Here is a 51,149-nt window from a genome sequence, read left to right as displayed (position 1 = left end):
TCGTCGACGCGGTCAAGGACGCGCGCGCGGTGATGTCCTGATGCGTGCCTACGACTTCACCAGACCGGGTTCGGTGGACCGGGCCCTGCGCGACGCCCGCGACGGCAGCGCGTACGTCGCAGGGGGCACGACGCTGGTGGACCTCATGAAGCTGGAAGTCCTGACGCCGTCGCGGGTCGTCGACATCAACCGGCTTCCCCTGCACGGCGTCACCGTCGACCGGAACGGGCTGCACATCGGGGCGCTGGAACGGATGAGCGACGTCGCCCGGCACAAGGAGATCCGGTCGCGCTACCCGGTGATCAGCCAGGCGCTGGAGCTCAGCGCGTCGGCCCAGCTGCGCAACATGGCCAGCATGGGCGGCAATCTCCTGCAGCGGACGCGGTGCTCCTACTTCCGGGACGTGTCGACACCCTGCAACAAACGCACGCCGGGCAGCGGCTGCGCCGCGATCGCCGGGCACAACCGGATGCACGCCATCCTCGGCACCAGCGACGCGTGCGTCGCCACCCACGCCAGCGATGTGGCCGTCGCGCTCGTGGCGCTGGAGGCCCGAGTGCATCTCGCGGGACGCACCGGTCCGCGAACTCTTCCGCTGGCCGAGTTCTACCGGCTGCCCGGCCAGACGCCGCATGTGGAGAACCAGTTGCGCGCGGGTGAGCTGGTCACCGGGTTGACCGTGCCGCACCTGCCGTGGGCGGCCCGCTCGGCGTACCTCAAGGTCCGCGACCGGCAGTCCTACGAATTCGCCCTCACCTCGGCCGCGATCGCCCTCCACATCGGACACGGCGTGATCCTCGACGCGCGCGTCGCCGCGGGTGGTGTCGGCAGCACGCCGTGGCGGCTCACCGCCGTGGAGCAGGCGCTGATCGGGCGGCCCGCGACGGCCGAGACCTACGAGGCCGCCGCGGCACGGGCGGCCGACGGCGCACGCCCACTGCGGCACAACGCGTTCAAACCCGCCCTGCTGCGCCGCACGCTGGTGCGCGCCCTCACCGGGCTCGGTGAGGCCCGATGACCACTCCTCTCGGTGCCGACGTCGCCCGCGTCGACGGCAGGCTCAAGGTGACCGGCGGTGCCCGCTACGCCGCGGACCACTGGGCGGCCGACTGGGCCGACCGGCTCACTCACGCCCACGTCGTGCTGAGCACGGTGGCGCGAGGCAGCATCCGTTCGATGAACGTCGAGGCGGCGAGCCGTGCTCCCGGTGTGCTCGCCGTCTACACGCCCTTCAACTCGTTGCGGCTCTACGCGGCGTCTCGCGGGGAGACCTACGCACCGCTGCAGGACCGCGACGTCCGCTTTCGGGGGCAGGTCATCGGGCTGGTCGTGGCCGGGACCGTGGAGCAGGCGCGGGACGCGGCCGCGCTCGTCACCACCGAGTACGACGTCGTCCCGGCCCGGACTTCCCTCGCCGCCGGGATGCCGGGCGTGCCGGCCGCCGGGACCGCGCTCCCGGCCCCCGTGCTCGCTCCCGGCGTGGCCTCGATCGACGACGCGCTCCGCGCGAGTGCGGTCACCGTCGACGTCACCGTCACCCAGCAGCCACAGAGCCACGTCGCGATCGAGCCCCACAGCACGACCGCGGTCTGGCAGAACGACCACGTGACCGTCTACAGTGGATGCCAGGGGCCGGCGAACTACGCGGCCACCCTCGCCGAGCGCCTCGGGGTGAACGTGGCGAACATCCGGGTCATCAGCCCCTTCGTCGGCGGCGGCTTCGGCAGCCGGGTCCCGACCTGGAGCGACGGGATGCTCGCCGCCGCGGCCGCCCGCGCGCTCGGCCGCCCGGTCAAGCTCACGCTGACCCGGGAGCAGGTCTTCGTCCTGGCCGGGCACCGGCCGACCCTCGAGCAACGGGTCCGGCTCGGCGCCGCACGGGACGGGGTGCTCAACGCGGTCAGTCACCAGTGCCACGCGGAAATGCCGGCCGCCGGCGGCTGGAACGAACGACCCGCCTCGGACACCACGGCCGTGCTGTACCGGACGCCGAACCTCGCGATCGACGAGCGGCTGGTTCCCCTGGACACCCCGGCGACCTGGGCGATGCGGGCCCCCAACGAGGCACCGGGCATGTTCGCGCTGGAAACGGCCATGGATGAACTGGCCGTCGCGCTCGGGATGGACCCCGTCGAGCTCCGGCTGCGCAACTACGCGACCACCGTCCCCGGCACCGATCGGAAGTGGACGAGCAAACGGCTCGACGAGTGCTACCGCGTCGGCGCCGAACGTTTCGGCTGGGCCCGTCGCAACCCCGTTCCCCGCTCCCGGGTCGACGGCGAGTGGCTCGTCGGGACCGGGATGGCGACCGCCATCTACCCCGCCGGCCGGTCCGACGTACCCGTACGGGTGACGTTGCGGGACAATGGCACCGCCGTCGTCGCCACCGCGACCCCGGACATCGGCACCGGCGCGTACACGATGGCCTCGATCGTCGCCTCCGACGCACTCGGCATCCCGCCGGACCGCGTGGTCGTCCAGCTCGGTGACTCCGCGCTGCCCGCGGGCCAGGCCGCCGTCGGATCGCGGGCCACCGGTGCGGTCGCCCCCATGGTCCAAGCCGCCGCCCGATCCCTGATCGGGGAGCTGGTTGCGCTGGCCGTCCGGACCGAGCGATCCCCGTTCCACGGCGCCGACCCCGCGTCGCTGACCTACCGGCGGGGCAGCGTCGAGGGCAACGGCCGGTCGGTCTCCTTCGGCGAGATCATCGGCTTGGCCGGCCTGCCGGGTATCGAGATCACGACGCGGGGCGCGTCGGCCCCACCCGGCGCCCTCGTGGCGCACGGGTTCGGAGCGCACTTCTGCGAAGTGCGCGTCAACCGGTTCACCGGCGAACCCCGGGTCAGCCGCTTCACGACCGTCGTCGACGTCGGCCAGGTGATCAGCGCCCGGACGGCTCGCAGCCAGCTGGTCGGCGGCATCGTCTTCGGCATCGGCGCCGCCCTGCTCGAGACCAACCCGGTGGAGGAGAACACCGGGCGCCTCGCCGCCGCCAACCTCGCCGACTACCTCGTCGCCATCAACGCCGACATCCCGCGGATCGACGTCGGCTGGATCGACTACGCGGACACCGCCTTCAGCTCCACGGGCGCCCGCGGCCTGGGCGAGCTCGCCGCGGTGGGCAGCGCGGCCGCGGTCGGCAACGCCGTGTTCAACGCCACCGGCGTCCGGATCCGGGACCTGCCGATCACCCTGGACAAACTCATCACCTGAACGACGGCGGCTCGTACCGTCGGGCGATGAACAGTGCTCGCGGACACGTCGACGCTCACGTTGTCGCGGGTGATGATGCCCTGGGACTGGATCGGCATCGTGATGATCCGCAACGGCACCCCGGCGCAGGACGTCGACGACCGGGATGATCAGCCGCAACCCCGGCTCGCGCACGCCGAGCCGGCACCCGCACGGGGGAGTGGCAGCGGGTGCCGGCTGGGGGGTGACGCCTTAGCCTGAGAGCGTCACTTGGTTGTCGACCGCGGTCACCCCGGCGGCGAACCACGCGGTTTGTTCGGCTGCCCGGCGCTCGGCCGAGGAGGAGACCGTGCCCGAGAGCGTGACGTGGCTTCCGGTCACGTGGACGTCGATGTGCGGGGCTTCCGTTCTCGCGTGACGGCGTGCGCGTCGTTCGCCGGTGGCGTGGTAGTGGCGGTTCAGGAGGGCGGAGCGCGATCGTGGCGACGTGGCCGATCGGCACATTCTTTTCGTTCACTGTGATCGCGTGCTTGGCCAGGTCCAGCGCGTGCCATGTCGAGCACCACGCCGCCGCGGGCCGATCGGGCGCGGCTGTTCCGTTCCCGGTGCACCGTCCCGTTCCGGTGCTGTTTCCTCAGGCGAGGGCGGTGGCGGGTTCGGTGCCGGTGACCGTCCGGGTGGCGTCGGGCTTGATCACCAGCAGGGTGATCAGGGCGCCGGCCAGCGACGCGACCGCGCACACGATCAGCCCGGTGGTCAAGCCGCTCGCGAGGGCCTCGCGTGCGGCGCCGAAAATGCGCTCCGTGGCCGGGCCGAAGTCGGCCGAGACCAGGGCGAGTGGGCCGCCTTGCGTGCCGAACCGTTGCGAGCCCAAGGACTCCGAGAGCGCGCCGATCGAGGCGAACCCGTGGTTCTGGACGACCACGACGATCACCTTGAGCCCCTCGGACACCATTGTGACCAGCTCCTGGGCCATCATGAGGTAGGAGGCGTCGCCGACGAGGACGACGACCTCGCGGTCCGGGGCGGCCAGCTTCACCCCGAGCATCTGGAGGTCGCCGGGGAGTGAACCGGCCGCGTTGATCACGACGTCGCGGTCGTCTAGGACGTCGTGGAGCGCGCCAAGGATCTCCGTCAGCGCGGGCAGGGGCTGGCGGCCGAGAGAGAAGCAAGCGTCGGATACCAGCAAGGCCCAATGGACTCCAGCGGAACAGGAGAACCAACCCGCTCGAAAATCCGAACCCCAGCCGCGAGAAGCACCGGAACGGGCAACGCGAGGATCTCGTCCAACACCCCGGCCTCGAGACACTGCCGCGCCACATCGGCACCGAGAACGTTGACGTACTTCTCCCCGGCAGCCTCCGCAGCCGCAGCGACAGCCGACTGCAGATCACCCACGAAAGTCACGCCGGGAACCGGCGGTGGGGCGTGGTGGGTGAGCACGAACTGCGGCCCCTCCCACCCGCCGCCGAATGCTTTGACGCTCGCCTGCGCCGCCCCGGTGCGGGTCGTGGCCGTTCGGCGCCCTCAACCACCACCTATGGTGTCGGGCCTGGCGCTGGCTGCGCTACAAGCACCCGAACCGGAACGCGCGTGGATCATCCGCCACTGCTACGGCTCCGGCCAGTGGTGGCCCACCAGCAACGGAGTCCGGCTCTTCCAACCCGCAACGGTCAGCATCCAGCGTTACCGATTCCGGGGCCCGAAGGTCCCAAACCCATGGACGGTCCAGAAAGCATAACGGCACTCGTCGAGAGCCCGGTGCACGGAAACGGGCACGCCGGGTTCGGCGGGGCGGCCCGCATAAACGGACCGGTGGCAACACCAGCACCGCGCTGCGGGCCGACCCACACCTTCCGGTTGGTCGCGCGTCAGGATTGGGACGCGGTGAAGCGGGACACCAAACCTATCTGCACCGCACCCGTCCGGACGCCGCGGCTATCGCGCTGGATGAGCTCGAGGGGGAAGTGGAGGAAGAAGCACGCGGCGATGATCCGGCTCTGACGCAACGCCTGGGAAGAGTTCATTCCGTTCCTCGATTACGCGCCACGACTTCGGCAGGCACGGGGTAGTTCCGAGCGCCCGCCCCAGAGGCGGTCGGCGCGCACCACCACATCCGACATCGCGTTCAACCACCTTCGGCTCGCGCGGTACAGATTTCGGCATCGCGAAAATTTCAACCTCTTGTGGCAGTGCGCGGAATTTCGCCGGAAGGAAGGTCGCGGATAGACCAGCTTTGGGCAACGAGGAATTGTGGCTGTGACGGAGCGTATTTAATGTCACCCAATCGAGGGTTATGGGAATGGCCTGATCGGCTCTGTTGTCATCCTATGGTCGTGGTTAGCTTTAGCCTCTGCCTGTCTACGACTGTCGGCGAGGGCATGTGAGGAGGTGGTGTGCGGCTCATCATGTTCTGCGGCGAAAGTCGGAGTCCTGGTACCGATGGAGGCGCTCCGCCTGGCGTGCCTATATTCGGAACGCCCGCGGGACTTGCCGGCTCGTCTAAAAGATGTGCAACCGCTGGTCCTGTCGTACTCCTCGGCGGACGATCGGTTGTCAACCTTCATTCCGCTTTCTGCTTGTCGGGCAGCGGTGGGGTGTCGACTCGTCCGTACCATCGAAGGAGGGGCAAGTGCATATGTCCGTCTTTTGTTGATCTAAGTCAGCGCGGCATATGCAAGGAAAGGCCGGGTATGTCAGCGGGTTCGCACGAGTCAGTCAACGACCTTTGTTTGGGTGCACTGTTGAACATCCTTGATGCGCTGGAAGCGCAGATAAACATTCTCCGATCGACGATCTTGCTGCAGCGGCGCTGTGCATCCACCTCCGACGACATCAAGCCACGAACGTCGGAGGTTCCCCACCTCTCCCGCCAGGGAATGACGGTGACACCGCGTCAGCAGGAGGTCATCGCGCAACTCAGCCAAGGGTTTTCGAACCGTCAGATCGCACGTCGGCTTGGCATGTCCGAGGCAACGGTCAAAAGTCACCTCTACGCTGCATACCGCAAGCTTGGCGTCTCCAGTCGCTCGGAGGCGATTATCGAGGTCCTCAAACAGGAAGAGTAGTGAATCTGATCGTCAGCAGCGGGTGTCAACCAAAAGGCTTACATCAGCCAAGTCTTTCGGGCGTCAGACATTCTGTGCAGCCGGAATCCGGGGAGCACCTGATATTGTCGAAGAGTCACATGGCACCGGGCAAATTCAACTGCTTCACTGGGCTTTCAAACGGGAGTGATCATGGACGTGGACCTGGGACGCCCGCCATACGGAACGCAGGATCGAAAAGTCATGATCGACGGTGCTCAGTTGGCCTATTTGGAAGCCGGTTCGGGTTCCGCCATTGTCTTGCTACACGGGAACGGCGGGAGCAGCCGGGACTGGAACGGGGTGATTCCCGCGCTGGCGACCCGGAATCGGGTGCTGGCTCCGGACATGCCTGGTTACGGCGAAAGCGACCGAGCGGGTGAGCCCACGCCGCAGGAATTCGCGCGGCGCGTCTGGTCCTTCCTCAAGGCCGTCGACGCAGGTACCGCGGTCGTCGTCGGACACTCCATGGGCGGCCTGGTCGCGATGAACATCGCGCTCGCTCACCCGGACCAGGTATCGAAGCTCGTTCTGGTCGACAGCGCGGGACTGGGGCGGAGCATCGGCTTGCGCCAGATCGCGCTCGCGGCCACGCCACTGGGAGACGTGGTCCTGGCGGCGAGTATGTTACCGGGAGGAGCACTTTTCCAGACGCTTGACACCGGTTTGAGCAGCACGTCCCAACCTTGGCGTGTTCCGCCTTCGTGGTGGAAGTCCCAGCTGCGAGCGGGTCGGGGCCGGCGCGCCCTCAAGACAACGCACGCGACGGCCAAACTGTGTTTGGGTCCGCTGGGTCAGAAGTGCTTGGTTGACGAGCGCCTGGGCGAGCTGGGCATGCCCACCTTGGTCATGTGGGGCCTGCTGGACAGGGTCATCCCGTTCTGGCACGGCTTGCGTGCGTCCCGGCGGGTGCCGCAGGGACGTTTGCACTTGTTCCCGTGGTGCGGCCACGCGCCGCACGTCGAAGCCAGTGAGGAGTTCCTGCAGGCGATCGAAGGCTTCCTTTCTGACTCTGACGATGCGGTGAAAACGGGCCGCTGAGATTGCTCCTGGAGGTGTGATGCGGTCATCGACCAGCGACGACATCCCCGGCGGTGCCGACGGCCACGCGATCCCATCGCCCATGACGACGTTGCAGCCGATCGTCGCCGCAGGAGCCTGGGTCGCCTCGTCACTGTGCCCTGTGCTCACGGGAGCGGCCAAGAACTGGCCGCAGGCCATGTGGGCAGTCAAGCACTACTGGCAAGATCTGGCTTCCGGTGCTCGTGAAGCGGTTCGGAGCACCGATGACGCTGCCGAGCCGGAGACCATCGGCGTCGAGTGTGACGATGACCGGTTGAAGCATGCGGCGTGGGACAGCAACGCCTACTTTCGCTTGCTTCGGCACGCGTACCTGGCCTCCGGAAAGTTCGCCGGTCATCTGCTCGACGCGGCCGGACTCGGTGCACGCGAGCGGGAACGGGCTGATTTCGTCCTGCGACTCCTGCTGGACGCGTTGTCGCCGCCGAACTTCCTGCTCGGAAACCCGGAAGCGTTGCATCAGGCAGCCAGTACCGGTGGGGCGTCGCTCCTCAACGGTGTGGGCAACCTGATCGAAGACATGGTCCACAACGGGGCGCGTCCACGTCAGACGGACACGTCGGCCTTCGTTCTCGGCGAGAACCTCGCCGCGACTCCGGGCAGGGTGGTCTACCGGAACCAGGTCATGGAGTTGATCCAGTACGACGCCCAGACGGAAGACGTGTACAGCATTCCGCTGTTGTTCATCCCGCAATGGATAAACAAGTACTACATCATGGATCTCGCGCCGGGCCGCAGTCTGATCGAGTGGGCGGTCCGGCAGGGTCATACGGTGTTCGCCATCAGCTTCCGCAATCCGGGTCCGGAACTTCGGGACTTCGGACTCGTCGACTATCTTCGGCAGGGGCCACTCGAAGCTTTGGCCGCCATCGAGGAAATCACCCAATCGCCCCGCACGAACATCGTCGGTCCCTGCAATGGCGGCACACTCGCTCTCCTCGTGGTGGCCTGGCTGGCGGCCGGCAGGAGGGAACGCGTCGGCTGCGTGACGCTGCTGAACACGACAGCGGACTTCGCCGACCTCGGCGTGCTGGAGAACTTCCGTGATCCCGCACTGATCGACCGGCTCACCCGGATGGTCCGCGACCGGGGTTACCTCTCCGGGAGACACCTCGGCGACCTGTTCGACATCCTGAGGCCGAACGACCGGGTGTGGGACCACATAGCCCGGAGGTGGCTGCTCGGCGAACCGCCGCCGGTCTCGGACATCCTGGCTTGGACCGAGGACTGCACGAACATGGCCGCCGCGTTGTGCAACGAGTTCATGGACCAGGTCTGCCTGCGAAATCAGCTGGCTCTCGGGGAGCTGGTGCTGGCCGGCCGGCAAGTTGATCTCACGGACGTCAGACAGGACGTGTTCGTGGCCGCCGCGATCCGAGATCATCTGATTCCCTGGGAGTCGGCCTACCGCACGGCTGGGCTTTTGGGCGGTGAGGTCCGGTTCGCGCTCACCTCCGGTGGTCACGTCACCGGAGTCATCCGTCCGCCCGGGTCCAAGGCGTTCCATCACTGCGGATCCGCGGACGCGGCGACTCCTGAACTCTGGCTGGCAGCGGCCGAACGGCGCGAGAAGTCGTGGTGGGAGTCATGGTCGGACTGGTTGGCCGAACGTGCCGAGTCCAGGCGCACGCCGCCTCCGGTCGGCAGCGACCTCTACCCGGCCGCGGAGCCGGCGCCCGGCCGCTACGTCAGGCAACGCTGACCGGGCCGGGCCGGGACATCCATCCGCGACTCGACGGCCTTCTCTGTACTCGACTCGCCGAGCCTTCGGGCATGCCGGCGAAGTAAGGAGATCCGGATGACCACGACGCCATGCGCCCCGGACCGGACCGTGGTGGTCAGCGGCATAGGTGCGATCCTGCCCGGCGTCCAGGACGTGACGGATCTTTGGGACGTCCTGCACCACGGCAGGTCCCAGTGCGGATGGCTCACCCGCTGTGATTCACGGGAGACGGGTGTGCCCTTTGCCGCTGAGGTCGACCACGCGATCTGCCGGCGTCAGCTCCGGGGTCTGAGCGAGGCGAAAACCGCCAAGCTCAGCCGGGAGATGCTCGCCGTTCTCGCCGCGATCCAGCAGGCGCAGTCCGACGCCGGACGTTCGGACGTGGACACCGATCCTCGGCGGATCGCCGTCCTGGGCGCGTCTTCACGGGGACCGTTGGAGTCCTGGCACACCGTCCTCTCCCCGGACGTACCGTCTTCGCCGCCGAGTGCGAGCCGGATCTTGCGGGGTCTCCCGGGTGCGCCCGCCGCCATGGCGGCCATAAACCTCGGCTTTCGCGGCATGGTCACCACCTTCAGCAGCGCCTGTGTCAGCGGCCACCACGCCTTGGAACTCGGCTTGAGGCTGCTGTGGTCGTCGGCGGCCGACGTCGTGTTCGTCGTGGGACACGAGTTCCCGTTGGTGCCCTGGATGATCAGGGAGTGGGCGTCGGCCGGCGACGGCGTCGTCGCGAAGTCGGGGACCGATCCCGCCAAGGTGGTCAAACCCTACGACGAGCGCCGCAACGGATTCATCCTCGGTGAGGGAGCGGTCGCGCTGTGCCTGGAACGGGCCACCGAGGTGCGCCGGCGGGGCGCTGACGGATACGCCACCGTTCTGGACGTCCGGAATCAAAGCGAAGCAGCGCATCCCACCTCCATGGACAGCTCGGGGAAGGCGGCCGCCGACCTGCTGGGCAGCCTCCTGGGAAGTGTCGGAAGGCGGCCGGAAGAGGTCGGCTACGTCTGCGGGCACGGCACGGCCACGCGCCTCAACGATCTCGCCGAAAGTCGTGCGGTGATGCGGTTGTGCCAGGAGCTACCACGGTCTCAGTGGCCGCCACTGGGATCGGTGAAGCCGATCTTCGGCCATCTGATGGGCGCTTCCAGCCTGGTGAACCTGGCCGCCACGGCGCTGATGCTGCGCCACCAGCGCTTGGCGCCGACGATCAACTGCGACCTTCCCGATCCGGCGTGCGATCTGGACCACGTGGTCGAAGGATCGCGATCGGCGTCGATCGATCTCGCGATGTCCATGTGCTTCGCGCTGGGCAGTCAGATGTCCGCCGTGGCCCTGGGCGCTGTCGATGCCGCAGCACCCGCGTGAAGGGCAAGGAGGACGCATGGGCCCGGTAGTGATGCACACTCCTGACGATCTCGTCCGCCGCTTCGTCCGGGACGGCATGCGCGTGCACCTCACCACGACCACCGGGCGCCCCAACGCGCTCCTCTACGCCATGTGCCGGGTGTTCGCCGACCGGCGCAGCCTCACGGTGAGCGTGGCCTCCGTGCACTCCAGCGCGCACGCCTTGGCGCTTTCCGGAGCCGTCAAGCACGTCACCACGTGCTTCCTGGGGGACACCTATCCGTTGCCCCGGCCCTGCCGGCTCTATTCCCGGCTGAAGGAGGGCATCCCCTTCCACGCTGAGGTCTGGTCGTTGCTCAGCCACACCCAGCGGTTGGCGGCTGCGGCCAGCAGGCTGCCGTATGCCGTGACGACCTCACTCGTGGGCAGCCAGCTCCCCTTCGCGACGGGAGAGTCGCCGCCGGAACTCACCCGGCTGCCCGGCACCCCGCCCGCGCTGCTCGTCCCCGCGCTCAAGCCCGACGTCACCTTTCTGCACGGCGTCCTGGCCGACCGGCACGGCAACATCGTCCTCTGCCCTCCGTACGGCGAAGGTCCCCATGCCGCGTACGCGGCTTCCCAAGGAGTCATAGCCACCGTCGAACGCATAGTCCCCGACAGTGTCATCGCGGCGATGCCGGAGCACGTGAAGGTTCCGGGCGTCAAGGTCATCGGCCTGTGCGAAGCACCCTGGGGAGGGCATCCCCAATCCCTGCGGTGCCTTCGGCTCGCCGGGCTACCCGACTTCTACCTCGACGACTACTCGTTTCTCGCCGAAATCAGCACGGCTTGCGCTTCGCCGGAGACCGCTCAGGCCTGGTACCACCGCTGGGTCCGGAATCCGGACGGGCACCTCGGCTACCTCCGTCTCCTGGGCCAGGACCGGTTGCATGCCTTGGCAGGCGGCTCAGCGCGCCCGCCGGCAGCCGGGCCGCCGGCCACGCCCGAAGAGAACCCGTGCACGGAACAGGAAAACCTGATCATCCTCGCCGCGCGCGGCATCGTGAAGCTCGTGCGCGAACGCGGGTACGACACGATCCTGGCCGGGGTCGGTTCGGCCCACATGGCGGCATGGACGGCCGGCGAACTCCTGGCACGCCAGGGCATCCGCACCGCCCTGTTGGCCGAGCTCGGTTTCTACGGGACAACTCCCGACTCCGGTGACCCTTTCCTGTTCAGTCAACGCCACGCCGACCGAAGCACGATGACCGCGGGTATCGAACAGATCCTCGGCGGCGTCGTCGGGTGCTCCGAGAGGTCGCTCGGTGTCGTCGGGGCGGTCGAAATCGATTCCACCGGCTCGGTCAACACGGCATTCCTCCCGGACGGGCGCTGGCTCACCGGCCCGGGTGGTGCCAACGACGTGGGGACGAAATCCGACATCGTCGTGGTGGCCAAGGCCTCGCGGAAGCGCTACGTGCCGGCAGTGGCCCACATCACCACTCCAGGAGGACGTGTGCAAGCGGTCTTCAGCCAGTTCGGGTCCTTCACCCGCGTCACCCGGAAGGACCCCTTCACGCTCGCCACCTGGCTTCCTTCCTGCGATGACGCGGACAGCGGTGTGGAGCCCCGCGAGTTGACCCTCGCCCACACCCGGTGGTCCCCGCCCACTCGGCCGGTGCAAGCCGAAGCAGCCCCCACTGGCGAGGAACGGGCGATCCTGGCCTCCCTGGACCCGGAAGGACTTTACCGTTGACCACCCCCGCGGGACGTATCGGCGCGCCGGACCGGCTGGCCGGAAAGACTGCCCTCGTCACCGGCGCTGCCGGTGCGATCGGCACGGCCGTGGTCCACCGGCTGAGTGCGGCAGGCGTGAACCTCCTCGTGTGCGGCCGCGACCGAGATCGCCTCGAACACCTCGCGAACCAGACAGGGGCCCTGCCGTTCGTCGCCGATCTGACCGACGCCGGGGCCTGCCGGTCGGCCGTGGCGGCGGCGGAGCACCGATTCGGCCGCCTCGACCTCGTTCACCTGGGCGTGGGAACGCGCGGCGACTGCCGGGACATCGCCGAGTTCGAGCTATCCGCCTACCGCCGCGTCGTGGCGGCCAACGTGGACAGCGTGGTCTTCTCGCTGGAGGCTTCCGTGCCGGCTCTGCGCCGCGCCGGCGGCGGCGCGATCACCGTCTCGTCCTCGCTGGCCGGCGTGACCGGATACGGACAGTTCCCCCTCTACAGCATGACGAAAGCCGCGGTGAACGGACTCGTCCGGGCGACCAGCCAGCGTCTGGCTCGGAGCAACATATACCTCGCCGCGCTGTGTCCTTCGTTCGTCGACAAGCCTCTGCTCGGTGACTTCCGCAGTCACCTCGAGCAGAAGGGAATTCCACTGTTGGCGCCCGCCGAAGTGGCCGACGCTCTCGTCCAGCGGTTGTGCGCCCCGCCCGGCGACGAGCCGATATGGACCCTCCAGCCCGGACACCCGCCTGTTCCTCACCCCTGTCCCGCGATATCACCGCCAGCGCCGATCCATGGCCGACCGCTGGGTGGCAGGTCGGGCGCGGATCGTCGTTGAGGCTCGGTCACCCCACCGATTCACCCCACTTCAGGCGAGCAGTCCGGCGGCCACACGCGGACAGCCGAGCCGGATCGCATCGTGAAGGGAGAGCAATGGACACGTTGGCAGAAGCCGTACTCGCAGGCGCTTCTCGGGCGGAACTCCTCGAAGAGAAGGTGCCGGATCAGTACCGAGCCGTGCACCTGCGTGCCGAAGACGCCGGGATGTTCGGCGATCGCCAGGACAAGGACGTGCGCGACTCGCTGCGCGTCGGTCTCGTCCCCATGCCCCCGCTGGCGCCGGACGAAGCACTGATCGCCGTCCTCGCGAGCTCGATCAACTACAACACGATCTGGTCGGCCATGTTCGAACCTGTGTCGACGTTTTCCCTTCTCCGGCGGCTGGGCCGGCAGGGCGGCTACGCGGCCCGGCACGACCTGCCCACCCACGTGATCGGTTCCGACGCCGCGGGAGTCGTCGTGCGCGTGGGCCCGGGCGTACGGCGTTGGCAGGTCGGCGACCACGTGGTCGTCAATCCCGCCTACGTGGACGACCAGGAACCCAGCACCCACGCCGACGGCATGCTCGGCGTCGGCCAGCGGGCCTGGGGGTACGAGACGAACTTCGGTGGTTTGGCACACTACGCCGTGGTCCGGGCCAGTCAGCTGCTGCCCAAGCCCGGCCACTTGAGCTGGGAGGAGGCCGCCTCCACCACGCTGTGCGCGGGGACCGCGTACCGGATGCTGGTGAGTGGCCACGGCGCACGGATCAAACAGGGGGACATCGCCCTGATCTGGGGAGCGACAGGCGGCCTCGGAGCGTTTGCCGTGCAACTCGTGCGCAACGGCGGCGGAATCGCGGTGGGCGTCGTCGGTTCTTCCGAAAAAGCCCGTCTCCTCAAGGATTTCGGCTGCGACTTGGTGATCAACCGAAATGACCTGGGGATCGGCGAAGACCAGCCGGGCGCGGGGCAGATCGAGCTCGGCAAGCGCCTGGGTGCCGTGATCCGAGGCGAGCTCGGCGAAGATCCCCATGTCGCGTTCGACTACGTGGGGCGGGCGACGTTCGGCACCTCCGTCTTCGTGGTCCGGCGTGGCGGAATGGTGGTCACCTGCGGGTCCAGCACCGGCTACCAGCACGAGTACGACAACCGGTACCTGTGGATGAACCTCAAGCGGATCGTCGGCAGCCACATCGCCAACCTGCAGGAACAATGGGAATGCAACAGGCTCGTGCAGCTGGGCCGGCTCGTTCCCGTGCTGTCCGAGGCGTACCCGCTCGACCGCGTCGGTGAAGCTGCCCGCCTGGTGCAGACCAACGGACACGTGGGGAAGATCGGCATGCTCTGTATGGCTCCCGCGCCAGGCCTGGGGGTGACCGATCCCGGTCTCCGCGCCACCATCGGCGAAAGCCGGCTCACCCATTGGCGACGGGCCGTGTCCGAACATCTCGGCGTCGGCGAAGCACGGCAGGCCGCACACGTCCCCAGCTGATCGGCACGAGTGGATCTGAAGAAAGGTTTCCCCATGGCCGGAATCAGCACCGGAATCCTCGCGACCGGTTCCTACCTCCCGGACGACGAGGTCACCAACGCCGACCTGGCGAAGAAGGTGAGCGTCACACCGGAATGGATCGAGCAAAGGACACTGATCAAAACGCGCCGGTATGCGGCACCCGATCAGGCCACCTCGGACCTGGCCGCCCTGGCGGCGAAGTCGGCACTCGAGCGCAGCGGGATCGCGGCCGACGACATCGCCTACCTCATCGTGTCCACGTCGACCGGCGACTTCCCCTTACCCCCGACCGCGTACGTGGTGCAAGACGCGATCGGGACGCGCCGCGCGGCCTGCATGGACATCAACGTGGTCTGCAGCGGCTTCGTCTACGGTGTCGCCCTGGCCCGAGGCCTGCTCGCGACGTGCCCGGACGGCTACGCGTTGGTGGTGGCCGCCGATCTCTACTCGAGAAGCCTGGACTACGACGACTTCCGTTCTTCGATCCTGTTCGGCGACGGCGCCGGAGCGGTGGTCCTCGGCCCGGTACCGCCCGGGTACGGCATCCTCGAGATGGACCTGGCCAGCCGGGGGGATGAGCACAACCTGATCAGGATCGAGGCCGGCGGCAGCAGGCTGCCGTCATCAGCCGAGACCGTGGCGGCGGGCGGGCACTACGTCCGGATGGAAGGTCACCGTGTCCGCGATTTCGTGCTGGAGCAGGTGCCACCCGCCCTGCGTCGCTTGGTGGCCCGGGCCGGGTTCGACATGGACCAGGTGGACCACTTCGTGCCGCACCAGCCGAACGGCATCCTGCTCGGCAAGCTCGCCGAACGGCTCGACGTACCGCAGTCACGAGTCCACCTCACCCTCGGCAAGTACGCCAACGTGGGCAGCGCTTCGGTTCCGGTCACGCTCGACGACGCCAACGAGTCGGGGGCCCTGAACGACGGTGACCTGGTTTTGCTCACCGCTTTCGGGGCGGGAATGGCGATCGGATCGTGCCTGCTCCGGTGGGCGGCCGGTACGGAAAAGGAGGCCTGATGAGTGAGATCGTCCGGGTTGGTGTGGTCGGCTGCGGACTCGTCGGATCCGGCATCGCCGAGGTGTGTGCCCGGGCCGGGCTGGACGTGACGGTAGCCGTCAGGTCCGAGTCTTCGGCGGCGGCGGGGAGACAGCGCCTGCTCGATTCGCTCGACCGCAGCGTACGACGAGGCAAATTGACGAGCGAGGAACAGCACGCCGTCATGTCCCGGGTGCACATGGCTACGGATTTCGCGGCGCTGGCGGACAGGCAGCTCGTCTTCGAAGCCGTCGCGGAACAGGAGCCCGTCAAGCTCGACGTCTTCGCGAAGCTGGAGAAGATCGTCATCGATCCCATGGCCGTGCTCGCTTCGACAACCTCGTCCATTCCGATCGCTCGGCTGGCCCAGGCGACCGATCGACCCGACCGGGTCCTCGGCCTGCACTTCTTCACTCCGGTCCCGGCACTCCCGCTCGTCGAGCTGGTGGCCTCGGATCTGACCGATGAGCGAGTCTGCTCCCGAGCCGAATCGTTCATTGTGGAAACGCTGGGGAAACGAGTAATCCGGTCGCCTGACCGGGTGGGGTTCATAGTGAACATGCTTCTCATTCCGTACTTGCTCGCCGCGATACGGATGGTGGAGGCGGACATCGCCACTCCCGAGGTCATCGACCAGGGCATGGTCCACGGATGCTCCCATCCGATCGGACCGCTCAAGCTGGCTGATCTGATCGGCCTCGACATCGTCGCGACTGTGGCACGAGCGTTGTACGAAGAGTTCGAGGAACCGCTGTACGCACCGCCACCATTGCTGTCCCGGATGCTGAATCAAGGCCTGTTGGGTCGCAAGAACGGGAACGGATTTTACCAGTATACGTGACCTCGAGCCCAACAGATGTGTCGAGGTTCGGGCGTCCAGCCGGCGTGACGCATGTCGCGCGATGCGCTTTCTCGCACGCTCGCCGATCGAGCCAACGGTGTCGGCGAGCGTGCTCGTGGCGAGCCGATAGTCGCGCAGGATCATCAGCTGGCGAATGAACGGTGTGACTCGGGTTGAAGAGGGACTACTCGCGGGTGCAGGAAAGGCGGTCTCGAAGGCGATCTTGACCGCGCGGCAGATGCTGACGTGGACGCTCTCGATCCCGTTGGTCGGACAGATCGCCGGCCGGATGTTCGGATCGAAGGCCAGTTCACCGACGACGCACGCGCCAAACTCCGCCACCTGTACCCCAAGAGTTAGCCGCGACAATCTACTAGCTTGAGTTTTAACGTTCGGGTGGGGCTTGCCTGCCCCTGTCGATCATGAGTGCAGCCCTTGGTCGATCATTCCTTCTTGCGACAGTTGGAAGATCGATCAAGGGCTGCGGTGATCAGTGTGCCTGACGCCGGTGACAGGCGTGCCAATGGGGAGCTGTCGAGGTTCCGGCAGCAGGTCTATGAGTGTCTGAACCGGCGGGCGGATGCGTTGTTCGAGCTGGCCGAGGCGGTGTTGTGTGCTGATGGGCCGGTGCGCTCGGTCGCGGAGTTGTCGCTGGCCGGTGAGCACCGTCGCGGCCACGGCAGCGGCTACGCCGCGCTGGCACGCGGGCGTGTCGACGTCGATCGGCTACGCACCGCGCTGAGCGGGGTCTCGCTGCCGCGGGCCGCGGACGGGCGGCTGGTGCTGGCGGTCGACGTGACCTGCTGGCTACGGCCGGAGGCACACACCAGCCGGCAGCGGATCCTGTGTCACACCTACGGCCGCGGCAAAGACCAGCACATGATGGTGCCGGGCTGGCCCTACTCCGTCGTCGTCGCGCTCGAGTCCGGACGGAGTTCGTGGACCGCGCCGCTGGACGCGGTCCGGCTCACCCCCGGCGACAACGCCGCGAACGTGACTGCCCGGCAGATCCGTGATGTCGTGGGTCGGCTGGTCGCGGCGGGGCATTGGCGGCTGGGAGACCCGGACATGCTGCTGGTCGCTGACGCCGGCTACGACGGTCCCCGGCTGGCCCACGTGCTGGCCGACCTCCCGGTCACCGGAGCGGGTACCGTGATCATGGTGTCCCTCGGTGCTGCCGCAGAACGTCTGTGACGCGTGGCCCTCAAACCTACGCTGATTAACGTCCCCATCGCGGCAGATGAGTGCGATGCGGAGACAGCGCGGTCGTTTCGGGTCGTTCGTTGTGGTCTGTATCTACCTGCGCGGTACGCCTGAACCGCCCGACAATTGTGTGGTGTACCCGAGGGCGCCCGTTGTGCCGGTCGTCGGCACTGCGCCGGTGCCGCGCCACCCCAGGTGACCGTCTGGACGGATCAGGATGCGCTCGCCGGGAACGGGCTCGTACGTCCGACGTAAGTAGCCGTCGACGTCGAGAGCGTCAGCGTCGAGAACCTGGGCACCGTCGACTGGTTCCATGGGCCCGTCGAAGGCCAGGACCGTCCAGCTGGCTTGTCGACGCAGCAGAAACAGTGTGGTGTCGCCGAGTGGGGCGTCCGGAGCGCGATCGCCCGGTTGCAGGCCGGACGCGTCGGGATCGGTGCGGTAGCTGATGTCGAGCTGTAGCCCTTGGCGGGCCAGGGCCGCCGGGCGATCGGCGTAGCCGCCGGCACCGGTGCTGAGCACGTGGCGGGAGAGTTCGCTGGAGAGCCCGAGAACCGCCGCGGCCACCGGTTTGCGCTCAGCCTCGTAGGTGTCCAGCAGGGCGTCCTCGGCGCCGTCGAGCACCGCGGCGAGCTTCCAGCCCAGGTTGACGGCGTCCTGGATGCCGGTGTTGAGGCCTTGGCCGCCGGCCGGTGAGTGCACGTGTGCGGCGTCGCCGGCCAGGAACACCCGATCGACGCGGAAGCGGTCCACCATCCGCACGTTGAGCCGCCAGATCGAGGACCAGCCGATCCGGCGCAGGCGCACCCGCGGGCGGATGCCGTCGACCACGGTGTGCAGCGTCGCCTCGTCGGCCCGGACGTCCGGGTCGGGCGAGCGCAGCCCCAGCGCCCAGGTCGGGCTCGCCGGCATCGGGCACAGGGAGAGAAACCCGGCGCCGACGAGGTCGAAAGTGTGCCAATGGTCGCGGTCGAGCCCGTCCAGCTCGACCTCGGCCAGCAGCATCCGGACCGCGTCGTGGGTCTCGCCGAGGAAGCCGACGCCGAGCGCCTTCCGGACTGTGCTCGATCCACCGTCGGCGCCGACGAGGTAGCGCGAGCGCAGGCGCCGCCGGTCGTCGAGGATGGCGGTGGTCCCGTCCTGGTCCTGTTCCACGGCAACCACGCGAGCGTTCTGCTCGACCGTGACACCGAACTCGGCGAGCTGTTCACGCAGCACCTGCGTTGTCCGCCATTGCGGGATGATCAGCGGCCGGGCGAACGGCTGGCCGGGCGTCGGCTCGAGCCCGGGATGCCGGTCTCGCTCCCGCGTCGTGCCGTCGAGCGCGTACTGGCGGAACGGCAGCCTGAACGTCCCCAATGCCACGAGACGGTCGGTGACCCCGAGGGGGTCGAGCACCTCCAAGGTCCGCGGCTGGATGCCGTTGCCACGCGGACCCGGGAACGGCGCCGCCGCGCTGTCCAGCACCGTTACCCGATGGCCTCGCCGGGCCAGCTCGCCCGCCACGACCAAGCCCGTCGGGCCGGCCCCCACGACCGTGACATCTGTGTCCATCTCCATGACCGCCACGCTACCAGGAAAATGGGACTTAGTCGCAAAGAAGACCCCGTCCGATATCGGGAGGGTGTGTCACACTCCGTCGGTGGAATCCTTGCGCGAACGCAAGAAGGCGCGCACCCGCGCCGAGTTGCAGCGCCACGCCTTGCGCCTGTTCGCCGAGCGCGGCTACGAGGCAACGACCGTCGAAGACATCGCCGGCGCCGCAGAGGTCGCCCGCAGCACGTTCTTCCGCTACTTCGCCACCAAGGAGGACGTCGTCCTGTTCGACGACGTCGACCCGCTGTTCGAGGAGGCCCTCGCTTCGGTCCCGGTGGGCACCCCGCTGCTGGTCGCGTTGATCGAGGCGATCCGCGCCACCTTCGCCGAGCTCGGCGAGCAGAAGCGGGCCCACGAGGAGCTGCGGATGCGGCTCGCGCGCACCGTGCCCGAGATCGCCGCGGCACTGCGGGCCCGCGGCGCGTGGGACGTCGAGCAGACCGCGCGCCTCGTGGCCGCCGCGCTCGGCCGCACCCCCGAGGACATCGAGGTCGTGACCCTCGCCGGAGCGCTGACCGGTGCCCGCTTCGCCGCGCAGACCCTCGTCGCGCGCGAGCCCCACCGAAGCTACGTCGACACCACCCTGGAAATCCTCGAGCGCCTCCGCGGCGGCATCCCGCTGGTCGACGAGCCCATCGTCGGCTCCTCGTGATCGCGTCGGCTCCGGTCCGAGCCACGTCCTCGAACCCCCGCACCTGACGGCCCTGCCCTCGATGCCCTGTCCCTCTACGCCAGCGCCTACGCCCTGGAGCAGTCGCTGGTCCTGCAGTGGCGGAAACACCCGGACCACGAATGGGTCCTCGGCCGCGAGGAGCTGCTACGCCGGTTCACCACCCCTGCCAGCCGAACGTTTCCGCAGACCTGGCGCTACGCCGCCGAGCTGACCTCCTGCACCGGATACGACCGGTTCGCCTCCCAGACCGGGAGCACGGTGGGACCTGCTCGAACGCGACCCACTCCGCCGGGGCGCCGAGGTCGACGAGCGCGAGGAGCCACCGGAGCGGCTCGAGGACAAGGGTGGTCCCCTCGTCGGTGAAGGCGGACGTGTCGACGACCTGGCAGCCTTCGAGGCTCTTGATGCCGATGAGGTCGAAGTCGAGGGCCTTCCGCCCGGCGCCCTTCCCGGCGGGGGAGAAGGTCTGGCACGGGTACGAGGCGATGAAGTCGGGGACGCGGGTGTGCTGCCCGTGCTCGTCACTTGGTGGGCGGTCAGTCTTTCGGCTCGTCCGGCTTTTGCTGCGACCCGGAGATGTCCGCGTGCGACAAGGTCGGGGCGGTAGCCCGCTGCGGCTTCGCCGGGCTCTGCGGCTGCTGCGCCGACGGGTTCGCACCAGGAGTCGGCTTGGCCGCCGCGGTGCCCGTCGAGCCGGTCGGCCTGAAAGCTCGACCCTGCCGTCCAAGGGCCGCTGGCCGCGGAGCCGTTTGCTGTGTCCCGGCCGCCGGAGCCGAGGGGGCACGACCCGAGGGTGGCTCTGGGCCGGACGCGGTGCGGGTGCTGCCTGCGGCGTGTCCCACGGCAGGCCCAGCGGTCGCTTGTTTGCCAGGCCCGCGGGACGTGACGCCGCCGACGCCCGGGTGGAGGCCGGCTCCGACATCTGTACAGGACGGTGAGCGCACTTCCCCAGCGAACGCGCCACGCGGCATGTGCGGATGAACCGCGACGGTCCCGTGACCGCTTCCCTGGGTTCTCCCCTCGCTGAACGCGGCGGGTCCGTCGCTGTCACGTCGAGCGTGGTGGTCTCACGACGGCGTCGCCTGGATGGCTGAACCGCCTACGATCCTGGAATGTCCCAGAACAGATCCCCCGAACGGCTGGTGTTCTTCACCGACGCCGTCGTCGCGATCGCAATCACCCTGTTGGTCCTGCCGCTGGTCGAGGCCGTGCCGGACGCCGTTGCGCAGCACCTCGATTCAGCCGAGCTGATCAGCGAGAACCAGTGGAAGATCTACAGCTTCCTGCTCAGCTTCGCGGTGATCGCTCGGCTGTGGGTCGTGCATCACCGCGTGTTCGAGCAGGTGAGGGCGTACAGCAGGCCGTTGATGGTGGCGAACTTCGGCTGGGTGCTGACGATCGTGGTGCTGCCGTTCCCGACCGAGGTGGCGGGCTTGTACGGCAATGACCGGTTCACCTCCTCGCTCTACATCGGCACGATCCTGGCCGCCTCCCTGTTCCAGCTGGCGATGGTGCTGGTCATCCGGCGCGACCCGACCCTGCGCGACGAAGACAGCGAACTGGCGCGAGCGCCGCTGTTCGACACGTCCGTCAACACGGCCTTGCTGGCGGCCGCGTTTGTGGTGGCCGCGCTGGTGCCGCACGCGGGGTACTACATGCTTCTGCTTCTGCTCCTGCCGGCGATCATCGGGCGGTTCCGCAAGACCAAGAGCGCTCCAGCCGAGGTGAACGCCTAGCACTTGGAGTGCCCGATCATCGGCAGAAGAGGGCATTCGCGGCAGGAGGAGACCGACGCGCAGGCACCGTCATCGAGAACGTGTTCTTACAACAACGCCGAGCCGCAAGGTGGTCCTATCGCCGGCAACACGGTGGTCCCACGACCTGGCAACCGACGGATCCCCGTGCCACCGCGCCGCGCCGGCCGACGAACCTGCTGCGATCGCTGACCGTGCAACTGGCCGCCAGCGGGGAATTCCGACTGGCCGCTGACACGCTCCGCCTTGTTCAAGGCGGAGCGTTCATTATGTGCATTCTTCTCTGCCGGACCCATGTCCGATTGGCAGCGACGTCAGCACGAATCCTGCCGTCGTCGCGATCTTCCGGCCCGCTGTCGAACGTCGGAATTCACGCTGGAGCACTGTGCCGTTCGGCGGCCTGTTGACCGTGTCCGCCGCTGACGTTCGAAGCGCTCGAATACCGTGCTCGGTGCCACCCACGCCCGCGGGTGGCACACGGCTTCTGGTGCCAGGTCATCGGTGAGGTTCACTCGTCGGCGTACGGCTGCCTGGCGCTGTTTTGTCGCAGTCAAGTGCGCTGCACACACTCAAACTTGACGGTGGTCCCCAAGGAGGCCTGGTCATGATCAACTACAAGATCGAGAGCGGAGCACAAAAGAGCCGCTTGACCTGGGCCTTCGCCCAAATCAAGCGGCTTCATGTGTCCGTCGGGCTGACAGGATTCGAACCTGCGACCCCTTGACCCCCAGTCAAGTGCGCTACCAAACTGCGCCACAGCCCGGACCCGCACTCGCTGAGTGCGTGAGAAGTACTCTAGCGCGCTCTCCGAAGGGCCCTGCAACCAGGGTCCGCGGTCCTTCTGACCTGCGGAAACACGCGGACAGGACCGTAACCCGCGATCAAGCCGCGTCGGCTGTGTGGGTCCGGGTCTGTCATTGCGATGCCTATCGGGTGTTGAGCCCAAGGAAGGTGTTCAGCCCGCCGAACAGGGGCGTTCAGCGGGCTGAACGAACACCTCAGCCGAGCCCGGCGGTCACCGCGTTCATCAGCGCGCCGGTGTCGCCCGACATCTCCCATGCCATCACGCCGAGCAAGCCGCGCGACTTGAGCCACGTGGTCTTCAGCCCGATCGACCAGGCGTCGTCGAACGTCCACCACTGGCCGCCGTTGCCCGTGTAGCACGAGGTTGCCACCGCTGCCGTGTCGTGGTGGACCGTGCAGGCCGGTACGGCCGCCACCAGGTTCGCGTAGCCGCGGGTGCCCGCTTCCTCGGCGAACTGGCCCGGCGCCGCGCCGGTTGCCGACTGCCACTCGCCGCTCTTTCCACCGTCGGCGACGCCCTGCCAGCCGCGGCCGTAGAACGCCAGGCCGAGGGTCAGCCGCCGTGGGTCGACGCCCGCGCTCGTGTACGCGTTGATCGCGCTTTCCGCACTGAAGTGGAAGTTGTACGGGTCGTCCGCGTCGGCGTACAGGTTGCCCTGGTGGCCGGTGCGGTCCGGCTCCCACGAATTGTCGCTGCCCGACCCGTGGAAGTCGTAGCCCTGCACGTTCGCGACGTCCAGGTAGGTGAAGATCTTGAAGACGTCCCAGCCCGAAGCGACCTTCGCCGGATCGGCCGGGGTGAACGCGTGCAGCTGGTACCGCTTGCCGGTGGTTGCGCCGTAGGCGTCCAGCTGCGTGCGGAACTCCGCCATCAGCGCGGTCAGATTGGCCTTGTCGTTCGGGCTCCAGTGGTTGCCCGGGTGGCCGTCGGCGCTGCCGGGCCACTCCCAGTCGAGGTCGATCCCGTCGAAGATGCCGGCCGCGGTGCCCGGCCCGCCCGCGCCGCCGTACGGCGCGATGTTGCCCTTGAGCCAGGTGTCCACACAGGACGAGACGAACTTCTTGCGCGACGCGTCGGTGGCCGCGACGTCGGAGAAGTACTTCGAATACGTCCAGCCGCCGAGGGAAACCAGCACCTTCAGGTTCGGGTGCTTCGCCTTGAGCTTCTTGAGCTGGTTGAAGTTGCCGCGCAGCGGCTCCCAGCCGGTGTCGGCCACGCCGTCGACCGACTGCGCCGCCGCGAACGGCCGCGAGTAATCGGCCTCGGCGTCACCCGCGCCGTCCCCCTGGCTAGGATCCTGGGGGTTGGCCGTGGTGCCCTTGGTGACCCCGGACAGGCAGGTCAGGTTCACCGGATCGATGTTCTCGAACGCGTACAGCAGATGCGTCAGCTTCGCCGCCGCACCCGAAGTCTCGAGGTTCTTCACGAAGTACTGGCGCCCGTAGATGCCCCACTGCACGAAGTACCCGACCTTCGCGTAACCCGAGACGATGTCGCCGGTCCTGGCGGTCACCGCGGCGCTCGGCGCCGACACGTTGTCGTAGCCGTCACGGGCGCGCACCGTGAAGGTGTACGAAGTGGACGGTGCCAAACCGGTCACCACCGCCGAGGTCGTGGTCACCGTCGTGGCCAAACTGGACCCACGGTAGACGTCATAGCCGACCACGCCGGTGTTGTCGGTCGACGCCGTCCAGGCCAGGGAGACGCTGCCCGCATCGGCGGCCGTCGAGCGCAGCCCGCTCGGTGCGGACGGCGGCTGCGTGTCATCGGACGGGTTGTTCGTCGTCACGGCCAAAGAAGTGCTCGCCGGGGAGGTGTTCCCCTTGGCGTCCTTCGCCTTCACGGTGAACGAATAGGCCGTGCCCGGAGCGAGCCCGGACACCGTGGCGCTCGTCCCGGTCACCGACGCGGCCAGGGAAACTCCCTGGTAGACGTCGTACCCGGTCACCGGAAGCGACCCGGGGGCCGACGCGTTCCACGCCAGCGCGGCCGTCTTGGTCGTCTTCGCGACCAGGCGCAGGTTCGCCGGCGCGCCCGGCGGGGTGTCCGGTGAACCGTCGCAGTTGGCGTTGTCGACGCGGCACTGCGTCGGCGTCGCGGCGGCGCTGAGCCGGAAAGTCGGGCTGTACGGGTAGGTGTTCCGGCCCGGCGCCAGCGTCGCGATGTAGTAGGCGGGGGTCAGCGTGACCTGGGTGCCGTTCTGCGTCACCGTGCCGTTTTCGCCGGTCGAGGCGGTGACGCCGGCGGGCAGCGTGAAGGTGATCGCCCAGTTGCTCACCGACGCGGTTCCGGTGTTGGCGACGGTGTAGGTGCCGGTGGTGCCGTTCATCGCCAGGGTGGCGGTCAGCGAACCGGCTGCGGCGGCGGGTGGCGCGAGCGCCGCGGTGCCGCCGAGTGCGATGAGCAAGGCGGCGAGTGCGGAGCGTAGTCGTGCGGGAGTGCGTCTCATGGCGGTTCTCCAAGCGGCACGAGGCGGGGACGATGTGGTCTAGACCACATCGAACGTAACCCGGTGCGGGGAGAACCGCGCAGGTCTGAACGGCGGCAACCGGTGTCCGAACGGACGGTTAACGCCCCGAGAAGGTCGCTTTCCCCGGTCCGTCGGCGAGGAACGACTTCACCGCGTTGCGGAGGTCCTCGGTCTCGAAGAGCTCGGCCGCGATCGTCGTGATGTGCGCGTTCGCCTCGGGGGCGCCGCCGGCCGAGAAGTGGTCGAGGACGCGTTTGGTCGCCGCGTGGGCGCGGGTCGGTCCCTCGGCCAGCCGGCGGGCGAACGACCGCGCCGCGTCGTCGAAACCCTCGCTCGGCAGGACGCGGTTGACGACGTTCCAGCGTTCCAGGGTCGCGGCGTCGTAGGTGTCGCCGGTCATCACGAACTCCTTGGCGCGCCCCACGCCGGCCCGCGCGGCGAGCCGCTGGGTGCCGCCCATCGTCGGCGTCAGGCCCACGACCTTCTCGACCAGGCCGAACTTCGCGCGTTCGGCGGCGAGGATGACATCGCAGGCCACGGCCACCTCGAACGCCCAGGTCAAGCACAGGCCGTGGGCGGCGAACACCGTCGGGAACGGCAGCGCCGCGATCCGGTCCGGCACCGCGAGCATCTCGTCGAAGAGCACCTTCGCCTCGGCGGGCGAGCCCTGGGCGTCGAACAGCGAGACGTCGACACCGCCGCTGACGATCTTGCCTTCGGCGCGGATCAGCAGCGCCCGCGCGGGTTCGGCCTCCAGCTCGCCGATCGCCGAGGCGAGCGAGGACTGCAGCGAAGCCGTGTAGAGGTTCAACGGCGGAGCATCGACGGTCAGGACGGCGAGCCCGCCGTCACGATCGAGGCGGACCTGCTCAGTCATTGCTCACCCTGCTTCTTCGGCTTCGACGATGTCGTCCCAATACTGCTGGGCCTCGGGACGCCAGTCGACGTGTTTGTGATGGAACAGTTCCGCCGCCTTCGTCCCGCTCCACTTCGCCGGGAGCAGCTCGGCGGGCAGCTGCGGGTCGAGGAACGGGAACCGCCGCCACTCGTGGACCAGCTCGGTCTGCGCGCGCAGCACCGCGCGGCCGCCGGTCGGGTGCAGGCCGGTGAAGCGGTCGATGAAGTCCTCGTAGCGGTCCTTCAGCTCACTCAGGTCCCACGACCGGGCGACCATGGACTCCTGTTCACCGACCTCTCCGTACGCGGCCGTGAACGACATCGCCTGCGCCTCCAGGCCCAGGTCGTTGACGATCTGCTGGGCCTCGCGCTGCCGGGACAGGTCCGGGCTGACCCACACGCCGGCGACCGGCGAGCCGAAGCCCGCCCAGGTCAGGCGGGTGCGCAGCCGGTGCCGGAGGTCGCGCTTGGCCTCCGGCACGGAGACGATCAGCATCAGCCACTGCCCGTTCCAGTGGCGTTCCTCGCGGCCGAACGCGTAGATCCGGTCGGCGCCCTCGGTCAGCAGGCGGCGCCCCGGCGGGGTCAGCGACCAGCGCACGCGGCGCCCGACGCGCTCGGAGACCACCCAGCCCTCGGCGGCGGAGCGGGCCAGCGCCTGCCGCGCGGACTTCTCCTCGATGTCGAGGATGCCCAGCACCTCGACCAGCATCGACGTCCAGACCGGCTTGTCCCGGGGCAGCGCGTACTCGCCGAGGACGGTCATCAGCAGCGACCGCGCGCTGGCGTGACTGACCTCGCGGCGCCGGCTCACCGTGGGCCGTGGCGCGGACGACCGGCCTTCCCTCGGCTTCGGCCTGCGGCCGAGGGTGACCGGGGGAGCGGGCTCGCCCATGCTGTTCACCGACCTCACTGCGCTGCGGGACTGACAACCGAACAGGGTACCCACACTGAGTGATCAAAGCGCCACGGGACACACACAGCCGGTGGTTTTGACCTTGATCTGACAGTTCACGACGGCGTCGTAGACTCGGTTACCTCATGAGCGCAACTCTCGTCGCGAAGGACCTGGCCGCCGGCCACGGTGACCGCACCCTCTTCTCCGGCCTCGATCTCGTCGTCGCGCCCGGGGACGTCGTAGGCCTGGTCGGGGTCAACGGCGCCGGCAAATCGACCCTCCTGCGGACCCTCGCCGGGCTCGCGAAGCCGGACAGCGGCGAGGTCCGGCTGAACCCGCCGGCCGCGACCGTCGGGCACCTGCCGCAGGAGCCGGAACGGCGCGAAGGCGAGTCGGTGCGGGCCTTCCTGGCGCGGCGCACCGGCGTCTCGGCGGCCCAGGCCGACCTCGATCAGGCGACCGAGGCACTCACCGCAGGCTCGCCGGGCGCGGACGACCAGTACGCGACGGCGCTCGACCGGTGGCTCGCCCTCGGCGGCGCCGACCTCGACGACCGGGCCGCCGAAGTGGCCGCCGACCTCGGCTTGGCCGTGGACCTGGACCAGCCGATGACGTCGCTCTCGGGCGGCCAGGCGGCGCGCGCGGGGCTCGCTTCGCTGCTTCTGAGCCGCTACGACGTCTTCCTGCTCGACGAGCCGACGAACGACCTCGACCTGGACGGCCTGGCCCGGTTGGAGCGATTCGTCTCGGGTCTGCGCGCGGCGACCGTGCTGGTCAGCCACGACCGCGAGTTCCTGGCCAGGACCGTCGACCGCGTCGTCGAGCTGGACCTGGCCCAGCAGCAGGTGAACGTCTACGGCGGCGGGTACGAGGCGTACCTCGAGGAGCGCGAAGTCGCCCGGCGGCACGCGCGCGAGGAGTACGAGGAGTTCGCCGACACGAAGGCGTCGCTCGAGGCGCGCGGGCGGATGCAGCGGGCGTGGATGGAGAAGGGCGTCAAGAACGCCCGCCGGAAGCAGCCGGACAACGACAAAGCGGCGCGCAAGTTCCGCTCCGAGGCCACGGAGAAGCAGGCGTCGAAGGCGCGACAGACCGACCGGATGATCGAGCGGCTGGAGGTCGTCGAGGAGCCGCGCAAGGAGTGGGAGCTGCGGATGGAGATCGCCGCGGCCCCGCGGGCCGGGGCGGTGGTCGCGACTTCACGTGGCGCGGTGGTCCGGCGGGGCGGGTTCACGCTCGGGCCGGTCGACCTGCAGATCGACTGGGCGGACAAGGTCGCGATCACCGGGGCGAACGGGTCGGGCAAGTCGACTTTGCTGGCGGCGCTGCTCGGCCGGGTGGCTCTGGACGCGGGGACCGCCGCACTGGGACCGGGCGTCGTGGTCGGCGAGGTCGACCAGGCGCGGCGGCTGTTCCTGGGTGACGTCCCGCTCTTTTCGGCGTTCGCCCGCGAGGTGCCGGAGCTGGCGGACGCGGAGGTGCGGACGCTGCTGGCGAAGTACGGCCTGAAGGCCGCGCACGTCATGCGCTCGGCGGCAACGCTCTCACCGGGCGAGCGGACGCGGGCGGCACTCGCCTTGCTGCAGGCGCGCGGGGTCAACCTGCTGGTGCTGGACGAGCCGACCAACCATCTCGATCTGCCGGCGATCGAGCAGCTGGAGGCGGCGCTGGACAAGTATCCGGGGACGCTGCTGCTGGTCACGCATGATCGGCGGATGCTCGATGCTGTGCAGGTGACGCGCCGGTTGGTGGTTGAGGGCGGGAAGGTCAGCGAGCTGTGATCTGCGGTGGGTGCGGCTCTCGCCTCGGCCCTCGGCCCTCGGCCCTCGGCCCTCGGCGCTGGTGAGCAGTGCTCTCGATTGGAGCACTGGGTTGAGGTTCGTTGTGAGCAGCGCTCTCAATGGTGAGCGGTGCTGGCTGTCGCGGGTGAGCAGCGCTCTCGAACGCGAGCACTGCTCGTCGTTGGAGTGAGAGCGGTGCTCTCGAGTGGGAGCGCTGCCCGCTTTCGAGGGTGAGCGGTGCTCTCGAGGGTGAGCGCCGCGCTCTGCGGGTGCGAGCAGTGCTCTCGCATCTGAGCACCTCCCGCAGTCGCGAGTGAGCAGTGCTCTCGAATGTGAGCACTGGCCGCATGCAACGAGAGGGCGGTGCTCAGATGCGAGAGCACTGCTCTCGCAGGAGAGCGCCTCACCCCTTTGTGGCCCCGCCGGTCAAGCCCTTCACGAACTGCTTCTGCAGCGCCAGATAAAAGATCAACACCGGCAGCGTCGCCAGGAACATCAGCGCGAACACGCTCCCCAGATCCGCCTGGTACTGGCCGATCGACCGGTAGATGCCCGTCGTGATCGTTGTTCCCTGGCTGGGGCCCAAGATGATCAGCGGGTCGATGAAGTCGTTCCAGATCCACACGCCCAAGAAGATCAACACCGATGCCGTTGCCGGGCGGAGCAGGGGGAACACCACCCGCCAGAACACCTGCATGCGGCTCGCGCCGTCGAGCAGGGCCGCCTCCTCCAGCTCCACCGGCACGCCGCGGATGAACCCCGTGAACACGAACACCCCGAACGGCACGTAGTACCCCACGTTGAACAGGATCAGCCCCTGCAGGGTGGCCATCAAATGCGTCACGCGCAGGACGTCGGTGATCGGGATCAGGATGACCTGCGGCGGAATCATCAACCCGGCCAGCAGGACCAAGGTGAGCACCTTCGTCCACCGCTTGCCCGAGCGCGCCAGGTAGTGACCGAGCATCGCGGACAACACCGTCAGGACCAGGATCGACAGCACCGTCACGACGACGCTGTTGGTCAAGCTGACCCAGAACAGCCCGTCCGGCCGGGTCAGCACCGCGTGGATGTTCGCCAACGTCGGCGGCAGCGGCAGCGACGCCGGCTCCTTCGCGATCAGCTCACCCCGCTTGAACACGTTGGCCAGCACCAGATACAACGGCACGAAGAAGACCGCGCTGACCAGCAAAGCGACCGCCGGCCGCAGCGGCAACCGGGTCACAGGTCCACCTCCCGGCGGCGGAGGAAGTTCAGCACCACCGTCGTCACCAGCGCCACGATCACCAGCATCAGCACCGCCATCGCGGACGCGTACCCGACGTGGTTCGAGTCGAACCCCGTCTGCAGGACGTCGAACGCGATCGTCGCCGTGGCGCCGGAACCCGGGCCGCCGTTGGTGATCACCTTGACGTAGTCGTAGGTCTTGAACGCCGAGATCAGCAGCACCACCGTGTTGATCGTCAGCGACGGCGCCAGCAGCGGCCACGTCACCGCGCGGAACCGGCGCAACGGCCCCGCGCCGTCGATCTCCGCCGCCTCCAGCAGCTCCGGTGGTACCCCCTGCAGCCCGGCCAGGTAGACCACCACGCAGAACCCGAGCATCTGCCAGCACACGATCGACGCGACCGAGTACAGCGCCACGTCCGGATCGGACAGCCACCCCGGCGGGTGCGCGACACCCAGGCCGCGCAGCAGGCTGTTGAGCGGCCCCCGGTCGTCGAGCAGCCGGGACCAGACGATCGACACCACCACCGAGCTGAGGATCACCGGCGTGAAGAACACGCTCCGCAAAGCGTTGTACAGCCAGCCCTTCCGGTCCAGCAGCAGCGCCACGCCGAGGCCCAGCACGTTGGGGACGACCACCACGATGAGCGTCAGGACCGTGGTCACCCGCAGCGCGGTGAGAAACTGCGCGTCGGTGAACAGCAGCCGGTAGTTGTCGAAGCCGACGAACTTCACCGGCGGGTGGAACGGGTTGTAGTTCGTCAGGCTGTAGCCGAAGCTGATCAGGATCGGCGCCATCACGAAACACAGGTACACGAGCACGCCCGGCGCGCCGAACGACGCGAAGTGCGCCAGCCGCGGCAAGACCGGCCGACGTCGGCGGCGGCGGGCAACCGGGCGGGGCGGGGCGGGGGGAGCGGCGACGGCGGTCAAGGACGTCAGCCCGCCTTCGCCCACTCGGTGTCCAGGAACGCGCACGCGTCGGCCACGGACTTGCGGCCGGTGATCACGTCCTGGGCGGCCTGGTCGACCTTGTCCTTCATCCCGGGCAGCAGCCCGTCGTCGGCGGTCTCCCAGCGGAACGCGTGCACCACGGCGTTCTGCTGCACGGCCTGGGTGTAGAGGTCGTAGCCGGCCTTGAACCTCGCCCCGACGCCGGGCGGCGGCGTGTAACCCTTGATCGCCGGGAACAGGCCGTCGGCCTTCACCGAGGCGTCCAGCTGGTCCTTGTCGAGCTGGAAACCGAGGGCGAACTTCCGGGCGGCGTCGAGGTTCGCGGCCTTGGCGTTGACGATCATGCCACCGCCGGTGTAGGCGGGGACGACGAGTTTGCCGTCCTCGGTGGGGAAGTCGAAGACACCGACCTCGAAGTCGTGCTTCTTCGAGTCGGCGTTGGCGGCGAACCAGTTGCCCATCGGGTACATCGCGCCCTGGCCGTCGAGGAACGCCTGCTCGGTCGCCGCGTAGTCGCGGGACACGCTGGTCTTGTCCACGTACCCCTTCGCCGCGAGGTCGGCGAGCTTCGCGAACGCGTGTTGGAACACGGGATCGGCGAACTTCACCTTGTCCTGACGGCGCTGGGTGAGCCAGTCCGGCATCGAGTCGTAGACCTCGGTGCTGACCAGTCCGGAGAGGATCATCGACGACGGGAAGCCGTCCTTGCCGCCGCCGATGGTGAACGGCGCGTACCCCTTGTCCTTGAGCTTGCCGGCGTCGGCGACGAGTTCGTCCCACGTCTTCGGCGGCGCCGCGATGCCCGCGTCGGCGAACATCTTCTTGTTGTAGTAGACCGGCGGGATGGTCTGGGTGTTCGCCGGCAGCTGGTAGTACTTGCCGTTGACCGGGTTGGCCTGCGGGAACTGGAAGTCCTTCAGCTCCTCGGGGGTCCACGCGTAGAGGTTGCCCGCCTCGGCGAAGCCGGCCGAGTCGACGGCGATCATCACGTCGGGGAACTGGCCCGACTGCAGGAGCTGCTTCGCGTACGACGTCCGCCCGTCGGCGGTCGGGGCGACGAGCTTCTTGACCTTGACGCCCGGGTTCTTGTCCGTGACGCGCTTGATGGCGGCGTCCCAGTAGGCCGGCGTGAGGTTCGGGGTTTCGAACGTCAGGAAGGTGATCTCCGCGTCGCCGCCACCGCCGGTGTTCGATCCGACCGAGCACGCGCTCACCGCCAGGAGCGCCGCTGCTCCCAGCGTCAGGAACCGTCTCATGACCGCCGCCTTCCGTCACCCACCATATGTGATGTATGAGGCATTCGATCGGACGTTTACTGGAGTGTCAAGCGTCGAATACCGTCGAAAGTGCGGCGAATGGCCGGATAGATCAGATCTTTACCCGGTTGAGGCGGACGACTCTGCTGGCGAAGTCGCCGGTCGGGAGGCCGGGCGGCAGTCCGCGGGCGAGGAGCACGGCGCCGCTGTGCGTGGCCCCGGAGTCCGGATCCAGGTACCGGTGAGCGGGATCGAGACCGGCCAGCCGCAGGGGCCGCGCCGGCTCGCCGAAGTGCGCGGCCTGCCGGTACTCGAACACGACCACGCGATCGCCGTGCACGTACTGGAGCGCGGTCACGCCGTCGTCGGCCGGTGGCCGGAGCCGGTGCAGGGCGCCGTGCTGCACGACCGGCCGGATGTCCTTGTAAAGCGCCACGAGATCCCGCGCCGCGGCGAGGTCGTCGGCGGGCCAGTGCACGATGTCGCCGCCGAGGCCGAGCACGCCGGCCATGGCGACGTGGAACCGGAACTCGAGCGGCGCCGAACGGGCCGTGACGAAATTGGGGTTGTCGGTGACCCAGGCCGCCATCGCGCGGGCGGGGTAGAGCTGGCCGTAGCCGTGCTGGATCCGCAGCCGGTCGAGCGCGTCGGTGTTGTCGGAGGTCCAGACCTGGTCGGTGCGGGCCAGCACGCCGAGGTCGATCCGCCCGCCGCCGCCCGCGCAGGACTCGATCCGCAGCCGCGGGTGGTCCGCGCGCAGCCGGTCGAGCAGCGCGTACACCGCGCGGGTGTGCTCGACCCACAGCCGGTCCTGGTCGCTTTCGCCGGGCCAGCCCGCTTCGCTGAACGGCCGGTTCATGTCCCACTTGAGGAAGTCGACGCCGTGCTCGCCGACGAGCCGGTCGAGCCATTCGTGCGCCCACCCGGCGACGTCCGGGCGCGCGAAGTTGAGCACCAGTTGCCGCCGCAGCTGCGAGCGGCGCCGGTGCGGGTGGTGCAGCACCCAGTCCGGGTGGGCGCGGTAGAGGTCGCTGTCGGGGTTGACCATCTCGGGTTCGACCCAGATGCCGAACCGCATGCCGAGCCCGTGCACCGCGTCGACGAGGGGCTTGAGCCCGTCGGGGAAGCGGGCGCGGTTGACCTGCCAGTCGCCGAGCCCGGCGTGGTCGCCGGTGCGCGCACCGAACCAGCCGTCGTCCATCACGAACAGCTCGACGCCGAGCGCCGCCGCCCGCTCGGCGAGCGCGCGCTGCCCCGCCTCGGTGACGTCGAATCCGGTGGCCTCCCACGAGTTGTAGAGCACCGGACGCAGTTCTTCCGGGTGGGGCAGGACGTGCTCGAGGACGTAGGCGTGCCACGCGCGGCTCGCCGCGCCGAACCCGCCATCGGTGTACAGCCCGGCGGAAACCGGGGTGGTCAGCGGACGGCCCGGTCCCACGCGGTGGACGACGCCCTCCTGGCCGAAACCGCCGCTGACCGTCAGCCGTCCGGTCGACGAACGGGTGGTGGTCAGGCGCCACGAGCCGCTCCAGGCCAGCGCGACGCCGTAGACCTCGCCGTGGCGCTCGGTCGCCGTGCCGTCGTCGACCATCACCCAGGGGTTGGCGTGGTGGCCGGTGATCCCGCGACGGCTCCCGAAGCCGGTTTCCCCGTGCGGCACCGGTGACCGGTGCAGCTGCGTCTCCGCCGCCCAGCGGCCGGTGACGTGGCTGCACCGGTAGTCCTCGAAGACCGGCAACGCCCAGGTGGCCGAGTCGGCCCGGACGACCTCGACGTCGGTGTCGGCGCTCAGCTCGGTCCAGCGTTCGAGGACCGCGCCGCGCAGCCGGTAGTGCAGGGCGATCCGCAGCGGGTAATGCCGGTCCGCGAAGTGGACCAACAGGTGATCGGCGGTGATTTCGTGGTCCTCGTACCGCCATTCGAGAGCTCGCGTCCCGTCGGCGAACCGGACCAGCAGGGCGGGCGTCCAGTACCGGGTCCCGCCGTCGGCGGCGAGTTCGGCGAGCCCTTCGTTCGGGTCGTTGAACCCGTCCCACCAGGGAAGCGTTTTCCCGGCCAGCTCGACGACTTCGGCGTCGGACAGCGCGGGCCCCCAGTAGACGTGGGCCGGGACGTCGTCTTCGTCGAGCCGCAGCGCGTACGTGCTCGAGTTCCCGGTCAGCACCCACGTGCGGTGCTCGTCGAGAAAGCTGATCCCGGCCATGCGGGACATCCTGCTCACCGGCGGGGGCGCCGCCAAGGGATGTCCCGCTCACCGGTCACGGGCGGTCGGTGAGGTACCCGCCCATCGTCTTGAAGTACTCGTGCGCGGGCAGATCGGTCCCGTCGGCGGTGCGGACGCGCTCGACCAGCAGGCCGGGGGACTGTCCGCGGCGGGCGTCCGGCCCGGCGACGATCACCACGCCGTCGCCCTCGCGGATGAAGATCCGGCCCGGCGTGCCGCCGTAGTGGCCCTGCGACACGGAAGCCTTGATGATCCGCAGCTCCTCGCCGCGGTGGTAGGCGAAGGCGTTCGGGTACGGGTCCGACAGCGCGCGCACGAACCGCTCGAGGTCCTCCGGTGGCAGCGTCCAGTCGATCAGGCTGTCCCGCTTGGCTCGCTTGTGGAAGAAGCTGGCCTTCGACCGGTCCTGCGGCACCGGCGTGTAGCCGGTCTCGATCAAGGAGATGGCTTCGGCGGTGATCGGCGCGATGAGGTCGACCGTGCGGTGGAAGAGGTCGGTCGTGGTGTCGGCCGGCCCGACCGGGATCGCGCGCTGCAGCACGATGTCGCCGGCGTCGAGCTCGCCGTCCATCATGTGGGCAGTGACGCCGACCTCGGGCTCGCCGTTGATGACGGCCCAGATGAGCGGTGAGAAGCCCGCGTAGGCCGGCAGCAGCGAGTCGTGGATGTTCAGGGTGCCGTGGCGCGGCAGCTCGAAGATCTCCGGCGGCAGCCAGGTCCGCCAGTTGTTCGCCACGATCAGGTCGAGGTCCGCCGCCTTCAGTTCGGCCAGCAGTTCGGCGTCGTCGGGGCGGGTGCGCAGCAGGACCCGGATGCCGTTCTCCTCGGCGAGGTCGGCGACCGAATCGGCCCAGATCCGCTCGTAGGCGTGGTCGCTCTTCGGGTGCGTGACCACGAGGGCGACCTCGTGGCCGGCGTCGATGAGCGCCCGCAGGGTCCGGTGCCCCCAGGTCTGGTAGCCGAACATCGCCACGCGCATTCGAGAGTGCCTTTCATGATCGGGGGACGAACATCACCACGAACGTACTAGGCGAGGCTCGCCTAAGTTAGGTTAGGGTTCCCTGAACCGTATCGGAGCACGCGAGGGAGCAACATGGCTGCAGAGGTCCCGATCTACGACATCGTCGGCGTGGGCTTCGGGCCGTCGAACCTCGCGCTCGCGATCGCCCTCGCCGAGCACAACGACGCGGGCGCCGGGGAGCCGGTGACCGCGCACTTCCTCGAGCGGCAGCCGCGCTTCGGCTGGCACCGCGGGATGCTGATCGACACCGCGACCATGCAGGTGTCGTTCCTCAAGGACCTGGTCACCATGCGGAACCCGACCAGTGAGTTCAGCTTCCTCAACTACCTGCACGCGGCCGGGCGGCTGGTCGACTTCATCAACCACAAGAACCTCTTCCCGCTGCGGGTCGAGTTCCACGACTACTTCGAGTGGGCGGCCGCCAAGGTCGACGACGTCGTCTCCTACGGCACCGAGGTCATCTCCGTGACCCCGGTGTACGACGGTTCCGAAGTCGCCTACTTCGACGTCCGGGCCTCGGACGGCTCCTGCCTGCGCGCCCGGAACCTGGTGATGGGCACGGGTCTGCGGCCGCAGCTGCCCGACGGCGTCACCTCCGGTGCCCGGATCTGGCACAACAGCGAACTGCTCTTCCGCGTGGACGCGCTGCGCAGTGCCGACCCGAAGCGGTTCGTCGTGGTCGGTGCCGGGCAGAGCGCGGCCGAGGTCGCCGCCTTGCTGCACGAGGAGTTCCCCCGCGCCGAGGTGTGCGCGGTGTTCGCCCGCTACGGCTACAGCCCGGCCGACGACAGCTCGTTCGCCAACCGCATCTTCGACCCGGAAGCCGTCGACCAGTTCTACCGCGCGGGCGAGCCGGTGAAGGACCGCCTGATGCGCTACCACGGTGCCACGAACTACTCGGCCGTCGACATCGACCTGATCGACGAGCTCTACCGCCGGGTCTACCGCGAGAAGGTGCTGGGGGTGGAACGGTTGCGGCTGTTCAACGTCTCCCGCCCGGTCGAGGTGACCGACACCGGAACGGTGACGGTCGAGTCGCTGACGACGGGCGAGCGCACGGTCCTGGAGGCCGACGCGGTCGTCTACGCCACGGGTTACCGGCCCGCGGACCCGACGCCGCTGCTCGGCGAACTGGGCCCGCGGTGTCTGCGCGACGAAGAAGGCCGGCTCCGCGTCGAACGCGACTACCGGCTGGCGACCGAACCGCCCCTGCGCGGCGGGATCTACCTGCAGGGCGGGACCGAGCACACGCACGGCATCACGTCGTCGCTGCTGTCGAACACCGCGATGCGGGTGGGCGAGATCCTGCAGTCCGTGGTGGACCGCCGGGTGGTCGCGGAGCCGGCCGGGGAGTTCGCGGTCAGCGCGCGCTGAGCTGCTCCCGGAGGATGTCGCCGTGGCCGGTGTGGCGGGCGAGTTCCTCGATCAGGAACAGGTAGACGAACCGGAGGGTGACCTCGCCGACGACCGGGTGCGTCCACCGGTCGTCGAGCGAGAAGCCCGCCGCGATCTCGCGTGAGCGCGCGCTGGTCCGCTCGTACTCGGCGATCACGTCGTCGACTGTTTCCTCTTCGGTGACCACGAAACTGGGGTCTCCGGGAGTCGAAGGCCCGTCGATCTCGGCCTCGTCGAGCCCGGCGATGAGCCACTGGAACCAGCGGCGCTCGGCGACGGCGGCGTGCTTGACCAGGGCGATCGGCGTGGTCAGGGACGGGACCAGCCGGCGCCGGGCGTCCGCTTCCGACAGGCCGCGCGCGTTCTCGACGAGCGCGAGGCGGCCGCGGTCGAGCATGGCCTCCAGCAGTTCGCGTTCGGAGCCGGTGGTCTTTTCGGGCAGCACGTACACGGCAGTCAGCTTCCTTGGTGGGGGATTCGGCCGGATCGGTCCTCGGAGACGGTGAGGAAGGCCGGGCCCCAGGATAGCGCTAGTGCACCGGTGCCGGGTGGTGGCGGCTGATCGGGATGACCATCGGCGTCCCGCTCACCGGGTCCGGGGTGACCTGGCAGCGGACGTCGAAGACCTCCTCGACCAGGGTCTCCGTGATCACCGACGCCGGCTCGCCGCCGGCCACCACGCGGCCCGCCTTCATCGCGATCACGTGGTCGGCGTACCGGCACGCCTGGGGGAGGTCGTGCAGCACCATCACCACCGTGCGGCCCTCGGCTCGGTTGAGGTCGACGACCAGGTCCAGCACGTCGATCTGGTGCGCCAGGTCGAGGTACGTCGTCGGCTCGTCGAGCAGCAGCACCGGCGTGCCCTGCGCGACCGCCATCGCGATCCACGCGCGCTGGCGCTGGCCGCCGGACAGCTCGTCCACCGGGCGGTCGGCGAGGTCCAGCAGCGAAGTGGCTTCCAGGGCCGCGCGGACCGCGCCTTCGTCCGATGTGGACCATTGGCGCCACCAGCTCTGGTGCGGGGCGCGGCCGCGGCCGACGAGGTCGGCCACCGTCATGCCCTCGGGCGCCACCGGGGACTGCGGCAGGATGCCGAGCCGCTGGGCGACCTGGCGGGTCGGCAGGTCGTGGATCGAGCGGCCGTCGAGGTACACCCCGCCCGACTTCGGCGTGAGCAGCCGGGCCAGCGTGCGCAGCAGCGTCGACTTGCCGCACGCGTTCGGCCCGACGATCGCGGTGATCTTCCCGGCCGGGATGTCGAGGTCGAGGCCGTCGATGACGACCCGGTCGTCGTAGGCGACGCGCAGGTCCTGCACGCGCAGGGACGGTGTCATCTTCTCAGCCTCCGGAGCCGGATCGGTTGGCCCTGGCCAGCAGCCAGAGCAGCAGCGGGGCGCCGAGCGCGCCGGTCACGATGCCGACCGGCAGCGGGGACGCCGTGAGGGTGCGGGCCAGGATGTCGCTGCCCAGCACCACGACCGCGCCGGTGAGCGCGGAGGCGGTGAGCGGCGGGGACGCCTGGCGGGCCAGGCGTTGCGCGATCTGCGGCGCGGTCAGCGCGACGAACGAGACCGGGCCCGCGGACGCCGTCGCGAAGGCCACCAGCCCGGCGCCGGCCAGCAGCAGGCCCAGCCGCACCGGCTGCACCGGCGTGCCGAGCCCGGCCGCCACGTCGTCGCCGAGCTGCAGCGTGCGCATCCACCGGGACAGGGCCAGCACCAGCGGCAGCAGCACCGCCAGCGCGCAGGCCAGCGGGACGACGTGCGCCCAGCCGCGGTTGGCGAGGTTGCCGACCAACCAGCCGATCGACGCCTGGGCTTCGGTGATCTGCGCGCGGCTGAGCAGGTAGTCGGTCAGGCTGGTGCACATCGCGAAGATGCCGATGCCCACCAGGATGATCCGGTAGCCGGTGGTGCCGCGCCGCCACGCGAGGACGTACACGAGCAGCCCGGTCAGCAACCCGCCGAGCAGGCCGAGCGTGGTCGTGCCGAGGCCGCCGCCGAAGCCGAAGGAGATCCCGGCGACGACGGCGGTGGCCGCGCCCGCGTTGATGCCGATCAGGTCCGGGCTGGCCAGGGGGTTGCGCGTGATGGTCTGGAACACCGCGCCGGACGCGCCGAACGCGAGCCCGGCGAGCAGTCCGGTCAGCGCTCGCGGCAGCCGCAGCTCCCGCACGATGTAGGCGGTGCCGCTGTCGCCCCCGCCGAACACGGCGGACAGGACGTCGGACGCGCCGAGCGGGACGTCGCCGATCGTCATGCCCACGCAGAACAACGCGAACGCCAGCACGGCGAGCGCGAGCGAGACGGCGACCAGCCGGAGCCGGATCCGGCCGGACACCGCGGGTTTCGCGAGGCGGAAGGTGACGCGGTCGCGCCGCACCTGCAGCAGGCTCATCAGGCCTCCACCAGCTTGCGGCGGCGGACCAGGTAGATGAAGAACGGCGCGCCGAGGAAGGCGACGATCACGCCGGCGCGGACCTCGCCGGGCCGCGCCATGATCCGGCCGAGGATGTCCGCGGCCAGCAGCAGGCAGGGCGCGAGGACCGCGGTGTAGGGCAGCAGCCACCGGTGGTCCGGCCCGATGACGAACCGCACGGCGTGCGGGACGACCAGGCCGAGGAACACGATCGGGCCGGCGACCGCGACGGAAGCGCCGGTCAGGAGGGTGACGGCCAGGGCGCCGCGCAGCCGCAGCGGGCCCAGCCGCCGCCCGAGTGCCACCGCGACGTCGTCGCCGAGGGCGAGGCTGTTCAGCGCGGGGCCGCTGGCGATCGCCAGCACCGCGCCGGCGAGGAGGAACGGGAGGACCCGCAGCAGCGATCCGCCGTCGACGCCGGCGAGCGAACCGGCCGACCAGAACCGGAACCGGTTGAGCGCCACCGGGTCCGTCAGCACCATCGCGCTGGTGAACGAGCCGAGCAGCGCCGTGACGGCGGCTCCGGCGAGAGCCAGCTTGACCGGGCTCGAGCCGGTGCGGCCCCGGGCGCCGAGGAAGTAGACGACGGTGGTCGCGGCGAGCGCACCGGCGAAGGCGAACCAGATGTAGCCGTAGAGGGAGCTGACGCCGAGCACGGTGATGGAGAAGACGATGGCGAACGCGGCGCCGGCGCTGACGCCGAGCAGCCCCGGTTCGGCGAGCGGGTTGCGGGTCAACGCCTGCATGAGCGTGCCGGCCAGGCCGAGCGCGGCGCCGACCAGCACCGCCAGGAGGGTGCGCGGCATCCGGACACTGTGGATGATCACGGCGTCGGCGGAGCCGTCGTCGTGCCACAGGACCTGCCAGACGGCGCCGAACGAAATCTCCTTGGACCCCACCCAGACACTCAGCAGGCACAGGAAAACCAGGACGCCGAGTGCGGCCAGCAGGCCGAGCGCGCGGCCCGTGTGTGGCGGGCGTCGCTTGAGAGCGATCCCTCCGGGGTCTGTTCGCACCGCACCTCCGACTGGTACTGATTTAGGTAAGGCTAACCGATGGTACAGGAGTGCATCCTCACCATCCGTTTGTTAGGGTCACCTAAGTTCGCGCTCCGATGGGGGCGCCGTGAGCAGCGGGAGGCTGGTCTACCGGTGAGCAACGGTGACGCTGTGCAGCAGCAGGTGTCGAGGCTCGGTTTCTGGCGCGACCGCCTCGCTTCGGCGCCCAAGGAGCTGCCGCTGCCGGTCGACCGGCCGTACCCCGCGCGGCCCGGTGCCCGGGCGACGCTGGTCCGGCCGCTGCCCGCGGCCGACGAGCTGACGCTCCTCGCGGCCTTCACCGTGCTGCTGTCCCGGTATGCGGGCACCGCCGATGTCGTGCTCGGGATCGGCGCGCTGGTACCGCTCCGGGTGGATCTGGGCGGCACGCCCGGGTTCGCCGACGTCGTCGCCCGCGTGCGCGAAGCGCGAGAAGCGGCGCTGGCGCACGAAATTCCTTTCGAAGACCTGGTCGCCGAGCTGAAGCCCGAGCCCGGCCGCGGGGGATCGGTGTTCGTCAACGTCGGCTTCGGCGCCGAAACCGGCCTCCCGCTCGACCTGAACCTGACCGCCGACGGCGTGCACTACCGCGCCGACGTCCTCGACGAGTCCACTGTGGACCGGATGCTGGACCACCTCGACCGCCTGCTGGCCGACGCCCAGAAACGTCCACAGTGGCCGGTCGCCCGGCTGAACCTCATGGCGCCGCCGGAACTGCACCGCGTGCTCGAGGAATGGAACGACACGGACCTGGCTGCACCCCCGTCGACGCTGCCGGAGCTGTTCGCCGCCCGCGTCCGGGAGGCGCCGGACGCGGTGGCCCTCGTCTTCGAGCACGTCGAACTCACCTACGCCGAGCTCGACGCCCGCGCGAACCGGCTCGCCCACGTCCTCATCGGCCGCGGCGCGGGTCCCGAGCGGGTGGTCGCGCTCGCCGTGCCGCGGTCGGTGGACATGATCGTCGCCGAACTCGCGGTGCTCAAGGCCGGCGCCGCGTACCTGCCGCTGGACCAGGACTACCCGGCCGAGCGCATCGCGTTCATGGTCGCCGACGCCCGCCCGGTGTGCGTGGTCACCACCCGCGAACTCGCCGGCCTTTTCGACGGCGATGTCGTGGTCCTCGACGAGGTGCGCCTGGACGACGTCCCGGCGACGGACCCGGCCGCCGCGATCGTCCCGGCCAACGCCGCCTACGTCATCTACACCTCCGGGTCCACCGGGCGGCCCAAGGGGGTCGTGGTTTCCCACGCGGGCGTCGCCAAGCTCGTCGCGACGCAGGCCGAGCGGTTCGGCGTGGGCCCGCACAGCCGGGTGCTGCAGTTCGCGTCGCCAAGTTTCGACGTCGCCTTCTGGGACCTCTGCCTCGGCCTGCTTTCCGGTGGCCGTTTGGTGATCGTCCCGGCCGAGCGCCGGGTGCCCGGCCCCGAACTGGCCGGGTACGCGCACGCCCACGGCGTCGACTTCATGATCCTGCCGCCCGCGCTGCTCGCCGAATTCCCCGAAGACTGCGACCTGCCGCGGGACAGCGTGCTGCTGGCGGGCACCGAACGGGTGTCGCCGGAGCTGGTGCGCCGCTGGGCGCCGGGGCGGCGGATGTTCAACGCCTACGGCCCGACCGAGGCGACCACCAACTCGACGCTCGGCCTCTGCGACCCGGAGATCCTCCCCGGCTCGGCCGTGCCGATCGGCGTGCCGGACCCCGGCACCCGGGCGTACGTCCTCGACGCGCACCTCGCCCCGGTGCCGGTCGGGGTCGTCGGCGAGCTGTACCTCGCCGGAAGCGGGCTGGCGCGGGGCTACCTCGGGCGGCCGGGGCTCACCGCGGAGCGGTTCGTCGCGGACCCCTTCGGCTCCGGCGGACGGCTCTACCGGACCGGTGACCTCGTCAAGTGGCTGCCCGACGGCCGGTTGGTGTTCCTGGGCCGCGCCGACGACCAGGTCAAGATCCGCGGCTACCGCATCGAGCTCGGCGAGATCGAGTCCGTGCTCGCCGAGCACCCGCGCGTCGGGCAGTCGGTCGTCGTCGCGCAGGACGGGCAGCTGATCGCCTACGCCGTGCCGGTGCCCGACCGCGACCAGGCGGCCGAGCAGGGCCACGTCGACGAATGGCACGACGTCCACGAGGAGATGCTCGCCGGGTCCCACGGCATCGAAGAGAACTTCGCGGGCTGGAACTCCAGCTACGACGGCTCGGAGCTGCCCCTCGCCGAGATGCGGGAGTGGCACGCGGCGACGATCGAGCGGATCCGTGCGCTGCAGCCGAAGCGCGTCCTGGAGATCGGCGTCGGCAGCGGGCTGATCCTCTCGAGGATCGCGCCGGACGCCGAAACCTACTGGGGTGTCGACCTTTCCGAGAGCGCCATCGAGAACGTCCGGCGCGAGGTGGCCGCCATGCCCGAACTGGCGGGCAAGGTCCACCTGGCCGCGCGGCCCGCCCACGACCTCGGCGAACTGCCGGACGAGCCGTTCGACACCGTGATCGTCAACTCGGTAGCCCAGTACTTCCCCAGCGCGGACTACCTCGCCGAAGTCGTGAAAACGGCCGCCGGGCTGCTGGCGCCGGGTGGCACGATCTTCCTCGGCGACCTCCGCAACCTGCGTTCGCTGCGGGCCTTCCGGACGGCCGTCGAGCTGCACCGGGGCCGGACCGACGTCGCCGCGGTGGACCAGGCGATCGCGCGGGAAGGCGAGCTGGTCCTCGACCCGGACTTCTTCGCGGTCTTGGCCCGGGAACTCGACGGCTTCGGCGACGTCGACCTGTGGATCAAGCGCGGCACCGCGCACAACGAGCTGACCCGGCACCGCTACGACGTCGTGCTGCGGAAGGCCCCGCGGCCGGAAGCGGCCGGAGAGCAGGTCGTCGCGTTCGGCGGCCTCGGTGCGGTGGAACGATTCCTGGCCGCCGAGTCACCGGAGAGGCTGCGCGTCACCGCGATCCCGGACGCGCGGCTGGCCGGCGAACTGGCCGCGGTCCGCGCCCTGGACACCGGCGACGCCGAGGCCGCCTTGGCCGCCCTCGGCCGCCGGGACGGCGTCGACCCGGAGGAGCTGTACCGGCTCGGCGAGCGCGCCGGCTACCGCGTGGCGGTCACCTTGGCGGCCGAGGGCGGTGCGCTCGAAGCGGTCTTCACGAGGGGCGAAGAGGCCCTCGCCTACCGGCCGGTGCGTCAGACCGGCGCGCCGGGCTCGTACGCCAACAACCCCGCGGGCCGCCGCGAGACCGGTGCGCTGGTGGCATCGCTGCGCGCGCACGTCCGGGACCGGCTGCCGCAGTACATGGTGCCGTCGGCGTTCGTGATCCTCGACAGGCTGCCGGTGCTCGCCTCCGGCAAGCTGGACCGCAATGCCCTGCCGAGCCCCGAGCGGTTCGCCGCCGGGCCGGGCCGCGCGCCGCGCAACCCCGTCGAGCAGCTGCTCTGCGAGATGTTCGCCGACGTCCTCGGGGTGCCGCAGGCCGGACCGGACGACGACTTCTTCGCGCTCGGCGGGCACTCGCTGCTCGCCACCCGGCTGATCCAGCGCATCCGCGCGGCCGTCGGCGCCGAAGTGCCGGTGCGGGCGGTGTTCGACGCGCCGACGCCGGCCGCGCTCGCGGACCTCCTGGCCGGCGCCGTCACCGAGACCGGGCGGCGCCCGCTCGTGCGCGTCACCGAACGGCCGGACCGGCTGCCGCTGTCGTTCGCGCAGCAGCGCCTGTGGTTCCTGCACGGGCTGGAAGGCGGCTCGGCGACCTACAACGTCCCGCTCGTCATGGAGCTGGCCGGCGAGCTCGACGTCGACGCGCTGCGTTCGGCGCTCGCCGACGTCCTGGACCGGCACGAGGCGCTGCGGACGGTCTTCCCGGTCGTCGACGGCGTGCCGCACCAGCAGGTGCTTCCCGAAGGGACGGTGGAGCTGACCGTCCGCGAAGCGTCCGATGTGGACGCCGAAGTGGCCGCGCTCGTGCGCGGCGTGTTCGACCTCGGTGCCGGGGTGCCGGTGCGCGCGGAACTGCTGGCCGTCGACCCCCGGCGGCACGTGCTGGTCCTGGTCGTGCACCACATCGCCGCCGACGGCTGGTCGCTGTCGCCCCTGTGGCGGGACATCGCGACGGCCTACCGCGCCCGCCTGCGCGGCGACGCTCCCCAGTGGACGCCGCTGCCCGTGCAGTACGCGGATTACACGCTCTGGCAGCGAGATCTCCTCGCCACCGAAGAGACGGTCCAGCTCGGTTACTGGCGGGAAGCCCTCGACGGCCTGCCCGGCCGGATCCCGCTGCCGCTCGACCGGCCGCACCCGCCGGTCTCGGCCTACCGCGGCGGATTCTTCACTTTCACCTGGGACGCCGGGCTCCGGGCCGGGCTCGCCGACCTCGCCCGCGCCTGCGGCGCCAGCCCGTTCATGGTCGTGCACGCGGGCCTGACGGCGCTGCTCACCCGGCTCGGCGCGGGCACCGACATCCCGATCGGCACCCCGATCGCCGGCCGCACCGACCCGGCCCTGGACGACCTGGTCGGGTTCTTCGTCAACACCCTGGTCCTGCGCGTCGACACCGGCGGCGATCCGTCGTTCCGCGAGCTCGTCGCCCGGGTGCGCGAGCGCAGCCTCGACGCCTACGCCCACCAGGACGTGCCGTTCGAGCGGCTGGTCGAGGCCCTCAACCCGGCCCGGTCGCTGGCCCACCACCCGCTGTTCCAGACCATGCTCGCCTGGCAGAACACCCCCGGCACCGGCGTCGAACTGCCCGGCTTGACCGTGACCGAGCGGCCCGTCGGCACCGGCACGGCCAAGTTCGACCTCTGGTTCTCCTTCACCGAGCGGGCCGACGGCCTGCACGGCCAGGCCGAGTTCAACGCCGAGGTGTTCGACCGGGCCACCGTGACCGGCGTCCTCGACCGCCTGGAAACCCTGCTCCGCCAGGTCGCTGCCGCCCCGGACCGCCGCCTCGGCTCCCTCGACGTGCTCACCCCGGCCGAGCGTGACGGCCTCGAACAGGCCTGGTCGGGTGCGGTCGAGGACGTCCCGGCGGTCACCGTGCCCGAGCTGTTCGCCGCCCAGGTCGCGCGGACCCCCGGCCACCCGGCGCTGGTGTTCGAGGACGAAGAACTCACCTACGCCGAGCTCGACGCCGTCTCCAACCGCCTGGCCCGCGTGCTGGCCGCGCGGGGCGCCGGGCCGGAGCGCGTGGTCGCCTTGGCGCTGCCCCGTTCGACGCACCTGGTCACGGCGATCCTCGCCGTCCTCAAGGCAGGCGCGGCCTACCTGCCGCTCGACCCCGGCTACCCGGCCGACCGCATCGCCTTCATGCTCGAAGACGCCGACCCCGCGCTGGTGCTGGCCGTCGCGGACACCGCCGTCCCGGGCGCCCTGCTCCTGGACGACCCGAACACCCTGGCCGGAGTCTCGGCCGCACCCCTGGAAGTCGTGCCGCGGCCGGAGAACCCGGCGTACGTCATCTACACCTCCGGGTCGACGGGCCGGCCGAAGGGCGTGGTCGTCCCGCACGCCGGGATCGTGAACCGGCTGCTGTGGATGCAGGACGAGTACGGCCTCACCCCGGACGACCGCGTGCTGCAGAAGACGCCGTCCAGCTTCGACGTTTCGGTGTGGGAATTCCTCTGGCCGCTGATCACCGGCGCCACCGAGGTGCTCGCCCGGCCGGACGGGCACAAGGATCCCGCCTACCTCGCCCGGCTGATCCGCGAACGGGACATCACGACCGTCCACTTCGTCCCGTCGATGCTCCAGGTCTTCCTCCAGGAGCCGGCGGCGGGGGAGTGCACGAGCCTGCGCCGGGTGCTGTGCAGTGGCGAGGCCCTGCCCTTGGACGCCGTCGCGCAGTTCGGCCAGGTCTTGACCGCCGAGCTGCACAACCTCTACGGCCCGACCGAAGCCTCGGTCGACGTCACCTCGTGGCGGACGTCCTCCGGCGACGCGGCCGTTCCGATCGGACGTCCGGTGTGGAACACCCGCACCTACGTCCTCGACGCCGCCCTGCGCCCGGTCCCGCCGGGTACCCCCGGTGAGCTGTACCTGGCCGGCGTCCAGCTCGCCCGCGGCTACCTCGGCCGGGCCGGGCTCACCGCCGAGCGGTTCGTCGCCGACCCATTCGGCACGCCCGGCGCCCGGATGTACCGCACCGGCGACGTCGCCCGCTTCCGTCCCGACGGCGTGCTGGAGTTCCTCGGCCGCGGCGACGAGCAGATCAAGATCCGCGGGTTCCGCGTCGAACCCGGTGAGATCGCCGCGACCCTGGCCGCGCACGACGACGTCGCCCACGCCGTCGTCGTCGCCCGTGAAGACCGCCCCGGCGACGTCCGCCTGGTCGGGTACGTCGTCCCCGCCGACACCTCCGGTTCGGCCGAGGAGGAGACCGAGCAGGTCGGCGAGTGGCGGGAACTGTACGACTCGATGTACTCGGGCGACGGCGACGAGTTCGCCGGCTGGAACTCCAGCTACACGGGCGAGCCGCTCCCGCGCGCGGAGATGCGCGAGTGGCGCGACGCCATCGTCACCCGGATCCGCGACCTGGCGCCGCGGCGGGTGCTCGAGATCGGTGTCGGCAGCGGCCTGCTCCTGACCGGGCTGGCCCCGCACTGCGAGGCCTACTGGGGCACGGACTTCTCCGCGGAGGTGATCGCTTCGCTGGGCGAGCGGGTCGCGGCCGATCCCGCGCTCGCCGGGCGCGTCGAACTGCGCACCGGTGACGCCGCCGACTTCACCGGCCTGCCGGCCGGGTTCTTCGACACCATCGTGCTCAACTCCGTCGTCCAGTACTTCCCGAGCGGGACGTACCTCCTCGACGTCGTGCGCCAGGCCCTGGCGCTGCTGGCGCCCGGCGGCTCGCTCTTCGTCGGGGACGTCCGGGACCTGCGTCAGGTCCGGGCGTTCCACACCGCCGTGGCCCGGGCACGCGGCGGCGACGTCGAACAGCGGCTGCTGCGGGAGAAGGAGCTGCTCGTCGCGCCGGAGTTCTTCGCGGGCCTCGACGGGGTCGCGGCGGACATCCGGGTCAAGCGCGGCCGGGCGGTCAACGAACTGACCCAGTACCGCTACGACGTGGTCCTGCGCTCCGGTGCCGCCGAGCCGCGCCCGGTGGAGACGCTGAGGTGGGGCACCGACGTGTCCACTGTGGAGGAAGTGGCCGGCCGGGTCCGCGACGGCCTGCGCGTCGAGGGCGTCCCCAACGGGCGGATCACCGAAGGCGTCGACCCCGAGGACTGGTTCGCACTCGGTGCGGTCGTCACCTGGTCCGCGGCCGGCGACGGCTCGGTCGACGTCCTGTTCACGACCGGCGACCCGGCCGGCGCGTTCCGGCCCGGCCCGGACCCGCTGCTCTCCTACACCGGCAACCCCCGGCGCTCGCGCCTCAGCACCGCCCTGCCCGCGGACCTGCGTGCCCTGGCCGCCGGACGGCTGCCCGAGCACATGGTGCCGTCGGCGATCGTCGTGCTCGACGCGCTTCCCGTGACGGCGAACGGCAAGCTCGACCGCCGCGCGCTGCCGGCCCCGGACGTGACCGCGCCGGTCTCGGACCGCGAGCCGCGCACCCCGGTCGAACGGGAGCTGTGCGCGCTGTTCGCCGACGTCCTCGGCCTGCCGCGGGTCGGCCCGGACGACAGCTTCTTCGCCCTCGGCGGGCACTCGCTGCTGGCCACCCGGCTGATCGCCCGCGTGCGCACCGCCCTGCACGCCGAACTCGAGGTGCGGGCGGTCTTCGAGACGCCGACCCCGGCGGGCCTGGCCGGGGTGCTCGCCACCGCCCGCGGTGCCGCGCGGCCGCCGCTGCTCCCCGCGCGCCGTCCGGACCTCGTCCCGTTGTCCGGCGCCCAGCAGCGGCTGTGGTTCCTGCACCACCTCGAAGGGCCGTCGGCCACCTACAACGTCCCGCTGGTCATGCGGCTCGAAGGCGACCTCGACGTCGAGGCGCTGCGGCGGGCGCTGACGGACGTGGTCGCCCGGCACGAAGCGCTGCGCACCCGGTTCCCGCAGCGGGACGGCGTGCCCTACCAGGACGTTCTCCCGGCCGAAGAGGTCGACCTCCCCGTCCGCGAGGTCACCGATCTCGACGAGGCCCTGACCGGGCTGGTCCGCGGGTCGTTCGAGCTGGAGCGGCAGGTGCCGGTGCGCGCGGAGCTGCTGCGGCTGGGCGCCCGTGAGCACGTCTTCGCGCTGGTGTTCCACCACATCGCCTCCGACGGCTGGTCGATGGCTCCGCTGTGGCGCGACATCGCCACGGCCTACGCCGCCCGCCGGGCCGGCGAAACTCCACAGTGGACGCCGCTGCCGGTGCAGTACGCGGACTACACGCTGTGGCAGCAGGAGCTGCTCGGCCACGAAGACGACCCGGACAGCGTGCTGAGCGCCCAGCTGGACTACTGGCGGACGGCACTGGACGGCCTGCCGGACCGGATCGAGCTGCCCCTGGACCGGCCGCACCCGGCGACCGCGACCTTCCGCGGCGAGCTGCACACCTTCACCTGGGACGCCGGGCTCCACGCCGGCCTGGCCGACCTGGCCCGCGAGAGCGGCGCCAGCGTGTTCATGGTCGTGCACGCGGCCCTCGCGGCCCTGCTCACGCGCCTCGGTGCGGGCACCGACGTGCCGATCGGCTCGCCGATCGCCGGTCGCACCGACCCAGCCCTGGACGACCTGGTCGGGTTCTTCGTCAACACCCTGGTCCTGCGCGTCGACACCGGTGGCGAGCCGACCTTCCGCGAGCTGCTCGCCCGGGTCCGCGAGCGCAACCTCGACGCGTACGCCCACCAGGACGTGCCCTTCGAGCGCCTGGTCGAAGTGCTCAACCCGGCGCGGTCGCTGTCCTACCACCCGCTGTTCCAGGTCATGATCGCCGGGCAGAACAACGCCCGGGCCGACGTGACCCTGCCCGGCCTGGCCGTCACCGAGCTCCCGGTGACCACCGGGACCTCGAAGTTCGACCTGTCGATCTCGCTGACCGAGCGCGACGCCGGGATCGCCGGGGTCCTCGAATTCAACGCCGACGTCTTCGACCACGCCGGCGCGAACGCGATCCTGCGCCGCCTCGAAGTCCTGCTGCGCGCGGCCGTGGCCGAGCCCGACCGCCCGGTCGGGGCCCTGGACCTTCTCCAAGGCGACGAGCGCGACCGCGTACTGACCGAATGGGCCGGTTGCCTCGACCCGGCGGGCACCGAGACGTTCCCCGGGATGTTCGCCCGCCGCGTCGCCGAGGCCCCCGACGCGGTGGCACTCGTGTTCGAGGACGTCGAGCTCACCTACGCCGAGCTGAACGCCCGCGCCAACCGCCTCGCGCACCTGCTGCTCTCCCGTGGCGCCGGGCCGGAGCGGGTCGTCGCGCTGGCCGTCCCGCGGTCGGTGGACATGATCATCGCCGAGCTGGCGGTGCTCAAGGCCGGTGCCGCGTACCTGCCGATCGACGTCGACTACCCGGGCGACCGGATCGCCTACATGGCCGACGACGCGGCCCCGGTCTGCGTGGTGACGACCCGGGACGTCGAGGCGAAGCTGCCCGCGGCCCTGCCACGGGTCCTCCTCGACGACGCGACGCTCGCCGGAATGTCCACCGAGGACCCCCAGGTCACGATCGCGCCGGAGAACGCGGCGTACGTGATCTACACGTCCGGCTCGTCCGGGCGGCCGAAGGGCGTCGTCCTCCAGCACTCCGGCGTCGCGAAGCTGGTCGCCACCCAGGTCGGACGCTTCGGCGTCGGCCCGCACAGCCGGGTGCTGCAGTTCGCGTCGCCGAGTTTCGACGTCGCTTTCTGGGACCTCTGCCTCGGCCTGCTCTCGGGCGGCCGGCTGGTCGTCGTCCCGGCCGAGCGCCGGGTCGCGGGCCCGGCGCTCACCGAGTACGCGCACGCCCACGGCGTCGACTTCATGATCCTGCCGCCCGCTCTGCTCGACGCCATGCCGGCGGACCTCGGCCTCCCGCGCGACAGCGTGCTGCTGGCGGGCACCGAGCGCGTGTCGCCGGAGCTGGTGCGCCGCTGGGCGCCGGGGCGGCGGATGTTCAACGCCTACGGCCCGACCGAGGCGACCACCAACTCGACGCTCGGGGAGTGTGACCCGGCCGAGCTGGCGGACGCGACGGTCGTCCCGATCGGCATCCCCGACCCCGGCACTCGCGCGTACGTGCTCGACGCCGGGCTGCGGCCGGTCCCGCCCGGCGTGGTGGGGGAGCTGTACCTCGCCGGCAGCGGCCTGGCCCGCGGCTACCTCGGGCGCCCGGGGTTGACGGCGGAGCGGTTCGTCGCCGACCCCTTCGGTTCCGGCGGACGTCTCTACCGCACAGGTGACCTGGTGAAATGGCTGCCGGACGGGCGGCTGGTGTTCCTCGGCCGGGCCGACGACCAGGTCAAGATCCGCGGCTACCGCGTCGAACTCGGCGAGATCGAGTCCGTGCTCGCCGAGCACCCGGCCGTCGGGCAGTCCGTCGTCGTCGCCCGGGACGGGCGCCTCATCGCCTACGCCGTGCCGTCGGCCGGGCGGGACGAAGAAGCGGAACTGGACCACGTCGGCGAGTGGCGCGAGCTGCACGAGAACGTCTTCACCGAAGCCGCGGCCGGCGGGCTCGAGGAGAACTTCACCGGCTGGAACTCCAGCTACGACGGCTCGGAGATCCCCCTCGCCGAGATGCGGGAGTGGCACGCGGCGACGATCGACCGGATCCGGTCCCTGCGGCCGAAGCGCGTCCTGGAGATCGGTGTCGGCAGCGGCCTGATCCTGTCGCGGATCGCCCCGGACGCCGAGGAGTACTGGGGCGTCGACCTGTCCGACAAGGCCATCGCCAACCTGCGGCGCGAACTCGCGGCGACGCCGTTCGCGAGCAAGGTCCACCTGGCCGCGCGGCCCGCCCACGACCTGGGCGAACTGCCGGACTTCGACACGGTGATCATCAACTCGGTCGCCCAGTACTTCCCGAGCGTCGGCTACCTCGCCGGAGTCCTCCGCACGGCCGCGGCCCGGCTCCGCCCCGGTGGCGTGCTCTTCCTCGGCGACATCCGGAACCTGCGTTCGCTGCGGGCCTTCCGGACCGCGACCGAACTGCGGCACGGCCGCCGGGACGCGGCGGCGGTGGACCAGGCGATCGCCCGGGAGGGCGAGCTGGTCCTCGACCCCGACTTCTTCGCGGTCTTGGCCCGGGAACTCGACGGCTTCGGCGACGTCGACCTGTGGATCAAGCGCGGCACCGCGCACAACGAGCT

At 70.0% G+C, this 51,149-nt stretch carries 33 protein-coding genes and 1 tRNA gene; 18 read left to right on the top strand and 16 right to left on the bottom strand.

Features of this window, described 5'->3' with window-relative positions; translation table 11 throughout:
• Positions 1-40: 40 nt before the first annotated feature.
• The 3 genes from ACFVYA_RS31550 to ACFVYA_RS31540 are packed head-to-tail and all read left to right on the top strand — an operon-like array spanning position 41 to position 3,453.
• Positions 41-1,018, top strand: a complete 978-nt coding sequence (locus ACFVYA_RS31550) for an FAD binding domain-containing protein (RefSeq protein ID WP_387050172.1) — start codon at positions 41-43, stop codon at positions 1,016-1,018.
• Entirely contained in the window at positions 1,015-3,213 is a 2,199-nt protein-coding gene (locus ACFVYA_RS31545) for a xanthine dehydrogenase family protein molybdopterin-binding subunit (RefSeq protein WP_387050168.1), read from the top strand. Before ACFVYA_RS31550 ends, ACFVYA_RS31545 begins: the two co-directional genes overlap by 4 nt.
• Before the next feature lie 33 nt (positions 3,214-3,246).
• Entirely contained in the window at positions 3,247-3,453 is a 207-nt protein-coding gene (locus ACFVYA_RS31540) for a hypothetical protein (protein WP_387050167.1), read from the top strand.
• Here ACFVYA_RS31540 and ACFVYA_RS31535 read toward each other — a convergent pair.
• Both ACFVYA_RS31535 and ACFVYA_RS31530 read right to left on the bottom strand, forming a co-directional pair.
• A complete protein-coding gene (locus tag ACFVYA_RS31535) occupies positions 3,445-3,696 on the bottom strand; it encodes a BON domain-containing protein (RefSeq protein WP_387050165.1) in 252 nt (83 codons plus the stop codon). The genes ACFVYA_RS31540 and ACFVYA_RS31535 overlap by 9 nt on opposite strands.
• Positions 3,697-3,826: 130 nt before the next feature.
• Positions 3,827-4,381, bottom strand: a complete 555-nt coding sequence (locus tag ACFVYA_RS31530) for a thiamine pyrophosphate-dependent enzyme (RefSeq protein WP_387050164.1) — start codon at positions 4,379-4,381, stop codon at positions 3,827-3,829.
• 1,555 nt (positions 4,382-5,936) lie between these two features.
• On the opposite strand from ACFVYA_RS31530, the gene ACFVYA_RS31525 reads away from it, so the two are divergent.
• The 10 genes from ACFVYA_RS31525 (at position 5,937) to ACFVYA_RS31480 (ending at position 17,551) form a co-directional block, all read left to right on the top strand.
• A complete protein-coding gene (locus ACFVYA_RS31525) occupies positions 5,937-6,260 on the top strand; it encodes a response regulator transcription factor (protein WP_387050162.1) in 324 nt (107 codons plus the stop codon).
• 171 nt (positions 6,261-6,431) lie between these two features.
• Complete coding sequence (locus ACFVYA_RS31520; protein ID WP_387050160.1) at positions 6,432-7,319, top strand: alpha/beta fold hydrolase; 888 nt, start codon at positions 6,432-6,434, stop codon at positions 7,317-7,319.
• Positions 7,320-7,338: 19 nt separating this feature from the next.
• On the top strand, positions 7,339-9,060 hold the full coding sequence (locus ACFVYA_RS31515) for a PHA/PHB synthase family protein (protein WP_387050158.1): 1,722 nt from the start codon (positions 7,339-7,341) through the stop codon (positions 9,058-9,060).
• 96 nt (positions 9,061-9,156) lie between these two features.
• Positions 9,157-10,446, top strand: coding sequence for a beta-ketoacyl-[acyl-carrier-protein] synthase family protein (locus tag ACFVYA_RS31510; protein ID WP_387050156.1), 1,290 nt, complete (start codon positions 9,157-9,159; stop codon positions 10,444-10,446).
• Entirely contained in the window at positions 10,427-12,160 is a 1,734-nt protein-coding gene (locus tag ACFVYA_RS31505; protein ID WP_387050154.1) for a CoA transferase subunit A, read from the top strand. The genes ACFVYA_RS31510 and ACFVYA_RS31505 overlap by 20 nt, the downstream gene beginning before the upstream one ends.
• Positions 12,157-12,978 carry an SDR family oxidoreductase gene (locus ACFVYA_RS31500; RefSeq protein WP_387050152.1) on the top strand — a complete coding sequence of 274 codons (822 nt, stop codon included), beginning with the start codon at positions 12,157-12,159 and terminating at the stop codon, positions 12,976-12,978. The genes ACFVYA_RS31505 and ACFVYA_RS31500 overlap by 4 nt, the downstream gene beginning before the upstream one ends.
• A gap of 95 nt (positions 12,979-13,073) precedes the next feature.
• Complete coding sequence (ccrA, locus tag ACFVYA_RS31495; RefSeq protein WP_387050150.1) at positions 13,074-14,453, top strand: crotonyl-CoA carboxylase/reductase; 1,380 nt, start codon at positions 13,074-13,076, stop codon at positions 14,451-14,453.
• Positions 14,454-14,486: 33 nt separating this feature from the next.
• On the top strand, positions 14,487-15,497 hold the full coding sequence (locus ACFVYA_RS31490) for a 3-oxoacyl-ACP synthase III family protein (protein ID WP_387050148.1): 1,011 nt from the start codon (positions 14,487-14,489) through the stop codon (positions 15,495-15,497).
• Entirely contained in the window at positions 15,497-16,357 is an 861-nt protein-coding gene (locus ACFVYA_RS31485) for a 3-hydroxybutyryl-CoA dehydrogenase (RefSeq protein ID WP_387050147.1), read from the top strand. Before ACFVYA_RS31490 ends, ACFVYA_RS31485 begins: the two co-directional genes overlap by 1 nt.
• Positions 16,358-16,810: 453 nt before the next feature.
• Positions 16,811-17,551 carry a transposase gene (locus tag ACFVYA_RS31480; protein WP_387050145.1) on the top strand — a complete coding sequence of 247 codons (741 nt, stop codon included), beginning with the start codon at positions 16,811-16,813 and terminating at the stop codon, positions 17,549-17,551.
• A 102-nt stretch (positions 17,552-17,653) separates the two neighbouring features.
• On the opposite strand, the gene ACFVYA_RS31475 is transcribed toward ACFVYA_RS31480, so the two are convergent.
• Positions 17,654-19,120: an FAD-dependent monooxygenase gene (locus ACFVYA_RS31475; protein WP_387050143.1), complete on the bottom strand. Its 1,467-nt coding sequence runs from the start codon at positions 19,118-19,120 to the stop codon at positions 17,654-17,656.
• 82 nt (positions 19,121-19,202) lie between these two features.
• On the opposite strand from ACFVYA_RS31475, the gene ACFVYA_RS31470 reads away from it, so the two are divergent.
• Both ACFVYA_RS31470 and ACFVYA_RS31465 read left to right on the top strand, forming a co-directional pair.
• The gene (locus ACFVYA_RS31470) at positions 19,203-19,808 is read left to right on the top strand and encodes a TetR family transcriptional regulator (RefSeq protein WP_387050141.1); all 606 of its coding nucleotides are present in this window, start codon (positions 19,203-19,205) and stop codon (positions 19,806-19,808) included.
• Between the two features lie 1,133 nt (positions 19,809-20,941).
• The gene (locus ACFVYA_RS31465; protein WP_387050140.1) at positions 20,942-21,565 is read left to right on the top strand and encodes a TMEM175 family protein; all 624 of its coding nucleotides are present in this window, start codon (positions 20,942-20,944) and stop codon (positions 21,563-21,565) included.
• A 707-nt stretch (positions 21,566-22,272) separates the two neighbouring features.
• Here the strand turns inward: ACFVYA_RS31465 and ACFVYA_RS31460 are convergent.
• The 4 genes from ACFVYA_RS31460 to ACFVYA_RS31445 all read right to left on the bottom strand — a co-directional run bounded on the left by ACFVYA_RS31460 (position 22,273) and on the right by ACFVYA_RS31445 (position 26,650).
• Positions 22,273-22,346: transfer RNA gene (locus ACFVYA_RS31460), tRNA-Pro, on the bottom strand.
• Positions 22,347-22,581: 235 nt separating this feature from the next.
• Complete coding sequence (locus tag ACFVYA_RS31455) at positions 22,582-24,795, bottom strand: glycosyl hydrolase family 18 protein (RefSeq protein ID WP_387050170.1); 2,214 nt, start codon at positions 24,793-24,795, stop codon at positions 22,582-22,584.
• A gap of 160 nt (positions 24,796-24,955) precedes the next feature.
• Positions 24,956-25,735 (bottom strand): enoyl-CoA hydratase/isomerase family protein, encoded by a 780-nt coding sequence (locus ACFVYA_RS31450; protein WP_387050138.1) that lies wholly within the window; start codon positions 25,733-25,735, stop codon positions 24,956-24,958.
• A gap of 3 nt (positions 25,736-25,738) precedes the next feature.
• Positions 25,739-26,650 carry a PaaX family transcriptional regulator C-terminal domain-containing protein gene (locus tag ACFVYA_RS31445; protein ID WP_387050136.1) on the bottom strand — a complete coding sequence of 304 codons (912 nt, stop codon included), beginning with the start codon at positions 26,648-26,650 and terminating at the stop codon, positions 25,739-25,741.
• A 146-nt stretch (positions 26,651-26,796) separates the two neighbouring features.
• Here ACFVYA_RS31445 and ACFVYA_RS31440 point away from each other — a divergent pair, with 146 nt between their 5' ends.
• A complete protein-coding gene (locus ACFVYA_RS31440) occupies positions 26,797-28,434 on the top strand; it encodes an ABC-F family ATP-binding cassette domain-containing protein (RefSeq protein ID WP_387050133.1) in 1,638 nt (545 codons plus the stop codon).
• 403 nt (positions 28,435-28,837) lie between these two features.
• On the opposite strand, the gene ACFVYA_RS31435 is transcribed toward ACFVYA_RS31440, so the two are convergent.
• From ACFVYA_RS31435 to ACFVYA_RS31415, 5 genes are all read right to left on the bottom strand, one after another.
• On the bottom strand, positions 28,838-29,659 hold the full coding sequence (locus ACFVYA_RS31435) for a carbohydrate ABC transporter permease (RefSeq protein ID WP_387050132.1): 822 nt from the start codon (positions 29,657-29,659) through the stop codon (positions 28,838-28,840).
• Complete coding sequence (locus tag ACFVYA_RS31430; RefSeq protein ID WP_387050131.1) at positions 29,656-30,618, bottom strand: carbohydrate ABC transporter permease; 963 nt, start codon at positions 30,616-30,618, stop codon at positions 29,656-29,658. The genes ACFVYA_RS31435 and ACFVYA_RS31430 overlap by 4 nt, the downstream gene beginning before the upstream one ends.
• Positions 30,600-31,871: an extracellular solute-binding protein gene (locus ACFVYA_RS31425; RefSeq protein WP_387050129.1), complete on the bottom strand. Its 1,272-nt coding sequence runs from the start codon at positions 31,869-31,871 to the stop codon at positions 30,600-30,602. Before ACFVYA_RS31425 ends, ACFVYA_RS31430 begins: the two co-directional genes overlap by 19 nt.
• Positions 31,872-31,983: 112 nt before the next feature.
• Complete coding sequence (locus ACFVYA_RS31420) at positions 31,984-34,074, bottom strand: alpha-galactosidase (protein ID WP_387050128.1); 2,091 nt, start codon at positions 34,072-34,074, stop codon at positions 31,984-31,986.
• A gap of 55 nt (positions 34,075-34,129) precedes the next feature.
• Positions 34,130-35,074, bottom strand: a complete 945-nt coding sequence (locus ACFVYA_RS31415; protein WP_285992193.1) for a methionyl-tRNA formyltransferase — start codon at positions 35,072-35,074, stop codon at positions 34,130-34,132.
• Between the two features lie 114 nt (positions 35,075-35,188).
• Here ACFVYA_RS31415 and ACFVYA_RS31410 point away from each other — a divergent pair, with 114 nt between their 5' ends.
• Positions 35,189-36,490 (top strand): lysine N(6)-hydroxylase/L-ornithine N(5)-oxygenase family protein, encoded by a 1,302-nt coding sequence (locus ACFVYA_RS31410; protein WP_387050126.1) that lies wholly within the window; start codon positions 35,189-35,191, stop codon positions 36,488-36,490.
• Here the strand turns inward: ACFVYA_RS31410 and ACFVYA_RS31405 are convergent.
• The 4 genes from ACFVYA_RS31405 to ACFVYA_RS31390 form a co-directional block, all read right to left on the bottom strand.
• Positions 36,477-36,962 (bottom strand): DinB family protein, encoded by a 486-nt coding sequence (locus ACFVYA_RS31405; protein ID WP_387050124.1) that lies wholly within the window; start codon positions 36,960-36,962, stop codon positions 36,477-36,479. The two genes, ACFVYA_RS31410 and ACFVYA_RS31405, sit on opposite strands and share 14 nt — an antisense overlap.
• Positions 36,963-37,041: 79 nt before the next feature.
• Positions 37,042-37,845, bottom strand: coding sequence for an ABC transporter ATP-binding protein (locus ACFVYA_RS31400; RefSeq protein WP_387050123.1), 804 nt, complete (start codon positions 37,843-37,845; stop codon positions 37,042-37,044).
• 4 nt (positions 37,846-37,849) lie between these two features.
• Complete coding sequence (locus tag ACFVYA_RS31395; protein WP_387050121.1) at positions 37,850-38,908, bottom strand: FecCD family ABC transporter permease; 1,059 nt, start codon at positions 38,906-38,908, stop codon at positions 37,850-37,852.
• Positions 38,908-39,945 (bottom strand): FecCD family ABC transporter permease, encoded by a 1,038-nt coding sequence (locus tag ACFVYA_RS31390; RefSeq protein WP_387050120.1) that lies wholly within the window; start codon positions 39,943-39,945, stop codon positions 38,908-38,910. The genes ACFVYA_RS31395 and ACFVYA_RS31390 overlap by 1 nt, the downstream gene beginning before the upstream one ends.
• Before the next feature lie 135 nt (positions 39,946-40,080).
• Between ACFVYA_RS31390 and ACFVYA_RS31385 the strand changes: the two genes are divergently transcribed.
• A partial coding sequence (locus ACFVYA_RS31385) for an amino acid adenylation domain-containing protein (protein ID WP_387050118.1) occupies positions 40,081-51,149 on the top strand: 11,069 nt, incomplete at its 3' end.

The sequence above is a fragment of the Amycolatopsis sp. NPDC058278 genome (genome assembly GCF_042881395.1).
Taxonomy (GTDB): domain Bacteria; phylum Actinomycetota; class Actinomycetes; order Mycobacteriales; family Pseudonocardiaceae; genus Amycolatopsis.
The sequence above is the reverse complement of the archived record's forward strand: the minus strand, read 5'-3'. Positions and strand labels throughout refer to the sequence as shown.

Excerpts from the sequence above, each read along its gene's own strand:
- ACFVYA_RS31550 (WP_387050172.1), top strand. The coding sequence starts at position 41 with ATGCGTGCCTACGACTTCACCAGACCGGGTTCGGTGGACCGGGCCCTG.
- ACFVYA_RS31545 (WP_387050168.1), top strand. The coding sequence starts at position 1,015 with ATGACCACTCCTCTCGGTGCCGACGTCGCCCGCGTCGACGGCAGGCTC.
- ACFVYA_RS31535 (WP_387050165.1), bottom strand. The coding sequence starts at position 3,696 with ATGTGCCGATCGGCCACGTCGCCACGATCGCGCTCCGCCCTCCTGAAC.
- ACFVYA_RS31520 (WP_387050160.1), top strand. The coding sequence starts at position 6,432 with ATGGACGTGGACCTGGGACGCCCGCCATACGGAACGCAGGATCGAAAA.
- ACFVYA_RS31515 (WP_387050158.1), top strand. The coding sequence starts at position 7,339 with ATGCGGTCATCGACCAGCGACGACATCCCCGGCGGTGCCGACGGCCAC.
- ACFVYA_RS31510 (WP_387050156.1), top strand. The coding sequence starts at position 9,157 with ATGACCACGACGCCATGCGCCCCGGACCGGACCGTGGTGGTCAGCGGC.
- ACFVYA_RS31505 (WP_387050154.1), top strand. The coding sequence starts at position 10,427 with ATGCCGCAGCACCCGCGTGAAGGGCAAGGAGGACGCATGGGCCCGGTA.
- ccrA (WP_387050150.1), top strand. The coding sequence starts at position 13,074 with ATGGACACGTTGGCAGAAGCCGTACTCGCAGGCGCTTCTCGGGCGGAA.
- ACFVYA_RS31490 (WP_387050148.1), top strand. The coding sequence starts at position 14,487 with ATGGCCGGAATCAGCACCGGAATCCTCGCGACCGGTTCCTACCTCCCG.
- ACFVYA_RS31485 (WP_387050147.1), top strand. The coding sequence starts at position 15,497 with ATGAGTGAGATCGTCCGGGTTGGTGTGGTCGGCTGCGGACTCGTCGGA.
- ACFVYA_RS31475 (WP_387050143.1), bottom strand. The coding sequence starts at position 19,120 with ATGGAGATGGACACAGATGTCACGGTCGTGGGGGCCGGCCCGACGGGC.
- ACFVYA_RS31465 (WP_387050140.1), top strand. The coding sequence starts at position 20,942 with ATGTCCCAGAACAGATCCCCCGAACGGCTGGTGTTCTTCACCGACGCC.
- ACFVYA_RS31450 (WP_387050138.1), bottom strand. The coding sequence starts at position 25,735 with ATGACTGAGCAGGTCCGCCTCGATCGTGACGGCGGGCTCGCCGTCCTG.
- ACFVYA_RS31445 (WP_387050136.1), bottom strand. The coding sequence starts at position 26,650 with ATGGGCGAGCCCGCTCCCCCGGTCACCCTCGGCCGCAGGCCGAAGCCG.
- ACFVYA_RS31440 (WP_387050133.1), top strand. The coding sequence starts at position 26,797 with ATGAGCGCAACTCTCGTCGCGAAGGACCTGGCCGCCGGCCACGGTGAC.
- ACFVYA_RS31425 (WP_387050129.1), bottom strand. The coding sequence starts at position 31,871 with ATGAGACGGTTCCTGACGCTGGGAGCAGCGGCGCTCCTGGCGGTGAGC.
- ACFVYA_RS31420 (WP_387050128.1), bottom strand. The coding sequence starts at position 34,074 with ATGGCCGGGATCAGCTTTCTCGACGAGCACCGCACGTGGGTGCTGACC.
- ACFVYA_RS31415 (WP_285992193.1), bottom strand. The coding sequence starts at position 35,074 with ATGCGCGTGGCGATGTTCGGCTACCAGACCTGGGGGCACCGGACCCTG.
- ACFVYA_RS31410 (WP_387050126.1), top strand. The coding sequence starts at position 35,189 with ATGGCTGCAGAGGTCCCGATCTACGACATCGTCGGCGTGGGCTTCGGG.
- ACFVYA_RS31400 (WP_387050123.1), bottom strand. The coding sequence starts at position 37,845 with ATGACACCGTCCCTGCGCGTGCAGGACCTGCGCGTCGCCTACGACGAC.
- ACFVYA_RS31395 (WP_387050121.1), bottom strand. The coding sequence starts at position 38,908 with ATGAGCCTGCTGCAGGTGCGGCGCGACCGCGTCACCTTCCGCCTCGCG.